Source organism: Paenibacillus tundrae (genome assembly GCF_036884255.1).
GTDB lineage: Bacteria > Bacillota > Bacilli > Paenibacillales > Paenibacillaceae > Paenibacillus.
On sequence record NZ_CP145605.1, the window covers coordinates 5,039,056 to 5,096,726 of the forward strand.

The 57,671-nt window shown below is 46.5% G+C and carries 49 protein-coding genes, 9 tRNA genes, 3 rRNA genes and 1 other annotated feature (2 of these 62 only partly in view); of the genes, 2 read left to right on the plus strand and 59 right to left on the minus strand.

What is annotated here, in order from left to right; translation table 11 throughout:
- Positions 1-457 carry the 5' portion of a protein translocase subunit SecD gene (gene secD / locus V6W81_RS22620; RefSeq protein ID WP_145046987.1) on the minus strand. Its footprint begins 794 nt before the window's first position, so only the first 457 of its 1,251 coding nucleotides appear in the window; the start codon lies at positions 455-457; the stop codon falls past the left edge of the window.
- Between the two features lie 90 nt (positions 458-547).
- Entirely contained in the window at positions 548-787 is a 240-nt protein-coding gene (locus tag V6W81_RS22625) for a post-transcriptional regulator (RefSeq protein ID WP_056701711.1), read from the minus strand.
- Between the two features lie 227 nt (positions 788-1,014).
- Between V6W81_RS22625 and spoVB the strand changes: the two genes are divergently transcribed.
- Entirely contained in the window at positions 1,015-2,628 is a 1,614-nt protein-coding gene (gene spoVB / locus V6W81_RS22630) for a stage V sporulation protein B (protein ID WP_145046989.1), read from the plus strand.
- Positions 2,629-2,636: 8 nt separating this feature from the next.
- Here the strand turns inward: spoVB and V6W81_RS22635 are convergent, their stop codons facing one another.
- Positions 2,637-3,353, minus strand: coding sequence for a YetF domain-containing protein (locus V6W81_RS22635; RefSeq protein WP_430701374.1), 717 nt, complete (start codon positions 3,351-3,353; stop codon positions 2,637-2,639).
- A 226-nt stretch (positions 3,354-3,579) separates the two neighbouring features.
- Here V6W81_RS22635 and V6W81_RS22640 point away from each other — a divergent pair, with 226 nt between their 5' ends.
- Positions 3,580-3,972, plus strand: coding sequence for a TIGR04086 family membrane protein (locus tag V6W81_RS22640; protein ID WP_338540461.1), 393 nt, complete (start codon positions 3,580-3,582; stop codon positions 3,970-3,972).
- A gap of 160 nt (positions 3,973-4,132) precedes the next feature.
- Here the strand turns inward: V6W81_RS22640 and yajC are convergent, their stop codons facing one another.
- From yajC to hemA, 56 genes are all read right to left on the minus strand, one after another.
- Positions 4,133-4,447 (minus strand): preprotein translocase subunit YajC, encoded by a 315-nt coding sequence (yajC, locus tag V6W81_RS22645; RefSeq protein WP_145046991.1) that lies wholly within the window; start codon positions 4,445-4,447, stop codon positions 4,133-4,135.
- A 67-nt stretch (positions 4,448-4,514) separates the two neighbouring features.
- Positions 4,515-5,651, minus strand: a complete 1,137-nt coding sequence (gene tgt / locus V6W81_RS22650; protein ID WP_056701206.1) for a tRNA guanosine(34) transglycosylase Tgt — start codon at positions 5,649-5,651, stop codon at positions 4,515-4,517.
- 145 nt (positions 5,652-5,796) lie between these two features.
- Positions 5,797-6,825 carry a tRNA preQ1(34) S-adenosylmethionine ribosyltransferase-isomerase QueA gene (gene queA / locus V6W81_RS22655; protein ID WP_056701203.1) on the minus strand — a complete coding sequence of 343 codons (1,029 nt, stop codon included), beginning with the start codon at positions 6,823-6,825 and terminating at the stop codon, positions 5,797-5,799.
- Positions 6,826-6,832: 7 nt separating this feature from the next.
- On the minus strand, positions 6,833-8,899 hold the full coding sequence (locus V6W81_RS22660) for a SpoIID/LytB domain-containing protein (RefSeq protein WP_430701376.1): 2,067 nt from the start codon (positions 8,897-8,899) through the stop codon (positions 6,833-6,835).
- A 144-nt stretch (positions 8,900-9,043) separates the two neighbouring features.
- Positions 9,044-10,054, minus strand: a complete 1,011-nt coding sequence (gene ruvB / locus V6W81_RS22665) for a Holliday junction branch migration DNA helicase RuvB (RefSeq protein ID WP_056701201.1) — start codon at positions 10,052-10,054, stop codon at positions 9,044-9,046.
- A gap of 55 nt (positions 10,055-10,109) precedes the next feature.
- A complete protein-coding gene (gene ruvA, locus V6W81_RS22670) occupies positions 10,110-10,724 on the minus strand; it encodes a Holliday junction branch migration protein RuvA (protein WP_338540462.1) in 615 nt (204 codons plus the stop codon).
- Positions 10,721-11,224, minus strand: a complete 504-nt coding sequence (ruvC, locus tag V6W81_RS22675) for a crossover junction endodeoxyribonuclease RuvC (RefSeq protein WP_056701196.1) — start codon at positions 11,222-11,224, stop codon at positions 10,721-10,723. The genes ruvA and ruvC overlap by 4 nt, the downstream gene beginning before the upstream one ends.
- A 372-nt stretch (positions 11,225-11,596) precedes the next feature.
- Positions 11,597-12,295, minus strand: coding sequence for a BofC C-terminal domain-containing protein (locus tag V6W81_RS22680; protein WP_338540463.1), 699 nt, complete (start codon positions 12,293-12,295; stop codon positions 11,597-11,599).
- Between the two features lie 147 nt (positions 12,296-12,442).
- Positions 12,443-12,516 (minus strand) — tRNA-Pro (locus tag V6W81_RS22685).
- 7 nt (positions 12,517-12,523) lie between these two features.
- Positions 12,524-12,602, minus strand: a tRNA-Leu gene (locus V6W81_RS22690).
- 14 nt (positions 12,603-12,616) lie between these two features.
- Positions 12,617-12,693, minus strand: a tRNA-Arg gene (locus tag V6W81_RS22695).
- A 4-nt stretch (positions 12,694-12,697) separates the two neighbouring features.
- Positions 12,698-12,772 (minus strand) — tRNA-Gly (locus tag V6W81_RS22700).
- A gap of 53 nt (positions 12,773-12,825) precedes the next feature.
- Positions 12,826-12,903 (minus strand) — tRNA-Asp (locus V6W81_RS22705).
- 25 nt (positions 12,904-12,928) lie between these two features.
- Positions 12,929-13,002 (minus strand) — tRNA-Met (locus V6W81_RS22710).
- A gap of 19 nt (positions 13,003-13,021) precedes the next feature.
- Positions 13,022-13,097, minus strand: a tRNA-Val gene (locus tag V6W81_RS22715).
- A 122-nt stretch (positions 13,098-13,219) separates the two neighbouring features.
- Positions 13,220-13,291: transfer RNA gene (locus V6W81_RS22720), tRNA-Glu, on the minus strand.
- Between the two features lie 4 nt (positions 13,292-13,295).
- Positions 13,296-13,371: transfer RNA gene (locus tag V6W81_RS22725), tRNA-Asn, on the minus strand.
- Positions 13,372-13,451: 80 nt separating this feature from the next.
- Positions 13,452-13,568 (minus strand): 5S ribosomal RNA (gene rrf, locus V6W81_RS22730).
- An 83-nt stretch (positions 13,569-13,651) separates the two neighbouring features.
- Positions 13,652-16,577 (minus strand): 23S ribosomal RNA (locus V6W81_RS22735).
- A gap of 311 nt (positions 16,578-16,888) precedes the next feature.
- Positions 16,889-18,441, minus strand: a 16S ribosomal RNA gene (locus tag V6W81_RS22740).
- The 16S, 23S and 5S rRNA genes sit together here with 9 tRNA genes alongside, the layout of an rRNA operon.
- Positions 18,442-19,001: 560 nt before the next feature.
- Positions 19,002-20,624, minus strand: a complete 1,623-nt coding sequence (locus tag V6W81_RS22745; protein ID WP_338540464.1) for a LysM peptidoglycan-binding domain-containing protein — start codon at positions 20,622-20,624, stop codon at positions 19,002-19,004.
- A gap of 198 nt (positions 20,625-20,822) precedes the next feature.
- Positions 20,823-21,707: a branched-chain-amino-acid transaminase gene (gene ilvE / locus V6W81_RS22750; RefSeq protein WP_056697918.1), complete on the minus strand. Its 885-nt coding sequence runs from the start codon at positions 21,705-21,707 to the stop codon at positions 20,823-20,825.
- A 143-nt stretch (positions 21,708-21,850) separates the two neighbouring features.
- Entirely contained in the window at positions 21,851-22,732 is an 882-nt protein-coding gene (pheA, locus tag V6W81_RS22755; protein WP_056697921.1) for a prephenate dehydratase, read from the minus strand.
- Complete coding sequence (thrB, locus tag V6W81_RS22760; RefSeq protein WP_338540465.1) at positions 22,729-23,697, minus strand: homoserine kinase; 969 nt, start codon at positions 23,695-23,697, stop codon at positions 22,729-22,731. Before thrB ends, pheA begins: the two co-directional genes overlap by 4 nt.
- Positions 23,694-24,764: a threonine synthase gene (thrC, locus tag V6W81_RS22765; protein ID WP_056697925.1), complete on the minus strand. Its 1,071-nt coding sequence runs from the start codon at positions 24,762-24,764 to the stop codon at positions 23,694-23,696. The genes thrB and thrC overlap by 4 nt, the downstream gene beginning before the upstream one ends.
- Positions 24,765-24,863: 99 nt before the next feature.
- Positions 24,864-26,150 (minus strand): homoserine dehydrogenase, encoded by a 1,287-nt coding sequence (locus V6W81_RS22770; protein WP_338540466.1) that lies wholly within the window; start codon positions 26,148-26,150, stop codon positions 24,864-24,866.
- A gap of 103 nt (positions 26,151-26,253) precedes the next feature.
- Positions 26,254-26,691 carry an ACT domain-containing protein gene (locus V6W81_RS22775; RefSeq protein ID WP_056697934.1) on the minus strand — a complete coding sequence of 146 codons (438 nt, stop codon included), beginning with the start codon at positions 26,689-26,691 and terminating at the stop codon, positions 26,254-26,256.
- Between the two features lie 315 nt (positions 26,692-27,006).
- The gene (gene obgE / locus V6W81_RS22780) at positions 27,007-28,317 is read right to left on the minus strand and encodes a GTPase ObgE (RefSeq protein WP_145049935.1); all 1,311 of its coding nucleotides are present in this window, start codon (positions 28,315-28,317) and stop codon (positions 27,007-27,009) included.
- Positions 28,318-28,334: 17 nt separating this feature from the next.
- Positions 28,335-29,072 carry a Spo0B domain-containing protein gene (locus V6W81_RS22785; protein ID WP_338540467.1) on the minus strand — a complete coding sequence of 246 codons (738 nt, stop codon included), beginning with the start codon at positions 29,070-29,072 and terminating at the stop codon, positions 28,335-28,337.
- A 151-nt stretch (positions 29,073-29,223) separates the two neighbouring features.
- Positions 29,224-29,535: a 50S ribosomal protein L27 gene (gene rpmA, locus V6W81_RS22790; protein ID WP_056697942.1), complete on the minus strand. Its 312-nt coding sequence runs from the start codon at positions 29,533-29,535 to the stop codon at positions 29,224-29,226.
- Positions 29,536-29,558: 23 nt separating this feature from the next.
- On the minus strand, positions 29,559-29,888 hold the full coding sequence (locus V6W81_RS22795; RefSeq protein ID WP_338540468.1) for a ribosomal-processing cysteine protease Prp: 330 nt from the start codon (positions 29,886-29,888) through the stop codon (positions 29,559-29,561).
- 14 nt (positions 29,889-29,902) lie between these two features.
- On the minus strand, positions 29,903-30,214 hold the full coding sequence (gene rplU / locus V6W81_RS22800) for a 50S ribosomal protein L21 (protein ID WP_056697947.1): 312 nt from the start codon (positions 30,212-30,214) through the stop codon (positions 29,903-29,905).
- Between the two features lie 155 nt (positions 30,215-30,369).
- Positions 30,370-31,620 (minus strand): Rne/Rng family ribonuclease, encoded by a 1,251-nt coding sequence (locus V6W81_RS22805; protein ID WP_145049929.1) that lies wholly within the window; start codon positions 31,618-31,620, stop codon positions 30,370-30,372.
- A 110-nt stretch (positions 31,621-31,730) separates the two neighbouring features.
- Positions 31,731-32,588 (minus strand): M50 family metallopeptidase, encoded by an 858-nt coding sequence (locus V6W81_RS22810; RefSeq protein ID WP_145049927.1) that lies wholly within the window; start codon positions 32,586-32,588, stop codon positions 31,731-31,733.
- On the minus strand, positions 32,581-33,465 hold the full coding sequence (locus tag V6W81_RS22815) for a M23 family metallopeptidase (protein WP_145049925.1): 885 nt from the start codon (positions 33,463-33,465) through the stop codon (positions 32,581-32,583). Before V6W81_RS22815 ends, V6W81_RS22810 begins: the two co-directional genes overlap by 8 nt.
- A gap of 270 nt (positions 33,466-33,735) precedes the next feature.
- On the minus strand, positions 33,736-34,530 hold the full coding sequence (minD, locus tag V6W81_RS22820; RefSeq protein WP_056697960.1) for a septum site-determining protein MinD: 795 nt from the start codon (positions 34,528-34,530) through the stop codon (positions 33,736-33,738).
- 3 nt (positions 34,531-34,533) lie between these two features.
- Positions 34,534-35,196, minus strand: coding sequence for a septum site-determining protein MinC (minC, locus tag V6W81_RS22825; RefSeq protein WP_056697963.1), 663 nt, complete (start codon positions 35,194-35,196; stop codon positions 34,534-34,536).
- Between the two features lie 73 nt (positions 35,197-35,269).
- Positions 35,270-35,803, minus strand: a complete 534-nt coding sequence (gene mreD / locus V6W81_RS22830; protein WP_056697967.1) for a rod shape-determining protein MreD — start codon at positions 35,801-35,803, stop codon at positions 35,270-35,272.
- On the minus strand, positions 35,803-36,675 hold the full coding sequence (gene mreC, locus V6W81_RS22835) for a rod shape-determining protein MreC (protein ID WP_145409200.1): 873 nt from the start codon (positions 36,673-36,675) through the stop codon (positions 35,803-35,805). The genes mreD and mreC overlap by 1 nt, the downstream gene beginning before the upstream one ends.
- 186 nt (positions 36,676-36,861) lie before the next feature.
- A complete protein-coding gene (locus V6W81_RS22840) occupies positions 36,862-37,896 on the minus strand; it encodes a rod shape-determining protein (protein WP_056697973.1) in 1,035 nt (344 codons plus the stop codon).
- A gap of 205 nt (positions 37,897-38,101) precedes the next feature.
- Positions 38,102-38,791, minus strand: coding sequence for a RadC family protein (gene radC, locus V6W81_RS22845; protein ID WP_338540469.1), 690 nt, complete (start codon positions 38,789-38,791; stop codon positions 38,102-38,104).
- 35 nt (positions 38,792-38,826) lie between these two features.
- Positions 38,827-39,438 (minus strand): Maf family protein, encoded by a 612-nt coding sequence (locus V6W81_RS22850; protein WP_338540470.1) that lies wholly within the window; start codon positions 39,436-39,438, stop codon positions 38,827-38,829.
- Between the two features lie 92 nt (positions 39,439-39,530).
- Positions 39,531-39,773, minus strand: a complete 243-nt coding sequence (locus tag V6W81_RS22855) for a DUF4321 domain-containing protein (RefSeq protein ID WP_145049917.1) — start codon at positions 39,771-39,773, stop codon at positions 39,531-39,533.
- A gap of 143 nt (positions 39,774-39,916) precedes the next feature.
- Positions 39,917-41,137 (minus strand): SPOR domain-containing protein, encoded by a 1,221-nt coding sequence (locus V6W81_RS22860; protein ID WP_338540471.1) that lies wholly within the window; start codon positions 41,135-41,137, stop codon positions 39,917-39,919.
- Between the two features lie 218 nt (positions 41,138-41,355).
- The gene (gene murC, locus V6W81_RS22865; protein ID WP_338544051.1) at positions 41,356-42,675 is read right to left on the minus strand and encodes a UDP-N-acetylmuramate--L-alanine ligase; all 1,320 of its coding nucleotides are present in this window, start codon (positions 42,673-42,675) and stop codon (positions 41,356-41,358) included.
- Between the two features lie 56 nt (positions 42,676-42,731).
- On the minus strand, positions 42,732-44,108 hold the full coding sequence (locus V6W81_RS22870; protein ID WP_338540472.1) for a bifunctional folylpolyglutamate synthase/dihydrofolate synthase: 1,377 nt from the start codon (positions 44,106-44,108) through the stop codon (positions 42,732-42,734).
- Between the two features lie 79 nt (positions 44,109-44,187).
- A complete protein-coding gene (locus tag V6W81_RS22875; RefSeq protein WP_338540473.1) occupies positions 44,188-46,854 on the minus strand; it encodes a valine--tRNA ligase in 2,667 nt (888 codons plus the stop codon).
- Positions 46,855-46,912: 58 nt separating this feature from the next.
- Positions 46,913-47,190, minus strand: a binding site (T-box leader).
- Positions 47,191-47,418: 228 nt separating this feature from the next.
- Positions 47,419-48,948: a LysM peptidoglycan-binding domain-containing protein gene (locus V6W81_RS22880; protein ID WP_338540474.1), complete on the minus strand. Its 1,530-nt coding sequence runs from the start codon at positions 48,946-48,948 to the stop codon at positions 47,419-47,421.
- 344 nt (positions 48,949-49,292) lie between these two features.
- Entirely contained in the window at positions 49,293-50,195 is a 903-nt protein-coding gene (locus V6W81_RS22885; RefSeq protein ID WP_338540475.1) for an RluA family pseudouridine synthase, read from the minus strand.
- Positions 50,192-51,499 carry a glutamate-1-semialdehyde 2,1-aminomutase gene (gene hemL / locus V6W81_RS22890; RefSeq protein ID WP_338540476.1) on the minus strand — a complete coding sequence of 436 codons (1,308 nt, stop codon included), beginning with the start codon at positions 51,497-51,499 and terminating at the stop codon, positions 50,192-50,194. Before hemL ends, V6W81_RS22885 begins: the two co-directional genes overlap by 4 nt.
- 152 nt (positions 51,500-51,651) lie before the next feature.
- Entirely contained in the window at positions 51,652-52,656 is a 1,005-nt protein-coding gene (gene hemB, locus V6W81_RS22895; protein ID WP_338540477.1) for a porphobilinogen synthase, read from the minus strand.
- Between the two features lie 146 nt (positions 52,657-52,802).
- Positions 52,803-54,365, minus strand: coding sequence for a uroporphyrinogen-III C-methyltransferase (cobA, locus tag V6W81_RS22900; RefSeq protein ID WP_338540478.1), 1,563 nt, complete (start codon positions 54,363-54,365; stop codon positions 52,803-52,805).
- A 4-nt stretch (positions 54,366-54,369) separates the two neighbouring features.
- Positions 54,370-55,326, minus strand: coding sequence for a hydroxymethylbilane synthase (gene hemC, locus V6W81_RS22905; RefSeq protein WP_145049899.1), 957 nt, complete (start codon positions 55,324-55,326; stop codon positions 54,370-54,372).
- A gap of 2 nt (positions 55,327-55,328) precedes the next feature.
- Positions 55,329-55,979: a precorrin-2 dehydrogenase/sirohydrochlorin ferrochelatase family protein gene (locus tag V6W81_RS22910; RefSeq protein WP_338540479.1), complete on the minus strand. Its 651-nt coding sequence runs from the start codon at positions 55,977-55,979 to the stop codon at positions 55,329-55,331.
- A gap of 5 nt (positions 55,980-55,984) precedes the next feature.
- Positions 55,985-56,812, minus strand: a complete 828-nt coding sequence (ccsA, locus tag V6W81_RS22915) for a cytochrome c biogenesis protein CcsA (protein ID WP_056698020.1) — start codon at positions 56,810-56,812, stop codon at positions 55,985-55,987.
- A 14-nt stretch (positions 56,813-56,826) separates the two neighbouring features.
- A protein-coding gene (hemA, locus tag V6W81_RS22920; protein WP_056698023.1) for a glutamyl-tRNA reductase crosses the window boundary here: on the minus strand, positions 56,827-57,671 show its 3' portion. The gene runs 544 nt beyond the window's last position; 845 of the gene's 1,389 nt are visible here — the last part of the coding sequence; its start codon lies beyond the right edge, outside the window — the gene reads right to left on this strand; it ends in the stop codon at positions 56,827-56,829.

Genomic DNA, 57,671 nt, shown 5'->3' on the forward strand with positions numbered 1-57,671 from the left:
CGATCATCGGCTCATTCAATGAAGTGAAGACAACTTTGGCTGCATTCTCCACAAATTCATTACCACGAAGCTCGATCTTGGTGTACTCGCCTTCCTTGTCATTCTCAGCTTTACTGCGGAAGGTCAAGACGGCAGGTTCTTTCATTTTGGCTCTAACCTCAGCCTCATCCGTTACCCCAGCCAACTTCAATCGAATCCGGTTAGTTCCTTCAGTGGTTACCTCCGGTTCGCTTGTTCCGAGCGCATTGGCACGGCTTTCTAGACTCTTGGCCGTTTGCACCAAAGATGCTTTGGTGACTTGTTGTCCCCCATCAAGCGGCTCCGCTTCATATAAGATCTCGTAGCCTCCCTTTAAATCAAGGCCCAAGCGTATATTTTTGAGCAGCTCCGGGCTTGTTCCCACCATAACCCCTGTGGTGACAAGCACGACCAGAATGAAACTGATAATTCTTTTCATGCCGTTCCTAGATCCCCTTTCGTTCTCAATATTCCTATTATAGCGATGCCGTAAAAAGCAGTCAATTTTCAACAAAAAAGATCCCTTTCGCTAGAAAGAGGATCCCCGGTATGCAGACACGGTCATAAAGTTCATAAAGCTTGTTGCTTTCAGTGACAAAATGTCGTTCACCAGCTGGTGAAGCGGTGGAATGCCCTGCTTTTCATATTTATGACTGACGCAATTCCAGACATCTTTGCTGGTCACATATTCATAACCTACAAGCCTAAACTCTTCCGCCTTGCTGCAGCAGAGCATCTCAATGGATTGTTCCATCTCCATATCGTTCATTTCCTCCAACGGGGATTAGCCTCCCTTCCCACACACAAGCCTTTATGCGGCATCAATATTACATCATTCGACTTCCCCTAGTCATATTCCTTCTTGCTGTCGATGGATCTTTTTGTTAATCGTGATCAATTTGTCATGAGAAGATGATGGACTGGCATAGGATGAAGAACAACGGCTTGGTCCCGTTAACGAAACCTGTTACTTTCATTCGGGAAAGAGGGGTAGTCTTGAAGAAGCAGACATTTATCCAAGGAGCTATGATCCTGCTCGCCGCAGGCATTATTAATCGTATTCTCGGATTCATCCCACGCATCGCATTACCACGAGTTATCGGAGCAGAAGGCGTCGGAATCTACCAATTAAGTTACCCCTTCTTCATCGTGCTCGTAACCCTGATTACAGGCGGCATACCACTCGCCGTCGCCAAACTCGTAGCTGAAGCAGACACAGGTGCGAATCGTTTTTCGCCTCAACGGATCCTGCAGATCAGCTTAGCCTTTACGTTGACGCTTGGTGTGATTTTTATGTTTCTGTGTATTATCTTTGCCCCTTGGGTCACCCGTTATGTTCTTACAGATGAGCGAGTATACCACACCTTTGTTAGCATGAGCCCCATGATTGCAATTATCGCTGTGTCGGCTGTTTACAGAGGTTACTTTCAAGGTAAGCAAAATATGATTCCTACGGCAGCTTCCTCTATTGTTGAAACGATTGTACGTATTATTTGCGTCATTTGGTTTGCTTGGTTGCTGCTTCCACAAGGTATTGCTCAGGCTGCCGCTGGTGCAATGCTAGGTGCTCTGGTCGGTGAATTCATTGGCATGCTTGTACTGCTATGGAATTATCATAGGCAAAAAAACGATACCGAGCCTCTTTACACTCCATCGTCAGTCTTGCCTCAAGCAAAAAACAGTCTCGGTTCAGTTACTCAGCCCAATCATTCACAGCACAGCCTTATTCGCCGTTTGTTAGCCATCTCTGTACCTGTTACGGCAGGACGCTTGGTTGGCTCCTTATCCTATCTTGCCGAAACTATCGTAACAGCACAAAGCTTGGCCATTGCAGGGATTTCACGAGGATTGGCTACCGCCCAGTACGGAGCACTACAAGGCATGATTATTCCATTATTATTACTTCCAGGGGCACTTACCTCATCACTGGCAACCTCTCTCGTCCCTTCATTGTCTGAAGCATCTGCGCAGGGGGATCGAGCCTTGATTCATAAACGAATGCATCAAGCTTTAAGGCTTGCACTCGTTACAGGTGCTCCTTTTTCTGTTTTTATGTATGTGCTTGCCGAACCGATGTGTCTTATTCTCTATAATGATGCATCGATTGGAAGCATGCTGAAACTTATGGCTCCTTTTGCTCTCTTCATTTACATTCAGGCTCCTCTGCAGGCCGCACTACAGGCACTTGATCGTCCGGGAAAAGCATTGCTTAATACGTTTATCGGTGCTGTTATCAAAATTACATTGATCCTACTGCTCGCTTCACGTCCTGAATACGGCATCTTTGGCGCAATTATTGCTATATGTGCTAACTCCACTATCGTAACTCTATTACACGCACGAAGTGTTCGTACTTTGCTTCAATTTCGTTTTAAGGTCATGGACTGGGTTAAGACAGGCACAGGCATGTTCATTATGGGCGCAGCCACTCTTCTTGTTTATGAGCATACTGTCGTTATTCTGCCACTATGGGCAAGAATGATTCTTGCTCCCACCATTGGGCTGATCGTCTATTTAATCGTAATGGGTTTGACACGTATGATTGATTTTCATGATTTGTCCCGTGCACCTATCATCGGTTCGTGGTTTGAACGCAGATCACGTAAATAAGCAACGTCTTATTTGGAATCATCCTTCAGGCTAACAAAAACTTTGCCATTGTGATCAATTGAACAGATAAATACTTCCTTGAAATCAAGGATGCCTTTTTGCTGAATCTGATTTTTAAGCCAGAATCTTGTCTTTTGAATCAGCTCCAGATTTTGATCCTGAACTTTTCCATCCATGATTAGTGGTAAGGGCAGACCTTCGTATTTAATATTTTGAAACCCATCCACTCGATCTTGCCTGGCTTTTTGTTTTGTATGTGCACTGCCTCTGTTGTTTGATGTTCCATTTCCACCTGAATTACTTTGGTTGCTTTGATTACTCGGGAAAACAGTTAATTTACCTGTCGTCTCCAGAATCGCAAACTCGACATCACCAATGCTGTCTATATTCTGCTCACGTAGTTGAAGTAACAGGTCATCTAAGTTATATCGCTGCTTACGCATCTCATCCCGATGCAAGGTTCCTTTGGAGATGAGAACTGTTGGTTTGCCATCAATCATTAGGCGGAGTCTACGACTTTTGAGACTGACAAATGCCATACCAATCTGCATTATAAGTACAGTTAGCATAGGCACAATTCCGTGAGATAAAGGTTTTTCCATATCCTCAATGACAAAGGCCGCAATCTCTGCAAGCATAATGGACACGACCAGGTCAAACATGGACAGCTTTCCAATTTCCCTTTTCCCCATCACTCGGATCGCGCCATAGACAATGAAATACATGAGGATCGTTCGAAAAACATGTGCTCCGATATCTGAGAAGTTCACGACAAGGTTCCTCCTTTGTTTGAGTTATCCATAGGCACCTGTAGCGTAATCCCTATTTTGACCCGAAGCTGACATGCTCATGCAGATCACATCAATTCATTTAATGGAAAATTCAGTTCATAAGTCTGAAGGCTTGACCATACACTGTATTAATTTCAAACTTGTACAAGGGGGATGCTTCATGCAGCTGATTCGCCGAGTGATCTCGTTTCGAATGTCCAACCCGATTTTGTCAGGTCTCTGTCATGCCTTTATTTGGATGTTATTAGGAGCACTGATTCTTTCCTTATTTCTCTGGATGACTGGAATGCGGGAGCAGGATCTTTCCCTGTATACTTACGTTGTTCATGCGCTGTCGCTACTCATTGGTGGATTTGTGGCTGGCAAAAGATCCGGTGAAAAGGGATGGTACCACGGAGGACTAACCGGTATCGTTTATGGAATCATCGTATTGATCATTGGATTCCTGGCATTGGATGCTTCGTTCAACTGGAAGGATAGCCTGCAACTCGCAAGTGCATTTCTGATCTCTGCTCTGGGTGGAATTTTCGGAGTAAACACACAGCGAAACTAACAGTCAACGCGTGTGCTTGATACATGGCATATGAGTTCCTGGACAGACTATAAAATAAAAAAGAACCGGAGCCCTGTATAAGAGCTTCGGTTCTGTAATAACAGACGGAACTAACTATTGTGAGCGAACTCTATTTCTCTAAATTCTCGCTCATTTATAATTATTCAGCAGTTTCACGACTGACTGCACTGCTGATCGCATTACGATCGAAAGTAAGCTTCGTTACATCGTTTACGCGCAGAACAACCACGTCTTCTGTAATTTCAGCGATTGTACCATGGAGACCACCGATAGTAACGATTTTATCGCCTTTTTTCAATTGGCTAAGCATCGCATTACGCTGTTTTTGCTTCTTGTTCTGTGGACGAATCATCAAGAAGTAGAAAATCGCAACCATAAGTACCAAAGGTACAATCAAAGATACGATACCTCCGCCTGCATTAGGCGTAGTTGCTGCAAACATTCCTTGAAACATGTAAACTCCCCCTTATCGACTATACGTACAAAATAATGCTTGTTCCTTCGGTTCCGCAACAAACCTCTTAGAAACCTTTGTCATTGTCATGAAGACCATATTGATCGAAAAATTCATCCCGGAAATCAAGCAGACGATCTTCCATAATGGCTTTGCGCACGTTGCGCATCAAATTCTGCAAGAAATGAAGATTATGGATGGTCGTCAGACGCAAGCCAAACGTTTCATCCGCCTTGATTAAATGACGCAAATAGGCTCTGGAATAGTTACGACAAGTGTAGCAATCACATTCAGGGTCAAGTGGCCCAAAATCAGTTGCGAACTTGGCGTTTCGAACTACAAGCCGTCCTTGGCTAGTCATTGTTGTTCCGTTACGGGCAATTCGCGTTGGAAGTACGCAATCGAACATGTCTACTCCACGAATCGATCCCTCAATCAATGCATCGGGTGAACCTACCCCCATTAAATAACGTGGTTTGTTGGACGGCAACAAAGGCACCGTATAATCCAACACGCCATACATTAAATGTTTCGGTTCTCCAACACTCAGTCCACCAATAGCATACCCCGGGAAATCCATGGAAGTCAAATCTGCCGCGCTTTGGCGGCGCAGGTCCTCATGCATTCCGCCCTGCACGATAGCGAACAAACCTTGGTCATGTGGACGTGCATGACTTTCTAAGCAACGCTCAGCCCAGCGGCTTGTGCGTTCAAGGGATTTTTTCACATATTCATATTCTGCCGGGTACGGTGGGCATTCATCAAATGCCATCATAATATCGGAACCCAGTGCGTTCTGTATTTCCATGGCAACTTCAGGGGACAAGAACTTTTTGTCTCCATTCAGATGTGAGCGGAAATTCACGCCTTCCTCTGTGATTTTACGCATTTCACTGAGAGAGAATACTTGAAATCCACCACTATCGGTCAAAATTGGACGATCCCAATTCATGAATTTGTGCAATCCACCAGCTTGGCGAATAATCTCATGTCCAGGTCTAAGGAACAGATGATACGTATTACTCAGAATAATCTGCGCATCCATTTCCTTCAACTCTTCAGGGCTCATCGTTTTAACGGTCGCTTGCGTTCCTACCGGCATAAACGTTGGTGTCTCAATGATTCCGTGAGGTGTATGTACACGTCCTAATCGGGCACCAGATTGTTTACAAGTTTTAATATGTTCGTACGTAATTGCTGCCATTGGTTTTAATCATCCTCTAAAAGTTAATCGTTAGACCTATACTCGTGAATCTCTGTAGGTTCAACACCAAGCGTTCTTACTAAGCATCTGTTCTTGTGTAAAAACGAGTTGAACCCACACCAATCATTCTTTGCCTAGTTCAACATTAATAGATCAACATCGCATCGCCAAAGCTGAAAAATCTATACTCTTGAGCAATAGCTTCCTCATAGGCATGCATAATGTGTTCTCTGCCTGCAAGCGCACTTACCAGCATGACTAATGTAGATTTCGGAAGATGGAAATTCGTCAGCATCCCATCAATGACCTTGAAGGTATACCCAGGATAAATGAAAATTTTAGTCCAGCCGCTGCTCTCCTGCAGAAGTCCTTGCTCAAATTTACTGCCTACCGTTTCAAGTGTTCGACAGCTTGTCGTGCCTACAGCAAAAACACGATTCCCACGTTGCTTCGTTTCATTAATCAGATCGGCCGTCTCCTGTGACATAGAGTAATACTCTTCATGCATAACATGATCCTCTACTACATCTACGGACATAGGACGGAATGTGCCCAGCCCAACGTGAAGCGTAATGAAGGTTACATTAACACCTTTTGCTCGAATCTGATCAAGCAACTCATCCGTAAAATGCAGTCCAGCTGTTGGTGCGGCTGCAGACCCTTCATGCTTCGCATATACCGTCTGATAGCGTTCACGATCATCCAGTGTTTCCTTAATATACGGAGGCAACGGCATTTCACCGAGACGATCTAGAATCTCCTGAAAGATCCCCTCATACGAAAATGTAAGCATACGCGCGCCCATTTCGCCTTCTTCGTCAATCACGGCTTTCAGTTCATCACCAAAAACGATAACAGAACCGGCTTTCAACTTTTTGCCTGGCTTAACCAGTGCTTCCCAGCGATCACCTTCCACGTTTTTGAGAAGTAACACTTCCGCTTTGGCTCCTGTGTCCTCTTTTGTTCCAAACAAACGAGCTGGCAACACTCGCGTATCATTAAGTACAAGTGTGTCACCAGGCTGTAGAAAGTTAATAATATCCGGAAACGTATTATGGTTGACTTCACCGCTCTCCTTATTCAAGGTAAGCAAGCGAGACGCTGTCCGATCAAGCAACGGCGTCTGTGCGATAAGCTGTTCCGGTAATTCAAAATCATATAAGTTCACATTCATGTTCAATTCATTCCTTAACAATAGTCGCATTTTGGTAATAGTGTTTCAATATTTCCTGGTAATCATACCCTTCATCTGCCATGCCTTTGGCTCCCCATTGTGACAAACCTAATCCGTGACCATTTCCTTGGCCGATGAACATAAAGTTTTGTCCTTGAGTTATGGCTCTCGCCTGACCATCACCGCTCATGACGACAAGGGCATTACCAGATGAAGTTCCTGTACCTGAGGCAGATAATACAGCTTCTCCTTGAGACCCTGTTTTACTCGCTGTATTCCCGTCAGCGCCTAATACAGTATAACTTCCAGTACCCGCAATATCAAATAAAGTACTGGGCAATCCACCCAGCGCCGAGCGGTACGTATCTGCATATTTAACAGTCAGCGCTTGTCCATTGGCACTTACTTCAAGTGCTCGACCAGAAGGTCCACGCTTCGTGACTTCTAATGTTGAGATAGATGAGGGAACAGTCGTCGTTGTTTTACCTTGTAACGTTTTGACTAATTGAGCAGAGGTAAATGGTCCTCTCACCCAAGCATAATCATTGGATTGTGCTACTTTTGCCAAAACAACAGCTTCGTTCCCTGGATTCATTTTGGCTACCGGCTCAACGGTAGATTGGATTAATGGGATGGCACGTACATTCGTATTCTGTGCAGTGACAGTGACCTTGGAAAGACCCGCATCCGTTTTGGAGCTTAACTCCTTCACGTTGTCCTCACGGATATATCCACTGATGCCTGAGTTAAGCAGTACATGATACCACGTATGCAATCCAGCCTGTGCTGATGTATCTCCAGAACTATCCACATTGGTGAAGACCCCTGCTCCCCCGTTCCAAACCTCGGAGGGATGTGCCGTTTGTCCACCTGCATTGGATGAGAATACAGCCTCTACAATTTTACCACCACTTTTGACAACTTCTCCTGCGGTAGCATCCACTGCACTGGTTACTTTATCATTCTCCGAATCAATGCCGTTATAGGCTTGACTTAGTGTTGTATCCACAACATTGGCAATCTGGAAGCGAGTGCCCTGTTGGAGAGCATAGGAGCGAGCAGCAACTGCTTGTACTTTTAGAGCCTCTGCAGGCCAGGAGGAATACACCTCTGCTCCAACTACGGAGTACAAATATTGTTCCAGTGGAACGACATTCACTAAAGCCAAGTCACCATTAACGATACTGAGTTCCATATCTCCGCGATATGTTCGCTGGGAACGTTCCAGTACTTTAATGCCATTTCCATCTCCCTGCACCCAAGCTTTGGCTTCCGTACCGGCAATCGTGTAGTGTGCTGCAGTCTTAGGCGTGTCCAGACTTAACCCCGCATCCTGCCGAATGATTAGAGCGGAGCTGTTATTAGTTACAGGAGATAGGCTTGCGCCACCCACTTGTGTCTCTACCGCCTTTCTTACAGCAGTAAGCTCTGCATCTGTCACAGCTTCACCAACCCATACGCTGTAGCCCGAACTACCAGCATCCAGTGACAGTACAGTATAGGAAATGACGCCTGATGCTGAGAGAGAAGCTTGAGCCGCTTGTGCTTCTTGTAAGGAGCTATAATTTCCAGTAGATAAATGCTTGTTTCCCGTTACGACTGGTTTCTGCCCACCCAATTGAGCTGCAGCTACCTTCTGAACTCGAGCAACGGCTTGTCCAGCGAGTGTATCTGTAGCATAGTTTCCGGTATAGAGCTGATACACCGTTTTGCCGCTCACGCTTGAGCTGAAGAGTAACGGCTTATCGCTGGTTGGTTGCAATAGCTTGGCTGCTGCCGCCGCTGTTTTGAAATCTGCTGTCTCCAACACCTTCACACGAAAACCATCTGCGCTGAATCGAATCTGCCCCGCTGGAAGACTTACATTAGCACCCGTCCCAGATCCAATGGTCCAACTTGCATTTGATTCAAGTGTGATTAATGGTGTGGTTGATTTGTATGTGCTTCCCAGATTCGCAAACATCGCAACCCGAATCAGCTGTTCATCATTTTCTGCTGCATAAGCGGGTACCTGCAGACATCCTGCCATCAATACAGTCGCAGCCAAAACCTTTAATCGGCGACTCCATTTCATATTTTGTATTGCTTTCCCCACAATCAGTCTCCTCTCCGCTCTTTCCTTGTGTAGATACATCTATGAATTTCAAACTTCATTTTGTATTTAGAACTGTTTCATGTAATAGAAAAACGTCCTTCCCACTGCCCAATACACCACTTGTTACTTTCCATCTCGCGGCGGAATCGGCAAACCTAAATGATGATAAGCCATATCTGTAACAATTCGACCTCTTGGTGTACGTTGAATCATACCGATCTGCAATAAATAAGGCTCATAAACATCCTCAATGGTTTGGCTCTCTTCACCAATCGTAGCTGCAATGGTATCTAGACCAACCGGGCCTCCCCGGAAGCTATTGATCATGGACTTAAGCATCTTGTGGTCGATCTCATCCAATCCTCTTGGATCAATCTGTAGACGTTTAAGTGCTTCTTCTGCTAATGCCTGTGTAATGACTCCATCGCCTCGTACCTGAGCGAAGTCTCGAACTCGCTTCAATAAACGATTGGCAATCCTCGGCGTTCCACGGGAACGGAGGGCAATCTCTTCTGCAGCGTCTCCAACAATCTCAACCCCAAGAATTTCTGTAGAGCGAGAGACAATGTAGGCTAGCTCATCAACCGTATAAAACTCCAGACGGCTAATGACACCAAAACGATCACGCAGAGGCGCAGACAGCAAACCAGCGCGTGTTGTAGCTCCAATGAGAGTGAATGGTGGCAGATCCAGACGCACAGATCGCGCGCTAGGGCCTTTACCGATCATAATATCCAATGCAGAGTCTTCCATCGCAGGGTACATCACTTCTTCAACAGTACGATGCAGGCGATGAATCTCGTCAATGAATAACACATCACCCTCTTGAAGATTAGTCAGCAATGCTGCTAGATCTCCTGGTCGCTCAATTGCAGGCCCTGAAGTGGTACGCAGATTAACGCCCAATTCATTAGCGACGATGTTGGCAAGTGTTGTTTTACCTAATCCTGGTGGACCGTACAATAAAACATGATCCAATGCCTCATTACGCATTTTGGCTGCTTCAATATATACTTTTAAATTTTCCTTCACCTGATTTTGTCCGATATATTCATTCAGATACCGGGGACGAAGACTCAGCTCAACAGCTTGATCATCCATCATCAGGTTAGCGGAAATAATACGCTCATCCATGTTCATCCCTACCTTTATAGTACGAACCACTGTGCTATCATGTTGGTAAAGTTAGTTATCCAGTGAATAGCATTTGCAGTGCTCGTTTCATCAACACATCAACCGAATCGGCAGATGTAACATCTTTTTTCAGCTTGAGCCATACTTTATCCAACTCGCTGTCTGTGTAACCAAGCGCTTTAAGACCATCACGTGCCTCATCCCAAGATGAGCCGCTTCCTGCTTCTTCTGAAGGAGGAGCAAATAAACCTGTTGCATACGCGGCAGCACCGAATCCGTCCAGCTTATCCTTCAGATCCAAAATCATACGCTGAGCTGTCTTTTTACCGATTCCCGGTAGTTTGGTTAGGAATGTCAGATTCTCTTGGTAAATCGCTGTAACGACATGATCAGGTGTGCCTCCTGCCAAAATGCCCAGGGCGACTCGTGGTCCAATACCAGACACCTCGATCAACTTACGAAACAAGCGCTGTTCTTCTCTTGTAACAAAACCATATAACAACATGGCATCTTCACGCACATGATGATGGGTATAGACCATGATCTCACCTTCTTGTTTCGCGAACGCATATGGGTTAGGACAAAATACACGATAGCCCACACCTTGAACATCAAGCACAATATATTCATTCTCCACATGCACGAACTGTCCTCTAAGAAAATCAATCATTTTCGCAATACCTCATTTAACTTCGAATTTAATGTATAAGAATGTGCATGACATACGGCTACTGCCAACGCATCTGCTACGTCATCTGGCTTAGGAATCGCCTGTAACCGCAAAAACATTTTAACCATCTCTTGCACTTGACGTTTCTCCGCTTTGCCGTATCCTACAATCGCCTGTTTAATCTGCATCGGTGTGTACTCAGCAATAGGTAGCCCTTTCTGTGCAGCAGCCAGAACCATTACCCCTCTGGCCTGACTGACGGACATCGCTGTTGTAACGTTCCGATTGAAGAAAAGTTTCTCCAGTGCGACGGCATCTGGTTTATATTTATCGATGAGCTGCACCATACCTTCATATACGTGAAGCAACCGTTCCTCTTCAGGTGTATGAGCTTCTGTCTGAATACAGCCATATTGTACAGGAACCACTTTACTACCGATCTTATCCACAAAACCAAACCCAACAATCGCAATTCCCGGGTCTATCCCCAAAAAACGCAAACCCATCTCTCCCTTACAATAAAGCGAACATATGTATCGTTCATTTCATTATAACAAAAAGAAAGACCCTGCGGCAGGAAACTTTGACTACAATTTAATCCTCATAAAATCTATCGTTCACACTCCTGTGGAGTCTTAGAAAACCTTGTCGCTTTACCTATAAAGATGTCACAAAACATTTCCCATCCTCTGGTATCCAAGGTCTAGCAAAGCCCTAAACCTCTTAACAGGAAGGTATCACGCAACCCCTAAGGGCTTATTTATTTCCCTACGATCAGTCAACACACGACAAAAAGGACATCACTTCGATGCCCTTCTCCAGCAAACCTATAACCTGTCTTCAATTTAATTCTCTTCAAAAACTTTATTGAGTCAACCGCCATTTAGAATAACTTCTTCAGAAGCTCGATCAACCGCATAATCGCTAAATGTCGAAATCACACTGTTATATTCATCTTTGTCTTGTACTCGAATTCCTTGCTGCAGCTGCTCCCATACTCCCTCAGGCAATGAAGACTCAAGTGACCCAACATCCATTTGAAAAAAAGTACGGATTACTTTGTCTTCTGTAGGGTGACCTTCGTACAAATTCAGATTCCCCAATGCATCGATGCTAATATAAGCCTGCTCTTTGCATAGAGGAGAAAGATCATCAACCTGCTGCTTAACCCGTAAACCATCTCCCGCAACTTCTGCATCCCATTCAGGATGTTGGAGTAATAACACTTCGACTTGTGAAGCAGTCATTTTGCCTAATTGCTCAGTCTCGACTCCACAAACATAGTGGACTTCCAATACAACAGCAGTTAAGTCATCAGGTGTAGTAGATCCTAGTTGTTGTACTATAGCCTGTACCTCTGCTTCCGAACGATTCGCTTCTATAGGAGCTGTCCCCATGACAGTGACGGTCTCACTAAAATCAGTTGTTAATAAACGTTGAATATGAGAAGAGATAGACAGTCCACTATACGCTAGTATCGTTACAGCGACTAAGGCTAGACTCATCCATGCAGTTCGTTTCCAACGTCGCCAACGCCTTTTGAATTGTTTCTTTAATTTAAACGTGTTCACCTGAACCCCTTCTATCACTTTTTTTAACCTAGTGTGACCGAAAGGGTTACCGTTTATGCACATTCAAACCTACATTTAAACATCACTCATATTATTTACACAAAGCAAAAAGCAGATTATCTATATTAGATAATCTGCTTTCTTAGATCGGGATGACACGATTTGAACATGCGACCCCCTGGTCCCAAACCAGGTGCTCTACCAAGCTGAGCTACATCCCGTTATGTATACCGGCGAGAGGACTCGAACCTCCACGGTTTCCCACTCGATTTTGAGTCGAGCGCGTCTGCCATTCCGCCACGCCGGCATATGAAGTTATAATGGCGCGCCCTGAGAGATTCGAACTCCCGGCCTTTTGATTCGTAGTCAAACGCTCTATCCAGCTGAGCTAAGGGCGCAAATTGGAGCGGAAGACGGGAATCGAACCCGCGACCCTCGCCTTGGCAAGGCGATGCTCTACCGCTGAGCCACTTCCGCATACGGTAAGGTGAAAATAAACTGGACTCTCATCCATGAAACAAAAACTTAAATGGCGGAACCGACGGGATTCGAACCCGCGATCTCCTGCGTGACAGGCAGGCATGTTAGGCCAACTACACCACGGTTCCAGATCACTTTCGTGAGAAAGTATAATTGCGGGGGCAGGATTTGAACCTGCGGCCTTCGGGTTATGAGCCCGACGAGCTACCGGGCTGCTCCACCCCGCGTCGTTAGAAAAAGTATATATGGTGGAGGCTGAGGGGATCGAACCCCCGACCCTCTGCTTGTAAGGCAGATGCTCTCCCAGCTGAGCTAAGCCTCCATCTATATGACCCGTAGGGGATACTCTCACTTCGTTCGAGACTGCGAAGCAGTGCTAACGAATCTTATCCTCCGACGAACCTTTGGGATTCTCATCCCTTGTTGAAGCAATAGATATTGCTATGACCCGTAGGGGATTCGAACCCCTGTTACCTCCGTGAAAGGGAGGTGTCTTAACCCCTTGACCAACGGGCCTTACTGGCTCCCCGAACAGGGCTCGAACCTGTGACAACTCGATTAACAGTCGAGTGCTCTACCAACTGAGCTATCAGGGAATAATATACATTTGCAAAAGCAAGTGTAATTCATCATACAATGTCCACAAGCAAAACTTGTATCTATGTAAGAAAAATTTGCTTGGCGGCGTCCTACTCTCCCAGGACCCTGCGGTCCAAGTACCATCGGCGCTAGAGGGCTTAACGGTCGTGTTCGGGATGGGTACGTGTGGAACCCCTCCGCCATCGCCACCAAACGCATAGCTTAGCTTACATTTCAGAGTGTTGTTCTCTGAAAACTAGATTCGAAACGAAAGTCTGCGATGTAGAAATTTGCTAATTGGATAAGCCCTCGACCGATTAGTACTGGTCAGCTCCATGCATTACTGCACTTCCACCCCCAGCCTATCTACCTCGTCGTCTTCAAGGGGTCTTACATACTGGGAAATCTCATCTTGAGGGGGGCTTCACGCTTAGATGCTTTCAGCGCTTATCCCGTCCGTACATAGCTACCCAGCGGTGCTCCTGGCGGAACAACTGGTACACCAGCGGTACGTCCATCCCGGTCCTCTCGTACTAAGGACAGCTCCTCTCAAATTTCCTACGCCCACGACAGATAGGGACCGAACTGTCTCACGACGTTCTGAACCCAGCTCGCGTACCGCTTTAATGGGCGAACAGCCCAACCCTTGGGACCTACTTCAGCCCCAGGATGCGATGAGCCGACATCGAGGTGCCAAACCTCCCCGTCGATGTGGACTCTTGGGGGAGATAAGCCTGTTATCCCCAGGGTAGCTTTTATCCGTTGAGCGATGGCCCTTCCATGCGGTACCACCGGATCACTAAGCCCGACTTTCGTCCCTGCTCGACTTGTAGGTCTCGCAGTCAAGCTCCCTTATGCCTTTGCACTCTTCGAATGATTTCCAACCATTCTGAGGGAACCTTTGGGCGCCTCCGTTACTCTTTAGGAGGCGACCGCCCCAGTCAAACTGCCCACCTGACACTGTCCCCGCACCGGATTACGGTACCAGGTTAGAACCTAGATACGATCAGGGTGGTATCCCAACGGTGCCTCCACCGAAGCTGGCGCTCCGGTTTCAAAGGCTCCCACCTATCCTGTACAGATCGTACCCAAATTCAATATCAAGCTGCAGTAAAGCTCCATGGGGTCTTTCCGTCTTGTCGCGGGTAACCTGCATCTTCACAGGTATTAAAATTTCACCGGATCTCTCGTTGAGACAGCGCCCAAGTCGTTACGCCATTCGTGCGGGTCAGAATTTACCTGACAAGGAATTTCGCTACCTTAGGACCGTTATAGTTACGGCCGCCGTTTACTGGGGCTTCGGTTCACAGCTTCGGATTGCTCCTAACCGCTCCCCTTAACCTTCCAGCACCGGGCAGGCGTCAGCCCGTATACTTCGCCTTACGGCTTCGCACAGACCTGTGTTTTTGCTAAACAGTCGCTTGGGCCTTTTCACTGCGGCCCCCTCGTGCTATTCACACTACCGGGGCACCCCTTCTCCCGAAGTTACGGGGTCATTTTGCCGAGTTCCTTAACGAGAGTTCTTCCGCGCGCCTTAGAATTCTCTTCTCGCCTACCTGTGTCGGTTTGCGGTACGGGCACCATCACCTGGCTAGAGACTTTTCTTGGCAGTGTGAGATCATGACCTTCGCTACTGTAATTTTCACTCCCCATCACAGCCCAGCCTTACGATGTGCGGATTTGCCTACACATCAGCCTCACTGCTTGGACAGGCATCCATCAGCCTGCGTCACTACCCTACTGCGTCCTCCCATTGCTCATAACGGCTTACGGTGGTACAGGAATTTCGACCTGTTGTCCTTCGACTACGCCTTTCGGCCTCGCCTTAGGTCCCGACTTACCCTGAGTGGACGAGCCTTCCTCAGGAACCCTTAGGCTTTCGGCGGATCAGATTCTCACTGATCTTTTCGTTACTCATACCGGCATTCTCACTTGTATAATGTCCAGCGCTCCTTACGGTACACCTTCAACCCTTATACAACGCTCCCCTACCCCTGATGCAAAGCATCAAGCCATAGCTTCGGTGGTGTGTTTAGCCCCGTTACATTTTCGGCGCAGAGTCACTCGACCAGTGAGCTATTACGCACTCTTTAAATGGTGGCTGCTTCTAAGCCAACATCCTGGTTGTCTGTGCAACTCCACATCCTTTCCCACTTAACACACACTTGGGGACCTTAGCTGATGGTCTGGGCTGTTTCCCTTTTGACAATGGATCTTAGCACTCACTGTCTGACTCCCGGAAGTAAGTCTATGGCATTCGGAGTTTGACTGAGCTTGGTAACCCTTGCGGGCCCCGCACCCAATCAGTGCTCTACCTCCACGACTCTGTTTTCCGAGGCTAGCCCTAAAGCTATTTCGGGGAGAACCAGCTATCTCCGAGTTCGATTGGAATTTCTCCGCTACCCCCACCTCATCCCCGCACTTTTCAACGTGCGTGGGTTCGGGCCTCCAGTGCGTGTTACCGCACCTTCACCCTGGACAGGGGTAGATCACCCGGTTTCGGGTCTACGTCCACGTACTACACCGCCCTATTCAGACTCGCTTTCGCTGCGGCTCCGGCTCTTCACCTTAACCTTGCACGGGAACGTAACTCGCCGGTTCATTCTACAAAAGGCACGCCATCACCCCTAAAACGGGCTCTGACTTTTTGTAAGCACACGGTTTCAGGTTCTATTTCACTCCCCTTCCGGGGTGCTTTTCACCTTTCCCTCACGGTACTGCTTCACTATCGGTCGCTAGGAAGTATTTAGCCTTGGCAGATGGTCCTGCCAGATTCATACGGGGTTTCACGTGCCCCGCACTACTCGGGATCCGTCTCGGAGGGAACCAACTTTCAATTACAGGGCTTTTACCTTCTTTGGCGGGCCTTTCCAGACCTCTTCGTTTAACCGGTTCCTTTGTAACTCCATGTGAGACGTCCCACAACCCCAAAGAGCAAGCTCTCTGGTTTGGGCTTCTCCGCGTTCGCTCGCCGCTACTGACGGAATCACTATTGTTTTCTCTTCCTCAAGGTACTTAGATGTTTCAGTTCCCCTGGTATGCCTCTACATAACCTATGTATTCAGTTATGAGTAACTGGAAATTACCCCAGCTGGGTTTCCCCATTCGGACACCCCCGGATCAAAGCTTGCTTACAGCTCCCCGAGGCAGTTTCGTTGTTCGCCACGTCCTTCATCGGCTCCTAGCGCCTAGGCATCCTCCGTGTGCTCTTAGTAGCTTAACCATATTGCTCCGGTTCGACTGCTCGCTTCCCTTGTTTTGCTTGCGCAAAGCCAAAAGTCGCTCCCACTCGAAACCCTCGCAAAAGCAATTTAACTACCGTTTTTATTGAAACTTGTTTGCACAAGTTCAGCTAAAAAGGAATGTTCTAATTCGCATTTTCGTTCGTTTCGATATCTAGTTTTCAAAGAACAAGCTCCATGCAAAAGCAAGCTGTTTGAGAGTTTGAGCTCTCAAAACTGAGCAACGAGTGAGCAAGTTTGCAGCTAAGCTGCATATTTGAATGTTTCCGCTACGGGAAACGATTCTCCATAGAAAGGAGGTGATCCAGCCGCACCTTCCGATACGGCTACCTTGTTACGACTTCACCCCAATCATCTATCCCACCTTCGGCGGCTGGCTCCTTGCGGTTACCCCACCGACTTCGGGTGTTATAAACTCTCGTGGTGTGACGGGCGGTGTGTACAAGACCCGGGAACGTATTCACCGCGGCATGCTGATCCGCGATTACTAGCAATTCCGACTTCATGCAGGCGAGTTGCAGCCTGCAATCCGAACTGAGACCGGCTTTGTTGGGATTGGCTCCACCTCGCGGTTTCGCAGCCCGTTGTACCGGCCATTGTAGTACGTGTGTAGCCCAGGTCATAAGGGGCATGATGATTTGACGTCATCCCCACCTTCCTCCGGTTTGTCACCGGCAGTCTATCTAGAGTGCCCACCCGAAGTGCTGGCAACTAAATATAAGGGTTGCGCTCGTTGCGGGACTTAACCCAACATCTCACGACACGAGCTGACGACAACCATGCACCACCTGTCTTGAATGTCCCGAAGGAAAGGTACATCTCTGCACCGGTCATTCAGATGTCAAGACCTGGTAAGGTTCTTCGCGTTGCTTCGAATTAAACCACATACTCCACTGCTTGTGCGGGTCCCCGTCAATTCCTTTGAGTTTCAGTCTTGCGACCGTACTCCCCAGGCGGAGTGCTTAATGTGTTAACTTCGGCACCAAGGGTATCGAAACCCCTAACACCTAGCACTCATCGTTTACGGCGTGGACTACCAGGGTATCTAATCCTGTTTGCTCCCCACGCTTTCGCGCCTCAGCGTCAGTTACAGCCCAGAGAGTCGCCTTCGCCACTGGTGTTCCTCCACATATCTACGCATTTCACCGCTACACGTGGAATTCCACTCTCCTCTTCTGCACTCAAGTCACCCAGTTTCCAGTGCGATCCGGGGTTGAGCCCCGGGATTAAACACCAGACTTAAATGACCGCCTGCGCGCGCTTTACGCCCAATAATTCCGGACAACGCTTGCCCCCTACGTATTACCGCGGCTGCTGGCACGTAGTTAGCCGGGGCTTTCTTCTCAGGTACCGTCACCTCAGGAGCAGTTACTCTCCTAAGCGTTCTTCCCTGGCAACAGAGCTTTACGATCCGAAAACCTTCATCACTCACGCGGCATTGCTCCGTCAGGCTTTCGCCCATTGCGGAAGATTCCCTACTGCTGCCTCCCGTAGGAGTCTGGGCCGTGTCTCAGTCCCAGTGTGGCCGATCACCCTCTCAGGTCGGCTACGCATCGTCGCCTTGGTGAGCCGTTACCTCACCAACTAGCTAATGCGCCGCAGGCCCATCCTCAAGTGATAGATTGCTCCATCTTTCCAGTTTCCTTCAGGCGAAGAAAACAAGTATTCGGTATTAGCTACCGTTTCCGGTAGTTGTCCCAAGCTTGAGGGCAGGTTGCCTACGTGTTACTCACCCGTCCGCCGCTAACCATCAGAGAAGCAAGCTTCTCTTCAAGTCCGCTCGACTTGCATGTATTAGGCATGCCGCCAGCGTTCGTCCTGAGCCAGGATCAAACTCTCCAATAAAGTATTGAAAAGAGCGATTAGCTCATTTTGAATCTGACGAGATTAAAAATCTCATTTGTGCTTCGAAACCATCCAGTCCGAAGACATGTACCGATTTCTCAGCGTCGATCTTGCAAGCAAGACCATTACTCACTCGTTGTTCAGTTTTCAAAGATCAAACTTTTTTTTCGCGTCAACGCTGTGTTTCAGCGGCGACTTAAATAATATATCATATCGACGAATCCAATGCAACAGTTTTTTTATAATTTATTAATTTAGTAGATTCAGTCTCCTGAACACCTCATTAACTCTTAAAAACTACATCGTTATCGCGTAGTCATTATTCTATCATAGTTGCAGCAGGTTTTCCAATTGATTTACATTTTTCTTCAATTTATTTAAGTGTTCACTTTAATACATTCTGACACATGATAATGTTTTTTTATCCTTCTCTAATCTTCTATAATACTTGCTCTCTCAAAGTGATTTTCAACGCATAGTCAAAGAGAGCCAACCCCTAACGGTTGACTCTCTTTATTTGAACTAAATCAAACCCTTATCTCATTAATCGTTGACCACCCTTATTGCTGAATCCAGGGATTACGACGGCTTTTAGTTGAGCTGCGTTTGTTTGTTTTCGTTTTACGAGCTTCAGCTTCTTTGGAAGATACCGATACTTTAGAAGTTCTTTTGCCTGCTGGCTTGGCAGTTCTGCGTTTCGCTACCCCACTTTTCCCTGCCGTTTGTTTCGCTTTATCACCATTGTTGTCATTTTCTCCACCTTCGAAGTTGGTCTGACTAAGATTAGCTTCCTCACGACCACTTTTCTTACCCCCAGCGTGCTCTTGGGATGGATATAGTTCACCAAAAGCGCCTAGTGGGGATGGCGGCACCATATTTTGTGATGGATATGGATTTTGATATGCGTACTCAACGGGTTGATACGGAACTGCAGGTGGAGCCATATTGGGATGCCCGCCATATGGACTATACATTCCCCAAGCAGGATCATTGTACCCTGGAGCTACGTGACCATAATTTGGCGCATGTGTATGTCCTCCACATCCACATGGCGGATATGGAAGTACCGAATAAGGAGAGATAAATGGCGGCTGATTCATGGCATGCTCCGCGGCGAAAGATGGGAACGGGCTATTCACTTGAGCAGAAGGTGCTTGCGGATATGCATTATTAGCCACCATTGGAGCGGAATTCGGCATTGCATTGTTATGATTAAAATCAGGTTCATTATTGGATGATAAGTGTTGCACCTCATATGGACTTATATCCGTTATCCCTGGGAAACCAGCATTGTTACTATACCCAGCAATATACGTTGCTTGTTGCGCAGTATACACCTCTTGTGCAGGTACAGGAACCTGGGTATATGGGTATTCTGCTGGTGCATGGTGAAGTTTACTTCCACAACCACATGGAGATTTGGTCGCAGGTGACACTTCAACTGGAGCTTTTGTATTCGGTATAGCTGGCAAAGGCATAATTTCAGGTGACAGATTCGGCATTGTATACTTCGGAGCTTCTGGAAGAGGCTTTACTTGTGCCGTTGGCGCAAGGTTTTCTTTTTTCTCCGGCTCCTTCGTTGGCTTAACTTCTGGAATTTCAGGTAACTGAGGTAGCACTTCCAGTTCAGGCATTACATTAGGTGGCACGGGATTAGCCGGCTTAGGCGTTGGAGCAGGCTGTTCTTTGATCGGTTCGGGCACTACCGGTGTAGGTGGTGGGGATGATGGTACTGGAGCTTCCGGTGTTACCGGCTCCTCTTTTACACCCGTATATTCTTTTCCCTCAGGAGAGAGCTTTTCATGAGCTGCAACATTACTCGCTCCGTTCTCAGTTCCTGTGTTGCCCTGAACTTGCATGGAAGGAATGTATACTGTCTCCCCCACCAGAAGTGCATTTGGGTTTTTCAATTGTGGATTGGCATTAATCATATCCTTCAGCGGGACGCCCCATGCCTGCGATAACTTCCACAACGAATCTCCTTGTTGAACTTTATGACTGTGCAATACTCCCTCAGGTTTGGGTGTTACAGGTGCAGCAGGAATCTTCACCTTCATCCCAATATCCAGCTTATCCGGATCGCTGATTTGCGGATTGGCCGCAATAATTTTGTCGAGCGCCACATTATATTTTTGGGACAGCAGGTACAATGTGTCGCCTTTTTTCACCATGTGTATTTTCACTGGGAACTAACCTCCTAGACGTGATACTTGGGCAGTGCATTCGCCCATACCGTTACTACATCCTATGCAGAAACTAGGCTAATGACATCACCTAAACAAAAAAAATCCTTCTCTCTTCAAAAACCGCATACTTTGGGGTATGACGATCCCTGATAGATCAGAAGGATTTCACGTTCTATATTCAGCTGTATTCGTTGTTTAGGCTTCCCAAACTTTGTATCCGTCTTTGTCCACAATTTGTCGGAACGCTTCAAGAAGTTTTAATGTGATCGGACCTGCAACGCCTGAACCGATTGTTCTTCCATCAACTTCATAAGCAGCGATAACTTCTGCAGCCGTACCTGTGAAGAAGACCTCATCCGCGATGTAGACATCATGGAGGGTAAACGGAATCTCTTTCAGCTCGATGTTCAGTTCACCACATAGATCAATAATTGCCTGGCGCGTAATCCCTTCCAAGGCACCAAGATAACAAGGCGGTGTGTAGACAACCCCATTTTTGATAATAAAAATGTTATCGCTAGAACCTTCAGTAACATAACCTTGAGAGTTCAACATGATCGCTTCACCAGCACCTGCATAGTTGGACTGGATTTTGACAAGTACGTTATTAAGATAGTTCAACGATTTAATTTTGGGATTAAGTGCGTCCGGAATATTACGACGTTGGGAGACAGATACAGCTTTCAAACCAGTAAGATAAGCTTCTTCTGGATAGATGGCCAATTGCTCCACAATAATAATCACAGATGCTTTTGGACAACGCAGCGGATCTAATCCCAAGTTCCCAGGACCCCGCGAAACAATTAAACGAATATAACCATTGCGCATATCGTTACGACGTACTGTTTCAGCCATCACGTCTAACATTTCTTCATAAGACAGAGGGATGTTTAGATTAATGGATTTGGCTGAATCATACAATCGATCCAAATGCGCCTTGCATCTAAAAATGTTTCCGTTATATATCCGGATACCTTCGAAAATCCCATCTCCATACAAAAAACCATGATCATATACCGAAACAGTTGCGTTCTCCTTGGTCACAAATTGACCGTCCAAATAAATCCACTGTTCTGACATGGATGACTGCACCTCCGTTAAATGTCCTATCCTTCACTCACGAAAAATATCATCAGATTCACTTATTGTACAACAATTGACAAGCATTCACGTGTGAGAATTACCCCATTTTTAGTCCCAACCTCTATTAATCCAGCCCATGTTTAGGTTGTTTTCAAAGAGGGATAAGTAAAACAAGGATAACTTCCAAGGACACGCACCTGGCAATTCAAAGCCTCGATCTCTGCCATCGCTGCCGTCAGCAGCACAGAATCAACAGCTTCTTTTACATCAATATAAAAATAATAACTGCCAAGCCGCTTCTTCGTTGGACGCGATTCGAGCCTGGTCAGATTCAGCTTACGCCAAGCAAACGCGGACAACACCTGATGAAGGGCACCAGGTGCATCCTCAGGTAATGTAACCAATAGACTCGTCTTTACATGATCCGGTTCACGGGGAATCTGAACAGGCTCATGACCAATCAAAACAAAACGAGTGTAGTTATTGTCATGATCAGTAACTCGCTCAGCCATAATATCCAAGCCATGCTTCTGAGCGGCTAATCTTGTACCAATCGCAGCCCAGCCTTTACCTGGGTTCTTCTTAACCAGTTCCACCGCCTCAGCTGTACTGTTCACTCCCTCAAGATCCGCATCAGGAGAATGTGTACGAATGAAGTTCTGGCACTGCGGGATGGCTACCGGATGAGACATGAGCTTGGTGATTTTTCCAAAATCATATCCACCCTCATCGTTCCTAAACTCCGAGCCATGTCCGATAACATTCTGAATTGATGGGTATACCCATTCAGCTTGCATCGCAATATCCACTTCATTAACGAGCCAGTCCATATGTAGACTAACCGAGCCTTCAATCGTATTCTCGATTGGAATGACGCTATATTGAGAATTCCCGCTATCTGTCGCACGGAAAACATCTGAAATGAGTTTGGAGTGAAGCAATTCTAACGGTTCACCATTAAACAGGAAATCGACTGCTTCATGGGAGACTGAACCTTCTGGCAATACTGCAATTCGTTTCATGCTTTAACGTCTCCTTTAACTCTGTGCAAAAAAGGTGTGTCGTCTTGATCAGGCAACACCGTGACACCATCGAGATCCGGATCAAGCCACATCGCTGTCGCCGTAATGCCTTCACGCCCCATGGTATCGATTAAATATTGCTCAAGTTCTTTTTTTCGTTGACTATGGCGATCTACAAAGGTAATGACAGTTGGACCCGCACCACTTAATGCAGCACCAAGAGCCCCGTGATCTACCGCGTGCTCCAAAATCTCTGCCATCCCTGGAACTAATGAAGCTCTGTAGGGTTGATGCAAACGATCGGACATCGCTTTATGAATCATATCTAAGCGTCCACTCGACAGTGCAGCCACCAAAAGAGAAGACCTGCTGATGTTGTGCACAATATCAGGCATTCCGAATTGCTGTGGAATGATACCTCTCGCTTTGGTTGTGGATAGTTGAAAGTCTGGGACAATCACTAACGCTTCTAAATCCTGAGCCGGCTCAATACGAATATGATCTACATGATCTCCATCCCAGGCCGCTGCGATAATCCCGCCATACAAGGAAGCACCTACATTGTCTGGATGTTTCTCTAGCGAAGTAGCCATGTCCAAGAGCTTCGTGTCTGATAAAGGTGAACCAATTAACGCATTAGCTGCGGCTAGAGCACCAACAATAGCGGATGCACTACTTCCTAAACCACGTGTAAGTGGAATATTGGACAGCATAGAAATCTCCAGTTCGGGAACGGAGACTCCCGCTTCATTGAAAACCATCTGCGCAACCTCGTATATCAGGTTAGATTTATCCGTCGGTAAACCAGTTAGATGGTCTCCATGCAGATGAAAGGTTGTCTGCTCAGCAGGTTTCATTTCAAGCCAAGCATATAAAGATAAAGCCATACCCAGGGTATCAAACCCTGGGCCTAAATTTGCTGTACTTGCAGGTACTTTGACTGTAACTTTTTGTTTCAGGCTCATACGGACTGTTGCTCCAGTTGTGCAATTGCCGCCATAACCGCTTCTTCCGTATCTTCCACAACAAGTGGCTCTGTTGCTACTGTTTTAATTGCGATATTTGGATCTTTCAAGCCGTGACCTGTCAATACACAGACAACAGTCTCTCCACCTTTAAAGTATCCTTCTTGTTTCAATTTATATACTCCTGCGACCGAGGCAGCAGATGCAGGTTCAGCAAAGATACCTTCACGAGCCGCAATGGTGCGGTATGCTGTCAATATTTCTTCATCCGTTACGTAGTTGATCTGTCCACCGGACTCTTCAGCTGCAGCAACCGCTGTTTTCCAGCTTGCTGGATTACCAATTCGAATAGCTGTAGCCACTGTTTCAGGTTCCAGGATCGGTTCACCTTTAACGATAGCCATAGCACCCTCAGCCTCAAAACCAACCATACGTGGCAAGGAATTCGATTTACCTGCCTCTTTGTACTCTTTGAAGCCTTTCCAGTATGCAGAGATATTCCCCGCATTACCTACTGGAATCGCCAATACATCTGGAGCTTGACCCAATTGATCTACCACTTCAAATGCAGCTGTCTTTTGTCCTTCAATACGGAACGGATTGACAGAGTTTACAAGTGTGATAGGATGTTTAGCCGTGATCTCACGGACGATCTCCAAGGCACGGTCAAAGTTACCATTAATCGCAATAACTTTAGCACCGTAGATCATAGCTTGAGCAAGCTTACCCAGAGCGATGTTGTTATTCGGAATCAACACGATACAATTCAAACCACCGCGAGCCGCATAGGCAGCAGCAGCAGCAGACGTATTACCTGTTGAAGCACACATGATCGTGCGACTTCCTTCTTCCATTGCTTTTGCTACAGCCATAACCATACCACGGTCTTTGAATGAACCACTTGGGTTCAAGCCTTCATATTTGAAATATAAGTTCAAGCCAAGTTCTTTAGACAGATTTTCTGCATGAACCAGGGGTGTATTTCCTTCTTGCAGCGTAAGCATAGGTGTATTTTCATTAACCGGAAGGTATTCTTTATAAGTTTGCAGTAGTCCTTGATATCTCATTGTAAGTAAGCTCCTTTGTCGTTTAAAGTTCCACATTGGGTTCTATATAGATTCATTTCATTATAGATCAGTGCATGTGTTGTCATTGAACGCAGAATGTTATCCTTCAACTCGGTATACACTCTTAATTCGGCGAATAACGTTAAGTGATTCAAAGTGCCTAAGCACCTTGTCCATGCTTGCCTTGCTTGCATTATGGGTAACAATAATAATCTCAGCATCAGGGTTAGTCTCATTAGGTTGTTGAACAACCGATGCCAGACTCACCTCATACTCTGCAAAAATTTGCGTGATTTGTGCGAGTACCCCTGCCTTATCGTCTACATGCAACAAGATGAAGTTCTTCGACAAAATCTGTTCGTCACTTTGGAGCCGTTTAGGTTTATAAGGTACGATTGCTTTAAGCCCATTTACCCCAAGCTTAAGGTTTTTGATGACAGCCACGATGTCAGCTACAACAGAAGTTGCTGTTGGAAGCTCTCCTGCTCCTGCACCATAGAACATCGTCTCCCCTACCGCTTCACCATGAACATAAACGGCATTGAAAACCCCGTTAACGGAGGCAATCGGATGATTCTGTCTAACCATTGTAGGCTGAACACTAATCGTGATCTCGTCATCTTGACGGTCAGCAATACCGAGTAGCTTCATTTCATATCCGAGTCTTCTAGCATACGTAATATCTTCACGGGTCACGGATGATATCCCACGAACTGTTACATCCTGCAACTCAACATTGGTACGAAAACCTAATGTGCTCAATATCGCCATTTTACGAGCGGCATCGAGTCCCTCTACATCTGAAGTAGGGTCAGTCTCTGCGTAGCCAAGTGCCTGTGCTTCTGCCAAGACTTCCTCATATGAGGCGCCTTCCTGGCTCATTTTAGTCAAAATATAGTTCGTTGTGCCGTTCACGATCCCCATAATTCGAGTAATTCGATCCGATGAGAATCCCTCAATTAGAGTACGGATGATGGGAATTCCACCAGCTACGCTGGCTTCATAAAATACGTCACACTGTTTCTCCTGTGCCTTCGCCAATATCTCAGACCCATGCAGAGCCATTAAATCTTTGTTAGCTGTTACAATGTGCTTGCCGCGCTCCAATGCTTCCAGAATATACGCTTTCGTCTGATCAATCCCACCCATAACTTCGACGATTACATCGATATCGGGGTGTCGAATAACTTCCCAAGGGTCTTCTGTGAGCTTTGCACGATCAACGGCAATAACGCGATCTTTCTCTGTATTCTTTACAGCAATCTTCTCAATAACTATGGGAGAGCCGACCTGACTGCTCAGATCCTCCTGGTTCCCCTCTACGATGCGAACGACCCCTGTACCTACAGTTCCCAAACCCAACAATCCTACTTTTACTGGTTTCACTAACGACATACCCCCTATATCTCTTCTTGCTGTCACCTCTGTACTGTCGTACATCTGAACAACTTGTTCAACCTATATTGAACGTTATGAAGATAACGTCTCGTTAACCTTGCCCTACAATGCGGGTGCGACGAACACCAGGCATTTCCTGCATTTGCTCCAACATGTCTCCAATCTCTCCGTGAAGATGCGATATTTCTACCGAAATAACAACGTTCGCTCTTCCTTGAAGAGGAATACTCTGATTAATTGTAAGAACGTTAGCACCATAACCAGCCACATGTCCTAACACACGAGACAATATTCCAGACTGATGCTCCAGATCAATGGAAATGGTAACGATTCGTTCTCGTTCCAATTGATTGATCAAATGAATGCCGTCCTTATATTTATAAAAAGCACTGCGGCTTAACCCAACCTGCTCTACGGCTTCATGCACCGTTTTGACATCTCCCGCAGCAAGAAGCTCTTTCACTTGCATCGTCTTCACGACAGCTTCAGGCAAAATGTCTTCACGTACCAAGTAATAGCGTTCGTTCACAGAACGTCCTCTCCTCAAAGACTCATGTATTCATATAGTGGACATTATATAGGATGTGGCGCAAAAGGGCAATACATTACATGTCTATTTTTTAAAAATATGTTCTTCACAGTATACAGCTTATCCCACGTTTATGTTATATCCATTGAACTAAAACCTATCTACACTGTTTTCTCTGCCCTTCGTCGTTCTCATGTAAATGTCTGATTTCATTTATATAAAAAAACAAAAAAAGCACAGAACTGCGGGTTGTTATCCCACTGCTCTGTGCAATTATTTAAATCACATTATGCATCGATCCAACATGAATGACGCTTAGTAGTAACTGCTACTCTCAACGAATTCAAATTCAAAGTCGCCGATCCGTACAATGGTACCCTCTTCTGCACCACGTTTACGCAACTCATCATCCACACCCATATAGCGCAATGTACGCGCAAGTTTGAGGATTGCCTCATGTGAGTTCAGCTGCATACGTTTCATCATGCGTTCAATTTTGGCACTTTCAACAATGAAGGTATCATTCTCACGCACAATGCGGAAACCTTCATCCTCTTTTTTGTCCAAACTAAACACTTTACGTTCCGAAATATCCGCTACTTCTTCAACAACTGGTTCATCCGGGATCTGATCTAACAGATCAGCCGCACGGTACAACAGCTCTTGAATCCCTTGGCGAGTAAGCGACGAAATTGGCATAACTTCAATATCCGGATGAATCTCACGAACCTGTTGCAAGAACTTTTCTAGATTCTCTGCAGATTCCGGCATATCCATTTTATTTGCTGCCACAATCTGTGGTCTCTCCGCCAATGCAGAATTGTATAGTTTCAATTCATCGTTGATTTTTTGCCAGTCTTCAAAAGGATCGCGTCCTTCTGAACCAGACATATCAACCACATGCACGATGATACGAGTACGCTCAACATGGCGTAGGAACTCATGTCCGAGTCCGATCCCTTCATGCGCACCTTCAATGAGTCCTGGCAAATCTGCCATGACGAAGCTACGACCTTCGCCCACACCAACCACACCCAGATTAGGTGTAATAGTTGTAAAGTGATACGCCCCGATCTTTGGTTTAGCTGCTGAAACGACAGACAGTAATGTTGATTTGCCGACACTTGGGAAACCCACAAGTCCTACATCTGCCATTACTTTGAGTTCAAGCACGATGTATCGCTCTTCGCCTTCTTCACCGTTCTCAGCAAGTTCAGGTGCAGGGTTATTTGGTGTGGCAAAACGAATGTTACCGCGTCCGCCTCGGCCGCCTTTGGCAACAACAACCTGCTGACCGTGACGTGTCAAATCGGCCAGTACTTCACCGCTGTCCTCATCAACAATAACTGTTCCTGGCGGGATACGAACAATCATATTCTCCGCATTGGCACCGTGTTGACTTTTGTTACGGCCTTTTTCACCACGCGGAGCCTTGAAGTGTCGCTGGTAACGGAAATCCATCAACGTCCGCAAACCTTCATCTACGCGGAAAATGATGTCAGCTCCTCTGCCTCCATCGCCCCCGGCAGGTCCGCCGTTTGGTACATATTTCTCACGACGGAACGAAATAATTCCGTCTCCCCCGTCTCCGGCTTTCACATAAATCTTCGCTTTATCTACAAACATTGGTTAACCCCTTCTTCCTATATTCCACACGGCATTCGGAATTGTATAAACGTATCCTCAGACGGAAGTTGCTCCGTCCTGACTTTTTTTCCTTTAAGTACGGCTTCAAGATGCCTTACCGTTTCTGGATCGGGTGCTTGATCCCCGTCCAATCGGACAACCACATCTCCATGATCCTGTCCGAAGCTCAAGGTCAGTTTGCGAACCTCTCCCCAAGACGACCGGCCGCCGCCAAATTGATAGGCTCGAATTGCATCCGCAATCGCCCCCGTTAGTGACTCGCCATCCTCGGGAGAAACCAGAGCATTAAGCTGCAACTCTTCCTCAACTTCAACATGCAATTCCAATGCAACTCCACTAGCTCGGAAAGATTGCAGGTAAAACACGAGTGAAGGAATACCTAATTTTGAAATTCGGCTTTCCTCAGTAACCCGTTCCTTTATTCTTTCCACACATTGCACTGATTTATCAAGTTTGCCTAGTCGAAGATATCCATACAATACCTGAAGATCGTTCATCCAGTCATGCCGATGATGATTTAATGATGCGATTGCTGTTTTTTCCATAGATTGTACAATTGTTCTGCGTTCTGCCTCCGCTTGTCTGTTCATCAGATAGAGCGAAACCACCAGCACTGCAACGGACCACAACGCACACACAATACCTGAAATGACTGATGGATACAGCATAACGAAAACCAAAGGAATCAGAAGCGAACATGCCGCAATCCACGGCACTCTTTTCCAAGATTTCATGGCTTCTCCCCGTTCTACACTAACTCGGCTAGTTTAACCCCACCGTATCCAAGTATAACATGTCTTTTATGTCAGTTCATTAGCGATTACTCTTAAAATACAAAAAGCCTCCGGCAAAAATGCCGAAGGCTCCTTAGGCGGAATGCCGATATTATGCTTCTACTGTAGCTGCTACTGGAGCAACGTCTACAGGATAGATGCTTACTTTTTTACGATCGCGTCCCCAACGTTCGAATTTCACAACGCCGTCAACTTTCGCAAACAAAGTGTCATCTTTACCGATACCCACGTTAGTACCTGGGTGAATTTTCGTTCCGCGTTGGCGAACGAGAATGCTACCACCAGTTACTTTTTGGCCGTCAGCACGCTTAACGCCAAGGCGTTGTGCATTACTGTCACGTCCGTTCTTCGTGGAACCTACACCTTTTTTCGATGCGAACAACTGAAGATTTAATTTCAACATGATTGGTTTTCCTCCTTCTTAAATTATTTGGATTGCTCTATCTTAATATACTTACCGTATGACTCTGCAATGTTAGTGAGCATAACTACCATGGATTCGAGTAACAATTGTACCTGAGAAAAAGTTTCATCTTTTGAAAGCGAAGGTAAAGAACCACTCAAAAAGCCATTCTTCATTTTGGTATCCATCTCGATACCAGTCAACGCCTCAATCGAGTTAACTGTACCTACTGTAACAGCAGATACCCCGGCACATACGATATCTTCTCCCCGCTTGGCAAAATTAGCATGCCCTTGGATTGAGAAGCGTTCGATGTTCCCATCCTCATTACGAAAGATTTGAACGATAATCACTTATCGCACCTACCTTACGCTTTGATTTTTTCGATAGTTACTTTAGTGTACGGTTGACGGTGACCTTGCTTCACATGGTAGTTCTTTTTCGGTTTGTATTTGTATACAACAACCTTTTGACCTTTGCCATGTTTCTCCACTTTAGCCGTTACAGTAGCTCCGGAAACCAATGGTGTACCTGCTGTCAAACCTTTATCGTTAGATACAGCCAGGACACGGTCGAACGTTACGCTTTCGCCATCGTTCGCAGTCAATTTCTCGATGAACAGAACATCGCCCTCTTGGACTTTGTACTGTTTACCACCTGTTTCAATAATTGCGTACATTTGCCTTGCACCTCCTCATGTCTCAGACTCGCCCGGTCTCAGGTGACAGCTCCTTGCGGAACCATTCTTGTACCCGGCCAGTGCGGTTACAGCATGTGCAAGACCAAATAGGCTAAACACATACCTGCTGATTATATCACGCAATATATTAAAAATCAATGCAAAGGTGAAATATATCTTTTCCCCGTTCCATGACAGGACGAACATAGCTCTACATAAGGTAGAGTGCTCTCTTCACGCACCTTTTTACGCGTTAGTTCCAACAGTCCCAATTTGGTCCAGCCCATTACAAACGCTTTGGTGCGATCTTTCTTGAGCTCACTCTCCAGTGCTGCGGATACTTCTTGACGATTCGAGGCTTCCGTCATATCAATGAAATCTACGATAATCATGCCACCGATATCTCTTAACCGCATGAGACGCGCAATCTCAATCGCCGCCTGCATGTTCGTTTCCGTCACCGTCTCCTCAAGACTATCTCCACCCGCTCCAGTGTATTTACCTGTGTTTACATCAACCACCGTAAGCGCTTCTGTGTGCTCTATAACAATATACCCACCTCCGGGTAACCACACCTTACGAGCAAAATCCTTGTTCAATTGCTCTTGCACCCCATAAGCAGCAAATATCGGTTCTGGCCCCCGGTGCACCTGTACTTGCGGCTGGTGTCCTGGACTGATCTCCTCAAGCAGAGCTGTCACTTCACGAGCTTGCTCCTCGCTATCTGTAATCACCACATCACTACCTGGCGTGTATACATCCCTGATAATCCGCTGTACCATACTTTGATCCCGATGAAGCAAGCTTGGAGAAGGCAAACTGTTCGCTTTTTCACGAATCAAACGCCACTGCTCACGCAATGTTTCAAGGTCAGATTCAATCGCTTCACGCTGTTCCTCTGCAGATACGGTGCGGATAATAAGCCCTTCCTCATCCCTCTTGAGCTGATCACCAAGTGCTTTGAGGCGTGAACGATCCCCTTCACGGGCGATCTTCTTAGACACGGCTATATAATCTGCCATCGGCATATAGACAAGCCATCGACCCGGCAGTGAATAATGAGTCGTCACCCGAGCTCCTTTACTTCCCACGGGTTCCTTCAGAACCTGAACAATCACATCCTGACCCGGACGAAGCAATTCTGAGATCGAAGGCTTCACTTTAGGCTGCTTCTCCAAGTGAGGATGCAACACGTCATCAACGTATAAGAAAGCATTTTTTCTCTGACCGATATCCACAAAAGCAGCCTGCATACCCGGTAATACGTTGACTACACGCCCTTTGAAAAAGGAGCCTAGCAGCCCTCGCTCTCGTGTACGCTCTGCTGTAAATTCCACAGCTTTGCCTTCTTCCAGAAGCGCCATTTGCATGAGGTTATGTTCATTATGTACAATCATTTGTTTCATGGCTTCACCTCTAGAAGACAATTCACATCATCCACATCCATTTCTATATCATTGCAATACCCATATGTACATGTATTACCCCAATGAAGGGCAGGTTCACCAGCAACTTATCACTTATCAGCATTTTGTTTGAAATAGGAACTGATAATCCGTTGCTCAGGCAAAACAGCTAAAATACGCCCCTGTCGGTTCATCACATATACCATATGGTATCTCTCTCTCTTTAATAGACGCAAAATGGTGTCCAAAGGTTTCGCCGGAAATGAGATTATCGGCTGTGCCAAACTGCCCATAGCTGCATGATGAACAAAAGCCCCTTCTCTATTCATTAAGAAGCGGATAAATCGATAAGGAATATTACGATAATCTGTAACGTTGGAGTAGAACAGAAACAACCCGACTAAGAGAATATTTAATGGGAGTCCGTAATCGCCAGCAATCCAGCGCACCACAGCATACACAATAACCCCTGTACTGACGAGAATACTTATTCTGTACGTCCACATGAGGGTTGTATAATAAGGAGCAATCAGACTGACAAGTGCCTGTACAATTTTACCACCATCCAGTGGCAGGATCGGCAGCAGGTTGAATAAGGCAATAAGCAAATTCCCTTGGATAATGTAGGACAGAAAGATTGGATCCCCAACCTGCATGTATTGCAATAGCAATACTACGCCCACCATGAATATGTTCTGCAAGGGCCCAGCCAGCGCAATCGCAATCTCTCGCCAAGCCGTAAGTTTGCCACCATCCTCAATTACTGCTACCCCGCCAAAAGGGAGCATCTGAATAGATACAACACGGCAACCCAGAAGAGCTGCTGCTGCTGCATGTCCACACTCATGGATGAACACAATGGCAAACAATGTAATAAGCTCAATAAAATGACCGGTTACTAGCGAAGCGAGCATGATGATGACAAAGAATGGATGCATGGAAACACGTACACCCCATAATCTAATCAAGGGCAACCACTTCTGCAGGATCTACGTATTGTTCGCCCTCTTTAACAGCAAAATATAAGGTTGCGGGTTGCCCATCAGTGCTTGATTTTAGGCTCCCCACTGGAGATCCTGCCTCCACCCAGTCATTCACTTCAACTTCACTCTCGTGTAATCGCCCATATATCGCAGTCACATTGCCGGTATGCTGAATCACAACCGTTATGCCACTTTCCGCGTCCCCCAGAACCTGAAGTACACGCCCAGCATCAGAGCTGACTACTTGCACAAGGCTTGCACCAGCAGCTTCAGGTACGATTTCCACACCCTTCATGCTCAAGGCAAAAGGCTGCACAATGGTTCCCGAGATCGGTTTTGCCATAAGTGAACGAATTCCTGATCCATTGACAACATCTGTTGTATGTCCTAACACAGGTAAAAAGGAGGGTGGGCCACCAAAGTTCCGATTATACCAAGCGGCCATGGAGGCAAAGTCCATGTCACGATGAAGTGCGTCCGTAATTACTGTTTTGGGTGAGACGCTCCATGCATTGTTCAACTGAAACAATCCCCATACCGCACCGAAGATAACAGCACTAATGACTATACGACGTGCTAACGACTTCACTAGATTAAACCGAACCGGATGATCTGATCCGTAGTATCCATTCTCTTTTTTCCATAAAGTCTCCGGATCTCGCTCTTGCTCCGCCCCCAAATTCTTCGCACTGAATAACCCATTCTGACGATCTGCAACCGGCTCGGACGGCTGTTTCCTCCATGCATTCGAATCTGTCCTAGAATTGACTTCCCGCTCTTGAATAATCTCCCTCGTTGCATCATTCAGTAAACGCCGGATGCGCTCTTCTCTTCTCTGCTTGATTCTGAGTTTGGCATTCATAACATATCCTCCCGCCGAGGCTTGTTTAAGATATTCACTTAGATAAGAATCAGAATTCTCTTACTATATCCTATGAAGGTTCCACTCATAATATGAACAAGCCCTAGGTTATTGCGTAAGACTACTGCAGCATGCTCCTTGCTTTTGCATATTCGGTTCTGATGACCTTTCTATAAAAGTTTCTATAGACTTTCTATGATGGAGAAAACGCAAAAAAACCGGGCTGATTGCCCGGCTTTATGTAATAGCTATCTCATAATAGGGTCGTCATTAACCCATACCGAAGAATTTTTTGAAGCGTGTGAACGCGCCCTTTTTCTGCTCTAACTGCATCAACGGAACGGTGTCTCCCAAAATACGACGGGCAATATTGCGGTACGCAATCGCTGCATTCGAATCTGGATTCATAACCGTTGGCTCTCCAGAATTCGCCGCTTTAATAACCAATTCGTCATCAGGGACAATGCCGATTAGATCAATGTTAAGCACCTGCAGTATACCGTCAATATCGAGCATATCGCCCGACTTCACCATGTTGTTACGGATACGGTTCACAACGAGCTTCGGAGATTGGATATGTGAGCTTTCCAGCAAGCCGATCACACGATCTGCATCTCGCACAGCAGCGTTCTCAGGTGTAGTTACTACAATCGCTTGGTCTGCCCCTGCAACTGCGTTCTTGAATCCTTGCTCAATCCCTGCAGGACAGTCAATAATGACGTACTCAAAATCTTTTTTTAGCTCCAAAATAATATCCTTCACCTGTTCTGGTGATACGGAGTTCTTATCTCTCGTTTGTGCTGCAGGCAGCATATATAGTTCTTCGAAACGCTTATCTTTTACTAAAGCTTGATTCAGACGGCAGCGGCCATCTGCCACATCACACAGATCATAAATGATCCGATTTTCGAGTCCCATTACGACATCAAGATTTCGAAGACCGATATCCGTATCTACTAGACAAACTTTTTTTCCGAGCAATGCCAGCGCAGTCCCGATATTTGCTGAGGTGGTGGTTTTACCTACGCCGCCCTTACCCGAAGTGATCACGATTGCCTCTCCCATGAGCTACACTCCTTTAAACACATTAAAATCTCGGCGCAACCGAACGATATTGCTCATCTTGTCGATCTGCATCTGATTGTCCTGCAAATAAGCAAATTCCATCCCAGCCTCTCGACTCTCCCATTCATCAGGTGGACGACTGATAATATCTGCAATACGAAGCTGAGTCGGTGCAAAGACCGATGCCGCTATGATCGCAGTTTCGTCCCCACTGATGCCTGCATGAGCCATACCTCTGAGTGAACCCATTATATATATATCCCCGGTACACGTCACCGTGCCGCCCGGATTGATATCTCCAAGAAACAAGAGATTTCCATCATGATGAAGCACCTGACCTGAACGCACCATACCACACATCGTCATAATCGGCGGTGGCCCTTTAACCTCTGGTTTAAGGGCTGGCGAATCAATGGAACGAATAAGTAAATTACCTTTTTGCTTCAATATATCCAGAATCGACTCTTTCTGGTTCTCCGTGACCTCACGACTGCCTAACTTAATATCCACATGAACGATCGGCCCGGTCAAAATATTTTGATGGCTGTGTTCCAGCTTATAGCGGAGCTCATAGAGCAATTCCTCGAATTCACATTGATCGTCCAACAGGAAAACCAAGCCGTCTCGGATGCCTTTAATCGTTACGTGATTCGATTTTACCGTCATAAGCCTGTCCCTCCCATCTCATTACATTTCGTGCCGGAGCCCCCAAGTTCCTGCTTCTGGTCTCACAAATGGTTCAGGATGCTTCTTGTGGCTTTTTCTGCCTCTTCGTTATTTGCTCCATTTGCTTGCGCAAAGGAACATAAATGATCAATGTGAACACAAAATGAATAAATAAATTAGGAATCATATATTCAAACAACGCCCAATCAAATGTCACATGGTTCAGACGGAAAAGCTTGTATAGGAAAAATAGTACCGTGTCATTGAGCAAACTCCCTAAAAAGACAACCGTAACCATGATTGGCAGCGGTGCACGCGGAGCCTGAAAAATGAGTCCGATCATATAAGCTGACAGCCCCATGGAGAAGCCATAAGGTCCGATCATTTCACCATAGAATACCACATCATGGAGAAGCCCAAACAGTATACCTAGCACTAACGCTGTATGTCGATGATGATAGACAGCGAAAAAGAGAATCACAATATAAACCAGATTGGCAGAAATCCGCATCTGCCATGCCTCAGGAATCAGCAGGGGGAGTATCGTTCCCTCAGCAATGAACAGCACGAACAACAACAGAATCAAGACTTGCTTACGCGTAACCACTATTCCTTCACCTCAGGTGGAATGATTACGATAAGCTCTTTCCAATCTAGAAAACTGGCATAAGGCTCAATGGTAGCGGTGCTTGTTAAACCGAATTCACTTTTCTCAACACTCTTGACCTCGCCAATTCGCATGTATTTCGGGAAGTTATTAATGATACCTGAAGAAATAATTTCGTCGCCTTTTTTGATATTCGAATCTTCAGCGATCTTAGTCATTTTCAGCATACCTGTCTTCGGATCATAACTCTCGATCATACCAAACACTTTCTCCTTGCCAACGGCTGTAGCCGCAATAGCATTCGAATTGGGATCATTCGCATCCATTGAAGTCAACAGATTAACGGTTGAAGTGTATGAGCTAACATGACTGACTACACCAACAAGCCCCTGCTGTGAAGTTACCGCCATCCCAGGCTGGATGCCTGCATTTTCTCCAATGTCGATGTTAATCGTTCTACTGTTAGGATCAGAATTGGCACTAATAACCTGTGCAATACGTGACCCGTAGTTATACCGGTTCTTCTGTTCATCTGTAAAATTAAGTGCTTCTTGTAATTGCTTGTTCACTTGCTCCATATCATTATACTTCAATCGATCTCGGGTGTAGTGACCCAATGCAATCCGGAGTTCTTCATTCTCTGAATATACCGCACGCATGTTCGCTACATCTTTGAAAAAGCCCGCTACATAAGAAGCGGGCTTGTAAAATACGTATTGTACAAATCCGACTGAATCCTTCAGGAATTTCTCCGGCCAGGATAGAGCGGTTCGCGGACCGAGCGTAAAGCCCATCAACGCGATAAATGTAACAAGGCCCACCAGCAAAACAAAAAGTCTTTTGTTGCCCAGCAGCTTAAACAGTTCCAACACCCTCTAACATCCATTATTCTCTTCCGAGCCATGCCCGGTGGGGAGACTGTCAGATCATAGTCCCGTCGAGAATATTCACAAGCCTCCCCGGGCAGCGGGTAATAGCTCTTTCGGCTGTACCGACCCTCTTCATTGGCTATTGTCTCTTAAGGATTTCGACTACCTTAAGAGACAATTCGAATACAATTATCGTTTAGAACGAACTGCTGAACTGCTTCTGCTTTTGAATAAATGGATGTTCTCAAGAGCTTTTCCTGTCCCGATTGCCACGCAATCAAGCGGGTTCTCCGCCACAATAACCGGCATACCTGTCTCGCCTGCAAGCAACTTGTCCAAGTTACGCAGCAAAGCGCCTCCGCCCGTCAGAACGATTCCACGATCCATGATATCCGCTGCAAGCTCAGGCGGACACTTCTCTAGTGTTACTTTAACTGCGTCAACGATCGCATTTACCGTATCTGCCAGTGCTTCACTGATTTCGTCAGATGTAATCGTAATTGTTTTGGGCAGACCTGTTACCAAGTCACGACCACGAATTTCCATGGTCTCCACTTGCTCAAGCGGCATAGCTGATCCAATGTCCATTTTCAATTGTTCGGATGTACGCTCACCAATCATCAGGTTATATTGACGTTTAATGTATTGAATAACGGATTCATCCATCTCGTCACCTGCCACACGCACTGAACGGCTTGTTACAATCCCGCCGAGTGAAATAACCGCTACTTCCGTCGTACCGCCACCAATATCTACAACCATGCTGCCCGTCGGCTCCCATACAGGAAGGTCAGCACCAATTGCAGCAGCAAAAGGCTCTTCAATAGTGTATGCTTCACGAGCTCCAGCTTGCTTGGTTGCGTCTTCTACAGCACGTTGTTCAACGGCTGTAATGCCGGAAGGTACACATACCATTACGTTAGGATGACGTTGAAACATCGAACGTTGTTTTTGTGCCTGACGAATGAAATATTTAATCATCGTTGCCGTTGTATCAAAATCAGCGATAACGCCGTCTTTCATCGGACGAATGGCACGGATGTTCCCCGGCGTACGACCAATCATTTTTTTAGCAGATTCACCCACGGCTTCAATGCTTTTAGTATCTGTGCGCAGAGCGACTACGGAAGGTTCCCGCACCACAATTCCTTTTCCACGTACATAAACCAATGTATTCGCTGTCCCCAAATCAATCCCCAAATCTTTCGTAAAACCACCAAACATGACGTAATCTCCTTTTCTGCCTCATATAGCCGCCCCAGCTTGAGAGCTAGAGCGTTTCATTTGCATTCATACCGCAATCGCGGAGCTAATATTTGCATTCATTTTTTTGTTGTATCCATCGTTTAGTTGCATCAGTAAAGTGAACCTATCTTCTACGGACAACGCCGTCATCATTCATAGGAAAACATCAACGCCAACCATTATATTATACTAAGCCCTTCTCCTTCAAACTTACGTATGTTCCATCTCCGATAATAAGGTGATCTAGCACGTCTATACCTACGATGCTACCGGCTTCAATCAGTCTCTTGGTGATTTGGATATCCTCCGGGCTTGGCGTTGGATCACCGCTAGGATGGTTGTGCGCACAGACAATAGAGGCGCTACTACATTTGATGGCAGCTCGAAACACTTCACGTGGATGGACAATCGAAGCATTAAGGCTACCCATGGAGAGTGTTTCCTGGGCAATAATATGATTTTTGCTATTCAAAAAAAGGCACACAAAATGTTCCTTTTGCAAATAACGCATTTGTTCAACCAGAATATCCGCCGCATCACGTGGTGTCCGGATGGATGACGATTGTGTCAGCTTGCTCTTGGCAATGCGATGTCCAAGCTCAATACTCGCTTTTAATTGCACAGCCTTCGCTTTGCCGATACCCTTCATGGCGGTCAGCTCTTCGAGACTTTGATCCATCAACGAACGGATCCCACCGGCGTCAGTTATAATCCGCTGTGCCAGATGCACTGCAGATTCATTCTTCGTACCTGTTCGAAGTAAAATAGCCAGCAGTTCTGCATGGCTTAATGCGCCCGCCCCATATTCCATCAAGCGTTCTCTCGGGCGTTCTTCTTGGGGGATGTCGCGCATCATATACTGAGCCGACTCCATAGGTTCCCTCTTTTCACATCGTCAATCCTCAAGATTCATGCTCTTGGCAGTACATGGATTCCGAATCCATCTAACATGTCACTTAGCAAAGGTAAAGACAAGCCTACCACATTAAAGTAGCATCCTTCAATGCGGTCTACTAGTGAAGCGCCAATACCCTGAATAGCATATGAACCTGCTTTGTCCATCGGTTCTCCAGTCTGAACATATCCACGAATGGTCTCTTCAGACAATTCCTTCATGGTCACATCTGTCTGTCGGTAATTCACCACAGATTGCCCATTACCAGCATCAATACACGCTATCCCCGTAAATACACGATGTGTACGACCCTGAAGTTTGGTCAACATTCGTTCAGCATCCTGCTCATCTACGGGCTTCCCTAAAATTTCGCCATCCAGAACCACAATGGTATCACTACCTACAATGACTGCGTCCGATCCACGACCGTTAAGATCCCGAAAGACTGCGAGCGCTTTACGCATCGCAAGTTCCTGAACCGTCTGTTCAGGCGTCCATTCTGCGGGTGTGTCTTCATCTGCATGGCTTGGTATTACTTCAAAAGCTAAGTGAAGTGAAGCGATCAGCTCTTTGCGCCGCGGCGAAGTGGAGGCAAGAATTATAGGGCGCTGTTGTACATTTTCCACAATAAATGGCTCCTTATGCTACAGCGACATCTGCTCGTATCACAAAAATTGATGTCGTTTGTCTATTTTTCTCGTCATAATTCGTCATTCTCCTACAGTCTGCGATACAGCCATACGGCAAATATAATCCCACACAGACTTAGGAGGCTCATTTGAAATTGAAGTGAAATGTCATAACTAAAAATATCTAGATCAGCCTGAGGCGACCAACGAATGGTCGTGGCTTTAGTCAGAAAAGCTACAGCCTTAACGGGCTGTAGTGCCTTGGCGATCCAAGCTCCGGCTAACCAGCCGAGCAATAGGAACAATATTAACATGCCGAAGTTTTTTTTCATCGGTTATCTTCCCTCGCCATTTTTTGACACCCACATTATTATACGGGGTTTTGTACGTCAATACAAACACAAATCCGGCAAGGGGAACTATTTCCAGTTCCTTGCCGGACAGGGATTCCAAGTCATTGTTATGCGAAGAAATGTTATTGTTTCATCATCTCAATCCACTGTTTCTGCGCCAAAACATATTCCATCAGGTTAGCCTGAACCGTCCACATGTGCACATCAGCCGGATTTTTATTGTATTCAGTCACCGCTGTAATTGCACTGTTCATTGACTTCTCCATGCTAGAAACAATCGTACTCGCCTCAGGGTTAAGCCCTTGAGCCAAGCTGTTAATACCGCTCAACCACGATTCATGCTGGCTTTGCAATACACTCATTGTTTCAGCAGGAACCGCCTGAGGTGTAGTTTGTCCAAGTTGATTGATCGAGAGCGTGGATAACTGATCTACCAGCGCGGAGCTACTCGCAAAAAGATTCTCCACATCCTTTTCTAATCCACCCCATGCAGATAAATTAATGGCAGGCACTGTGATTTCTTTGACATACAATTCAACGCCCTCAGCCTTCAATCTGGAGCTTAGCAATTTGGCTTCTTCACGATCCGCAGAGATACCTGCATACACCCGATTTCCATCCTCTGGATCAGTACCTGCAGCTATCCCTACCTGAGCCAACTCAAGCTTGGCTTGTTCCGCACGTTCAGGTGAACTGAAGACGCCATATTGCAGAGCATAATAATTGCCTCCGGTCATTGCCGCCTGATTCGCTTCTCCTGCCGCTGCTGTTATTTCTTGTTCTGCCGCGGTAGACACCGTCTGATTCCCTGGTAAGTTTACAATGGAGTCTGTGCCATCTTTATTAAAAAAGGACAGAATCACTATTCCAAAGAGTGCCCCGGTGACTAGAGCACCCGTCACTGATCCAATCATTTTCCAACCTCTTGGAGGACGATTGCGCTTATATGAATACTGGTCATGGGTTGCTAACCAGTCATGGTCTGTGTATTCTGGGTTGTTCCTTGTAGATGCTGGGTCATCTTCAGGCAGGTAATCACATGGTTCTGAATACGCATAAGGAGACTCTGTAGCATTAGGCTTATTATCTTCTCCTTTTTTGGGATTGGAACGAAAATCAGAACCGGGCTCGGATGGGCTCATGCTAGTTAGAACCGTCTCACCCCAATCTACAGGGATATCTTCTGGTTCCCATGCTGGTGTTTTTGCTATATGCAAAGGCTCTTGGTTCTGTGGGATCTCCTTTTTTAACACCAAAGGCTCCTTTACCACTGACTGTCCTTTATTTACAGGCTTGTCCGACTCCTTATCCCCAAAACGAAACGTCATTCTAGCATTACTCACCCCGAACCCTCTCCTTTGTCCATAATAGAGGTTGCTCAAAAAGGATCATTTTACCTTTACGATCATGAAAACCGGTCTTTTTGAACAAGCATGTATTACAGCTATATGCATTGAGAGGCCAGATTAGAACCTCTCAAATGCAAAAACCGCCTGCTTCACGAAGAAGACAGACGGCTTGCATGACACATATATTTTCGGTTCTCTGAGTACAAAATGAGCTATTTCAAAGATTTGGCCAGCGTGTCGCCAACCTTCCAAATATCCCCCGCACCCATTGTAAGTACAAGATCTCCTGGCTGTAAACGGTGCTGCAGATCAGCCACAACATCTTCCTTCGTTGGAAGATATCGTGCAGAAGCATTACTGTTCTGAACAATCAATTCTACCAGTTTCGCAGAATGAACACCTTCGATTTCTTTTTCACCAGCAGGCGAATAAATGTCTGTAATCAGCACCTCATCCGCTTCGGCAAAAGCACGACTGAACGCATCCAGCAAGAAGAACGTCCGTGTGTAACGCTGCGGTTGGAACACGGCAATAATCCGTTTCCCTGTCGCTTTAGCTGCACTAATGGTCGCTTCAATCTCTGTTGGATGATGGGCATAATCGTCGATAATCAACATGTCACGCGCTTCACCCAGCACCTGGAATCTGCGTTTGGCTCCATGAAACTGAATAATCGCTGCTGTAATTTGCTCGAATGGAATACCTGCTTCCAGACAAGTAATGACTGTAGCCATAGCATTATAAACGTTATGTTTACCCGGCACAGACAGTTCGACGGTTCCCATCGCTGCACCTTGATGATTCATTGTGAATGAAATGCGGCGATCGCCCAGCACGATATCTGTTGCTGTATAATCTGCAGCCTGATCAATACCATACGTTGTAACACGTGACTTCAATGCCGGAAGAATGGCTTGCACATTCTCATCGTCAGCACATACGATTGCCGTGCCTTCTGGACGAATCTGACTCAGAAACTGCACATATGCTTTTTTGAGTTCCTCAAAGTCGCTGTTGTAGTTCTCCAAATGGTCAGCTTCAATGTTAGTCACAATACCGAGCCAAGGATGATATTGTAAAAATGAACCATCACTCTCATCGGCTTCAGCAACGACCCAGTCGCCTTGACCAGCCTTCGCATTGGTGCCCACATTCATGATCTCCCCACCGATAATATACGTTGGGTCTGTATCACATTTTTCCATAACAAGGGCAATCATGGACGAGGTTGTTGTTTTACCGTGCGCCCCAGCAACAGCTACTCCCTTACGCTCGTTCAACAGACGCGCAAGCATCTGAGCTCTGTGCAAAATCGGGATATTGAGCTGCTCTGCCGCAACCCGTTCCACATTGTCAGCCGGAGCTGCCGTTGAGTACACAACCAAGTCAGCACCGTTAACGTGCTCCGCCGTATGTCCGATATATATTTTCGCTCCTTTGGCTACCAACTTCTCGGTCAACTCCTGTGAAGCGACATCCGATCCGGTAACGGTGTATCCCATCTCAAGCATAACTCTGGCGATGGCACTCATACCATATCCGCCAATTCCTATAAAATGAACGTGTTCCGATGTATTTAACAAAACTTTCACCAACCTTTTTCAGAATCGGTTTGATGCAAAAGGGCTGCTCGCACATCTGCAATTAAATACAGTGTACCAGACACTACCCCCAGATCCTCCGCTTCCGTCCGTGACTTCAATAGATCAAGTGCCTTCGCCCATTCAGGCTCGACGATGATTTCCAGCTCCGGCTTCCCAATGGCAGGACGTACTCGTTCGACAATCTGCAGCAGATCGGCTGCATCCATTTTGCGTCGGAAGTCTGGTTCGGTCAGGATCAGCGTATCCACTAGTGGCAGTATATGCTGCAAATACGCTTCGTGATGCTTATTCGCCAGCATACCCATCATCAAATTTAACTTGTTGTGGGGATATACGTCGATAATGCTCTTGGCTAGGGATTCGGCACCTTCCGGATTATGTGCTCCGTCCAGAACAATTCGGGGTTCGTCGATGACTTTCTCAAACCGTCCTGCCCAGAAGGCATGCTCCATTCCAAGTAGAATATCTTCTTCATCCAACATAAATGCCATGTACTGGCGTAGCAATTCAAGTACCATAAGCGCACCCGCTGCATTGTCGCATTGATGCACACCTTGCATACGAATACGTACGTCCAACTCACGGAAAGGTCCTGTAAAATGAATAGATTGACCCTTCTCGTCGCTATCCAGCCTATGATAAGTAAACTGTCTACCAGCCAAGTATACGGTTGATCGAAGTCGTTCTGCCGTCTCCTCAATCACCTTCACTGCTTCAGGTTGAGTTGCGAGAGTAACGACCGGCACACCCGGTTTAATGATCCCCGCCTTCTCGCTTGCAATCAATTCAATGGTATCCCCGAGTACATCTGTATGATCCATACCAATGTTAGTGATGATCGATACGACAGGTGTAACAATATTCGTTACGTCCATCCTTCCCCCCAGCCCAGTTTCCCATACTACAACATCGGGGTAACACTCTTCCGCGTAGTAAAGGAGGGCAAGTGCAGTCGACACCTCAAACATTGTAGGAGAACCAAGCTCGGTATCTGCCATATCATGTACCAAAGGATGTAATCGATTCGACAATTTCAACAACGTCTCTTCAGGAATATCTTCCCCGTTATACTGGAAACGGTTCGTAAACTTCGTGATATACGGGGATGTAAATGTGCCAACATCATATCCCGCCTGAAGAAGAACTGACGTCAAAAAAGCGCAAGTCGAACCTTTGCCGTTCGTTCCCGCGACATGAATAAATTTAAGACGTTGATGTGGATTACCGAGCCGGGACATCAATTCTATGATTCGTTCCAGTCCGGGTCTGATTCCAAAAGGAATAAGACCATTAATCCAGTCCACAGCCTCGTTATACGTTTGTAAAGGCGTATTTACACCTGTCTCATTAAGTTCAGTCATCTGCTTCACCTTCGGTCATGAGTTTGATTGAAAAAAGCGGCCGGATGGCGTCATTCATGTCCACCCGACCTAGATATTCTTAACCTTTCAGTTCCTTGATCCGAGCAATGACTTTATCCCGTTTATCGGAGTAATCCGCTTGTTTGGCACGCTCTTCTTCGATAACCTTGGCCGGAGCCTTAGCAACAAAGCCTTCGTTTGCCAGCTTTTTCTCTACGCGGAGTACTTCGCCTTCAAGGTTCTGTAACTCTTTCTCCAGGCGAGCCACTTCCTGCTCAATATCAATAAGTCCTGCCAGCGGCAAATACAGCTCAGCACCTGTAATGACAGCAGTCATTGCTTTATCCGGTGAATTGAGATCAAGCCCGCTGTCGAACTCGGACGTATTACAGAATCGTTGGATGTAATGGCTATTGCGCTCAATGATGCTATACGCCTCTGGGCTGTTCGCTTTCACCATCAACTCAATCTTCTTACTCATTGGCACGTTCACTTCAGCGCGAATGTTACGAACGGCACGAATTGTGTCCATCAACAGATTCATCTCTGCAACAGCTTCTGGGTTTTCCAAAGCTGGATCATATACCGGCCAAGAAGCCAGTGTGATGGTCTCGCCTTCATGCGGTAGATGCTGCCAAATTTCCTCGGAGATGTATGGCATAAACGGATGAATCAAGCGCATGGTCTGATCGAGCACATAAGCCAGTACGGACTGTGTCTTTTTCTTCGCCACAGGATCTTCGCCGTAGAATGACAGTTTGGCAAACTCAATATACCAGTCACAGAGATCATCCCAGATGAAGTTATACAGCAAACGGCCTGTTTCCCCAAATTCGTATGCTTCGATTAGACGCGTAATATCTCGGGAAGTTTCGTTCAGACGGTGCAAAATCCAATAGTCTGCTGTTCCAAGCTCTCCAGAGATGTCGCGATCTTCAAACGTAAAGCCTTCCAGATTCATCAGAGCGAAACGAGAAGCGTTCCAGATTTTGTTCGCAAAGTTACGCGCCTGCTCTACACGTTCCCAGCGGAAACGCAGATCCTGACCCGGTGTGCTGCTCGTTGAGATCATATAACGCATCGCATCCGCGCCATATTTCTCGATAACATCAAGTGGATCTACACCGTTGCCCAGTGATTTGGACATTTTGCGTCCATCTGCATCACGAACAAGACCGTGCATCAGAACATCCTTAAACGGAATTTCATCCGTGAATTCCAATGCTGTAAAGATCATACGTGATACCCAGAAGTAGATAATGTCATAACCCGTTACAAGTACACTTGTTGGGTAATAACGTTGCAGATCTTCTGTGTCTTCCGGCCATCCAAGTGTAGAGAACGGCCATAGAGCAGAACTGAACCATGTATCGAGTACATCCTCATCTTGTCTAAGTTTACGTCCAGCGTTTTCAGGCAAGGTTGTTGGATCTTCTGCAGATACGATGATTTCACCTGTCTCTTCGTCATACCATGCAGGGATACGATGTCCCCACCACAACTGACGGGAAATACACCAATCGCGAACATTTTCGATCCAGTTGAGATATGTTTTCTCAAAGCGGTCTGGGACGAAGTTTACGCCATCTCCACCTTTTTGCTTCTGAATGGCTCTTTCTGCAAGAGGTTTCATCTCTACGAACCATTGCGTGGACAAATATGGCTCAACTACAGCTCCAGTCCGTTCGCTATGTCCAACTTGGTGTGTATGATCCTCGATGTTAATCAGTACACCGAGTTCCTTCAGATCCGCTACAATCTGCTTACGGCAGTCGCTGCGATCCAGTCCTTGATATTTGCCAGCCTCTTCATTCATCGTACCGGTCTCATCCATTACCGTGATCTGCGGCAGATTATGACGCTGACCTACTTCAAAGTCATTCGGATCATGGGCAGGCGTAATTTTAACCGCACCACTCCCGAACTCTTTATCCACATAATCATCGGCAACAATCGGAATCTCGCGTCCGATAATAGGCAATACGAGCATTTTGCCAATCATATCTGCATAACGCTCATCCTTTGGATGGACAGCAACCGCTGTATCGCCAAGCATCGTTTCAGGACGTGTTGTAGCTACGGTAACGTAACCACTTCCGTCTTTGAGTGGATAACGCAGATGATACAAGTGACCCTGTACTTCTTTGTATTCAACTTCAATATCGGACAACGCTGTCCGGTTTACTGGATCCCAGTTGATAATACGTTTGCCTCTGTAAATGAGACCTTTCTCGTACAATTGAACAAAGACTTTGCGTACAGCTTGAGACAACCCTTCATCCAGCGTAAAACGCTCACGGGAATAATCGAGAGAAAGCCCCATTTTACCCCATTGCTGACGAATGGTTGTTGCATACTGATCTTTCCAGTCCCATACTTTATCCAAAAACTTCTCGCGTCCAAGGTCATAACGAGTTAGACCTTCTTCACGTAGCTTCTGCTCAACTTTGGTTTGTGTAGCAATACCTGCGTGGTCTGAACCCGGCAACCATAGCGCATCATACCCTTGCATCCGTTTGGTACGGATCAGAATATCCTGTAATGTAAAGTCAAGTGCGTGCCCAATGTGCAGCATTCCTGTTACGTTAGGTGGCGGGATTACAATTGTGAAAGGCTCAGCGTCCTTACGTTGTCCTGCCTTGAAATATCCACGCTCCGTCCAAAAGGAGTACCATTTCTGCTCGGCAGCTTTTGGATCGTAGGTTGTTGGCATTTCAGGTGTAGCTGAATTTTTTTGTTCAGACATGTGTCATTCCTCCGTTACTTAATCATCATCGCCAAAAAACAAAAAAACCTTTCATCCATCAAAGGACGAAAGGTTAGCTTTCGCGGTACCACCTTTGTTTCACGCAGACCAAAAAATACAGATCTCCCTTACGGGTACACGTGACACTTCAAGCAGATAACGGCTGCTACCGGCCTATCCTACCTCACAATGAAATCATCCATCAGATCATTCCGTGAATTCAAATAGGCAACTCCCGGGCGACTTCGAACAGTTGGTTCCTGCGGAATTTCTCAGCGATACAATCCCACTCTCTGAAAGGTCATCCTGTCTACTACTCCCGATCCAAGTTATTCTTCAAAAAACCTAAACACATCATACCCTGACCATGCGCGATAGTCAACCTGGTAACAGCGGAATAAGGCAACCCCATGCATACTTAGTCAATAAACTTAGCCACTAGGACGTCGTCAATGAAGCCCGCTTAAGAATACAAACGAGTATAACATTTCGCTTTTTCAAAAGAAGTCGCAAAAAACCCGCCATCCCTAGAGATAACGGGTGAAGTTCATACTTTAATTTCGGTTACGGTATATATAAGATCTGCCCTTCTTCAACAACCTGCTCGGATAAACGATTATAGAGCTGAAGCTCCCGGGTGCTTAACTGGTACCGATCTGCAATCGTATCCAGCGTCTCTTCTCGCTGAACAATGCATAATTTCACTTTACGGAAAGGGGTCTGTTCCACAATTGTACCAAGGAATAGATTCTTCCACTGCCCGTCATCAGACGAATAAGCCTCTACCGGCGCTGCATCTGTGGCCACGTCATCTTCACGATCTGCATCTGCCTCGCGTACGGCCCTGCCAGAGGATAACAAGGAGGAGATGCCCACTCCATTTTCCTCTCTTAGAGAGGATTCCTTTTTGCTACCAAAAGCCACTTTGAGCTCCGGCTTGTCTTCCGTCTCAGCTACAGGTTCAGGGATAAGCGCACTTTGTTGAGCAATTACTTCTGCATCCGAAGCCTCCTGTAAAGGCCGGTCTGCTCCTTCCGTTTCTAAATCAGAAGGGGCAAACACTTCCTGCCAGTTCTCCTGAGCTTCGGCAACTGGAGGATCCTCCTGTTCAGGAACCGATCGAGCAGATTCAAAATGCCACACATTAGGCGTCTCTTCTTGGGCTGTTGGCTGGTCTAATCCAGCATTCGTATGTAAGGTCTCCACAGAAGGCTCGGACCAAACAGACGATGGTTCTTCAGCCAGCGGCACTAAGGGCTCTGATTCAGGATAAGAGGCTAGGCGATCCGCAGTTTCAGCCAAAAAGGAAGATACAGATGATGGCGTGTCAGCGACCTCATTCTGAGCGGGTTCCTCTCCTTGGAAAATGAAAGAGGTATACGCCTCGTCCACAGCGTTAGGTCTGTACGCTTCGTCCTCGGCTTCCGGTTGCTCTGCATAGGTAGGTTCTGCGAAAGACTGGGATAATAGCTCTGGTTGCTCCGCATCTTCGCTGCGAATAGGCTCATCCGCTGCTTGCTGTGAACCATCCTCGAACTGACCATCCAATGCTGCATTTGCTGACTCGATAAGTCCTTCCTCTTCACTTCGCTGCAGCAAGTATTCTTGTGCAAAGGTGTTCAGGTTATTTTCCTGCTCTAATTCTGAATCTGTGGAACGCTGACCCTGCTGCTGATCTGGCGAATGTACGACCGTAAACTCATCGGCTGTCCATACTTGGGGTTCTTCGACTGGGAAACCTTCAATACCTCGAAGGGATAGAACTCCTGTAATATTCAGACTGCGATTCGATAACAAGTCGACATCAAAATTTTCGATTTCAATAGAAATGTCCTCAATGGATCTTACCCGATTCAAGGGTACCGTGATTTCAACAGGAATAAAATGCTTAAGCTCCTCTGAAGCTGTATCCTCGCCGCGGTACGTGCCTGTGAGTAGAAGATGACCTCTCAGTGTAGCATGATCATCTTGACCGATGACTTGAATGCGTGGGTATAACTCAATTTCCTCCAACTCTTCAATTGCAGGGACTCCCTCAGACAAATGAACGCGCTCATAAATATCGAACCGTAAACCATAAGGTTGATTCAACAAAGGTGGCGTCCTCCTTTCGGCATATGTTCACCATGATCCTTCTCATGGGACTGATCCATGGTCTAAATCCTTCGTTACCCAATCTATATGCCATGGATGAGATGAGCATGCCACCTTTGTTCAAACCTTCTGTATTTATTACCGATTAGAGGTTGTTCAAAAAGGGATGCCTGACGGCATCTCAGCATCGAAGATGGAATTCAGCCGAAATAAGTGGAGGCTTACGAAGCTTGTTTCCGTAGGAAACAATTTAGTTGCTCACGTAGCTCAATCTACGCTCCGCTACTCCATTTCTAACATCATTTCATCTTCTCGGTACTGAAAACCGACCTTTTGAACACGCATTATTTGCTTACACGATCGACCAGTTGTTTAAAATCATCGGGCCAAGGATCAGCGACCTCAATTACCGCTCCAGTCAGAGGGTGCTTGAACACTAATAGCTCTCCATGGAGAGCTTGACGTCCAATGCGATCCGGTGCACCCCCATACAATTCGTCTCCAATTAGAGCATGTCCCGCATAACCCATATGAACCCGAATCTGATGTGTGCGCCCAGTATCTAGCGTCAGTCGAACTAAAGTCGCTCTCGGAAAGACTTCTACAAGCTGAATATGAGTGATCGCCTCCTGTCCATTCGGAGAGACACGTCTACGTTGCTTATGATGTCTGTCCTTGCCAATGGGCGCATTAATCAGCTGTAACGTCTGGGGTACCTGTCCCCCAGCAATCGCCACGTAATGGCGTCCAATCTCTTTATTGCGCATCGCTTCATCCAGTTTGGCGAGGGCAAAAGCATTTTTGGCATATAACACAGGGCCCGTTGTATCTTCATCTAATCGGTGCACATGACGTACACTAGTCTGAATGCCGTTCATCTCATAATACGAAGCAACCGCATGATCCAGTGTAACTGCAGTGTCTGCTCGGCTCCCATCCGGGTGCAGCTTCATTCCGGCAGGTTTGTGTACAACCAAACAGAAGTCATCCTCATATAACACATCAATCTCCGCCCAGCGTGGTTCAACATCAATGGGGCGAGATGCAAAAAGGGCCAGCCGAAGCCGGTCCCCTGCAAGTTGTATGCCCTGATTCGCTTGTAACTGACGAAGCATTTTCTCAGGGAGCTGTAGTTCAGATTGCAGCCATTGCTCTACGGCCATCTGCTTGTCCGAACTACCCGTCACCACTTTACCCGGCATCAGTTCAAGCCAATCCCCGCGGCGTTTCCAGCTTTTGATGCTCATAAGGATAAGAGTGCTTTACGGTTAGCTTCGATCGTATCGTCGATGTCTTGCTCTGTATGCACACCAGAGACGAACATTCCTTCATACTGAGATGGAGCTACACTCACACCCTGATCAACCATTGCGGCAAAGTAACGACGGAACTGATCCAGATTGCTTTCTTTAGCGATATCATAATTGGTTACTGGTACACTACTGAAGAATGGGCATACCATCGAACCAACCCGGTTAATCGTTACTGCCACACCTGCTTCTGCTGCATTCTTCTCGAATCCAGCCTGCAAACGAGCGGATAGCAGTTCCAAACGATCATAGACTTCCGGTGTGAGCAGCTTGAGAGTCGTATATCCTGCCGCCATTGCGAGCGGATTACCGCTAAGTGTACCTGCTTGATAGATCGGTCCTGATGGTGCCATTTGCTCCATTAGATCACGTCGGCCGCCATATGCACCTACAGGTAGTCCCCCACCAATGACTTTACCAAGACATGTTAGATCTGGTGTCACACCATAACGCCCCTGTGCACAATTCAGACCCACACGGAATCCCGTCATAACTTCATCAAAAATAAGCAAGCTGCCATACTGCGTTGTTAAGCTGCGTAGTCCTTCAAGAAAACCTGGAGCCGGAGGAACAACGCCCATATTACCTGCAACTGGCTCCACGATTACAGCTGCCAGCTCTTCACCGAAGCGTTCAAAAGCAAGACTCACCGATTCCAGATCATTGTAAGGAACTGTAATCGTATTTGTTGCCACACCTTCAGGTACACCCGGACTGTCTGGAAGACCCAGTGTTGCAACACCCGAGCCTGCTTTGATGAGCAAGCTGTCTGCATGTCCATGGTAAGAGCCTTCAAATTTCAAAATTTTGCTACGTCCCGTTACACCACGAGCTAATCGAATGGCACTCATCGTTGCTTCCGTACCCGAATTTACCATCCGCACAATATCAATCGATGGTACGCGTTCACATACGAGCTTAGCCATCTCTGTCTCAAGCAACGTTGGTGCACCAAAACTTGTTCCTTTTAGCGCTGTTTCTCGGAGAGCCTCTACAACGTCAGGATGTGCATGTCCCATAATTAGTGGGCCCCAAGAACCTACATAATCAATAAACACATTGCCATCAATATCGTAAATCTTAGAACCTTCGCCGCGTTCTGCATAAATAGGTGTAAGTCCTACCGATTTGAATGCTCGAACCGGACTATTCACCCCTCCCGGTATGTACTGCTTCGCTTCTTCAAATGCGCTGCGTGAGCGCTCATCATTTCGACGATGTCCTTGTTGTTGTGCAGTCATGAATATCCTCCTTAATGATAAGACCTCCATCCGTTCCGTTCTCTTTCCTATAAATATCAGATCACAGATTAGATAGAGGTCTTCCATCCTATAATTTATAAATTAGATACATCTTCGTTTCATATCCTGTATATCCTGTATTCAAAAGAACGTCATGATTTCTCTGCCAGCCAGCGAGAAGCATCTTTTCCGTAGTAGGTAATAATCATATCTGCTCCTGCACGCTTCATACTAAGCAGGATCTCCATCGCAACCTTTTTCTCATCAATCCACCCTTGGATAGCTGCTGCTTTCACCATAGCGTACTCCCCACTTACGTTATAAGCTACAAGAGGCAGATCGAACTGATCTCTAATCGTACGCAAGACGTCCAAATAAGAAAGTGATGGTTTCACCATAAGCATGTCCGCACCCTCAAACACATCCGTTTCAGCTTCACGCAGAGCCTCACGCGCATTGGCCGGATCCATCTGATATGATTTACGATCCCCAAACTGCGGTGTAGAGTCAGCTGCTTCGCGGAAAGGGCCATAGAATGCCGAAGCGTATTTTACAGAGTAGGACATGATGGGGATATGGCTAAAGCCATTCTCATCGAGTCCAGCTCGAATGGCTTGTACAAATCCATCCATCATGTTGGAGGGAGCAATAATGTCTGCTCCTGCTTTAGCCTGGGATACTGCTGTCTTCACCAATAGCTCCAATGACTCATCATTTAGAACATCACCACAAGTATGACCATCCACCTCAAAAGTGTGCACCATACCGCAATGTCCGTGATCTGTGAATTCACACAGGCAGGTATCTGCGATAACGAGCAGCTCTGGATACCAGGATTTGATCAATCTCGTAGCTTCCTGCACAATACCATCTTCGGCAAAACCAGACGAACCAACACTATCTTTCGTCTCTGGAATACCAAACAACAGCACAGCTGGAATACCGAGCTCTGCAATTTCGGTCACTTCTTCTTGAAGACGATCTAACGAGAAGCGGAATACACCTGGCATTGATTTTATTTCAGATTTCACATTCTCTCCATACGTCACATAGATCGGCTGAATAAAATCATCCACACTCAGCTGATTCTCTCTGACCATGTTACGGATCCCTACAGATTGACGCAAACGACGATGTCGTACAATTGGAAAACTCATTTGTTGAAACCTCCTTCAAAAGTTAAATCGAGCAAAAAGGGAAGCGCGCTGGTTCTTAACGAATTCAGCACGCTTCAGTCATCCAAATTTATGCAAACGTTACGTGAAATCGCACTGTATATTCACTTGCGATTCTGAAGTATGAATCAGAGTGAGGAAGATTCGACCGTCGTCGGTGTCCGCTTCCAATCACACAATACGGAGATCATACTCTCGATTGTTGCCTCTTCCGCCATCAAGGTGACTTTCAACCCAGCAGCCTCTGCCGTCTTCGCCGTGACCGGCCCGATGCAAGCAATCTCCACATTTTTCAATAAAGGCAGTGGATCTTGGATCCCCATGCGCTTTAGAATATTCATAAAGTTCGTAACCGTTGATGAGCTTGTGAATGTTACGGCGTGAATACCGCCCTCTTCTAACAGCTTCAGTAGCTCATCGTCATCCTCGCCAGCAAGGATTGTATCGTAGATAATCGCTTCCGTGACGTGAAGCCCTCGCTCCTTCAGCTGCTCTGGCAACCAAGAGCGCGCAAGGTCACCATGAGGAAGCAACACACGCTGCCCCTCTTTCAGCTCGCTTTCAAATGCTTCAAGCATACCTTCCGCTTGGAAAGGACCTTTGATCATTTCGGCTACAATGCCATGTTTGCGCAGAGCTTCTGCGGTAGAAGGACCTACGGCTGCAATTCGGGCACGATGGATGGAGCGAATATCTTTGCCTTCTTGCTCCAAATGACGGAAGAAAAACTCAACGCCATTCACACTCGTGAAAAATACCCAATCAAATGTATTTAACGCATCAAAGGCTTGTTTGACACTTTGCTTGGAGGACTCGCTTGTTGGCATAATCGTCTCAATGACTGGGAATTCGTAAGGTTCGCCGCCAAGCTCCTCAATCCGATCTACTAATTCGCTGGCCTGACTACGAGCCCTCGTCACCAAGATACGTTTACCAAACAACGGAAGCGCCTCTGCCCACTTCAATTGTTCCCGTTGGTTCACCACGTCACCAACCACAATGACAGCAGGAGGCTGAAAATTGGCTGCCAGCACTTTGGCTTCTATATTTTCAAGTGTACCCGTAATTGTATCCTGCTCCGCTCTTGTTCCCCAGCGGACTAATGCTACTGGCGTCTGAGCTGGTCGGCCATGACGAATCAACTGCTCACTAATATAACCAATTTTGGCGACACCCATCATAAATACAAGTGTACCCGTAGCATTCGTTACTTTATCCCAATGGATGCTGCGATCCAGCTTGTCCGGGCTCTCATGTCCTGTAATAATAGAAATTGACGAAGCATAGTCACGGTGGGTCACTGGAATTCCGGCATAAGCAGGCACACTTATCGCTGCTGTCACACCTGGTACGATCTCAAAAGGAATACCGTTCTTACGTAACAAATCCGCCTCTTCGCCAACGCGTCCAAATATGGTTGGATCCCCACCCTTGAGTCTGACAACTACTTTTCCTTCTAGAGCTAGATCCACCAACAACTGATTGATCTCTTCCTGTTTCATTGTATGTCGGTCAGGTCGCTTGCCCACATAGATCTTAACAGCCCCTGGCTTCATTTGCTTCAACAGCCTTGGACTAGCCAAGCGATCATATACCACCGCGTCTGCCTTGCCGATTGACTCCCATCCCTTTACGGTAATCAGCTTAGCATCTCCCGGGCCTGCTCCTACCAAAAAGACCTTTCCCACCATGTCTTCATCCCCTAACTTCTGCCAGTATCTGCTCTGCTCCCCGTTCAATTAGCCTCCACGCGACTTCTTCTCCTAGACGAACCGGATCTTTACCGGTCAGAGCTTCTTTAAGGATCAGTCCGCCATCAGGCGTACCGACCATACCTGTTAATTGTAACTTGTTTTGTCCATTCGGGGAATCCGTATCTTCCTGCGGCACCCATACGGCATGCGCTCCAATCGGAACCTGACAACCGCCATTCAAGACGCTTAGGAAACGACGCTCCGCCAGAACAGGCCCCGCCGTTTCTGGATCATTATACAGTTGTAATAAATGCAACAGCTCTGCATCATCTTCACGGCATTCGATGCCAAGTGCACCTTGACCTACAGCAGGTAGACAAGCCGTCTCGGACAGATACTCTGTAATGCGATCCTCCCAGCCCATACGATATAGCCCAGCAGCAGCCAATATAATAGCATCCAAACCTTCCGTCTCCAGTTTACGTAGACGAGAATCGATGTTACCGCGCAAGGACTCCAGTTGAAGGTCGGGACGATAAGCTTTCAACTGGCTGGAACGACGCAAGCTGCTTGTTCCGACTCTAGCCCCCTCTGGCAATTGATCCAGTGTGAGACCTCCATTCGAGATCAAGGCATCGCGCGGATCAGCACGACGAGGCACCGCTCCGTTGATCAATCCCTCGGGTAATTCGGACGGCATGTCCTTCATGCTGTGTACAGCCATATCAATTTTGTGATCTAACATGGCCTGCTCAATTTCTTTTACAAACAGCCCTTTGCCTCCCACTTTGGACAGCGTCACATCGAGGATCAGATCTCCCTTTGTCACGATCTTATGTACTTCAAAATCAAAAGCTAATCCTTCCCGCTCACAAATCTGGCGTAAATCGTTAATAACATGACCTGTCTGGGTTAAAGCAAGAGCGCTCTGTCTACTACCAACTTTAATTGTACGCATGTCTATATTTCCTCCTGATTGCGGGATATCCATTCCCCGATTTGTTCTTCTGTCCACCATCGAAATTGTCCACTGCGAATGTCTTCAAGTACGTTCATTTCCGTCAATTGACGAAGTAAAATGCTGCGCTGATGTGAGGAAGAGACACGAGCCTTCACTTGGCCTCTCATCTGATGCAAGAATTCAATATAAGTTTCGTATTCATCTCCGAATTGCTCTTCCAGTACAGCACGTATCTCAGCAGCAGCCGCTGGTCCTGCACCAGCCGTTGAGATGGCAATGCTCAATCTTCCCCGTCTCACGACACTGGGAGTAATAAATGTGCTGTTGTATGAGGAAATGGCATCATTCACCAGTATGCCCTCATTCATCGCCTCTTGGACTACAGCCGTGTTAACTTCAACCTGGTTCGTCGCCGCATATACGAGAAAGGCCCCCCGCAAATCACCTTTGCGGTAGGACCGGTCTATCCACTCCAATCGGGAATCTTGATGCAGTTGTTTCAGCTCGGCTGTGATGTCCGGACTTATCACTTTGATATGCGCCTCCGCATGGAGCAGACCTTTAATTTTACGTGCAGCGACACGGCCGCCGCCAATGATACAACACATTTTGCCTGAAGTATTCACATATATCGGGGTGTACCGATCCATAGGATTCACTCTCCCGTCCAACGATGAAACGCTGAATACGCATTGGATAAAAAACTGATAATGACTAAGGCATAACCAATCAATGTCCATCTCGCCATAATGATCATGGAAAATTGTTTACGTTGCTTCGCAACAAAGTATCCTACATATATCGCTATCGCCAGAAATGTCGCAATCACTTTAAGATCCAAAAGTAAACTCCAACGTGTCTCCGCAACAATTGATAATACCGCCAACATCACCGAAACACCTAACAGTGGGGTTCCAATTAACGTTGCTCCGTCCATATATTTGCCGATCACTTCAAGACTAGGCATACGCCGTACGGTATCATTCCATTTCTTGTTCTTCAGCTTACGATGCAAAAACAGATATAACAGAGCAAATACCGTTCCTACCGTCAGAGCAGCAAAGCCTAGATTCGCTAGTGTAATATGCATAATCAGCAACCCATGCACGGTCTGCCAATTGTGCAAAGAAATCTCTCCGGCTGTAAACCACAACCGGTTTAGCACGGTAACCGAGAATCCTACAACATTCAGTAGCAAAATGGCGAACTCCGAACGCTGTACACGCGTCATCACTAATGACATCAGTACAATGCTGAATGAAAATAAAAATAAAAAGTCAAACGTTGTATAGATCGGAAAATGTCCTTCTTCCCACATTCGCATAATTACATGCGCGATCTGCAGCAGAAGTACAACTACAAGAAACCCTGTGCCCGTTCGCTTCGCCCCCGCATTGCGTCGAATGCAGTCCGAGAAATAGAACAGAAGGCTCAGGGCATACAAGTAAATTAGAGCTTCGTAAATTTGTTCAGCGAGGGTCAAGCTGCCCACCCGCCTTATACGCCTGCCGGGACATAAGCCGGCATAGCATCTTGCCGGTTGTCGTTAAGATGAACAGCGGCTGGTTTGCGTAAAGCCGAGGCGTCGCTTTGATTTACTTTCTCCGCGGCCGTCTCCACTGCATCCTCCAAGGCAAAAATTTGAGTGAACATGTTCAAAGCTTCATCACCATGCTTCGTACCGGCCATTTCCTTGATTCGATTAATCGGATCAGTCGTCATTTGATTGACGATGCTTTTGGTCAGGCGACGGATTACTTTGCGTTGATGTTCATCAAGCTCTGGCAACTTGTTGAACAAACTTTCCATTGTCTCTTCATGAATCGATGCACCCTTCTCCTGCAAAGCACGGATGACAGGGCGAACACCTAATGTTTTGAGCCAGTGATAGTAGTCTTCCATCTCCAGTTCAATCATTTTCTCAATCTTGGCCGCTTCGACTTTACGCATCTCCAGGTTGCTCTCCACGATTCCCTCTAGATCATCAATATCATAGAGGAATACATTAGAGATCTCACCAATTGCCGGATCAATATCACGCGGAACTGCAATATCAATCAAGAACAGTGGGCGCGACTGCCGACGCTTCATGCTATCGCGAACAACGGAGGCATCCAATACATATCGATCAGCCCCAGTGGAACTAATAACAATATCCACTTCATTCAATCTCTCTAGTGCTCTTTCCATCGTGCACGGCGTTCCTCGAAACTTCGCTGCAAGTTCCTCTGCCCGTGCAAGTGTACGGTTAGCAACGATTACTTCGGAAGCACCATTGGCGTACAGATGTTTGACGGTCAGTTCACTCATCTTACCAGCTCCCAGAATGAGAACCTTCTTAT

What these genes read in the sequence shown, in the direction of transcription:
- ruvA (WP_338540462.1), bottom strand. Translation starts at nt 10,724, where the DNA reads ATGATTGATTTTCTTAGAGGACAGTTCGTGCATGTGGAGAATGAATAT.
- obgE (WP_145049935.1), bottom strand. Translation starts at nt 28,317, where the DNA reads ATGTTTGTAGATAAAGCGAAGATTTATGTGAAAGCCGGAGACGGGGGA.
- murC (WP_338544051.1), bottom strand. Translation starts at nt 42,675, where the DNA reads ATGAGTGCCATCGCCAGAGTTATGCTTGAGATGGGATACACCGTTACC.
- minC (WP_056697963.1), bottom strand. Translation starts at nt 35,196, where the DNA reads ATGACGGTAAAATCGAATCACGTAACGATTAAAGGCATCCGAGACGGC.
- V6W81_RS22640 (WP_338540461.1), top strand. Translation starts at nt 3,580, where the DNA reads ATGCAGCTGATTCGCCGAGTGATCTCGTTTCGAATGTCCAACCCGATT.
- pheA (WP_056697921.1), bottom strand. Translation starts at nt 22,732, where the DNA reads ATGAAACGAATTGCAGTATTGCCAGAAGGTTCAGTCTCCCATGAAGCA.
- radC (WP_338540469.1), bottom strand. Translation starts at nt 38,791, where the DNA reads ATGGAGTCGGCTCAGTATATGATGCGCGACATCCCCCAAGAAGAACGC.
- rplU (WP_056697947.1), bottom strand. Translation starts at nt 30,214, where the DNA reads ATGTACGCAATTATTGAAACAGGTGGTAAACAGTACAAAGTCCAAGAG.
- thrC (WP_056697925.1), bottom strand. Translation starts at nt 24,764, where the DNA reads ATGAGATATCAAGGACTACTGCAAACTTATAAAGAATACCTTCCGGTT.
- V6W81_RS22840 (WP_056697973.1), bottom strand. Translation starts at nt 37,896, where the DNA reads ATGTTTGGTGGTTTTACGAAAGATTTGGGGATTGATTTGGGGACAGCG.
- ilvE (WP_056697918.1), bottom strand. Translation starts at nt 21,707, where the DNA reads ATGTCAGAACAGTGGATTTATTTGGACGGTCAATTTGTGACCAAGGAG.
- V6W81_RS22910 (WP_338540479.1), bottom strand. Translation starts at nt 55,979, where the DNA reads ATGGATCGGTACACCCCGATATATGTGAATACTTCAGGCAAAATGTGT.
- V6W81_RS22660 (WP_430701376.1), bottom strand. Translation starts at nt 8,899, where the DNA reads ATGAAATGGAGTCGCCGATTAAAGGTTTTGGCTGCGACTGTATTGATG.
- V6W81_RS22635 (WP_430701374.1), bottom strand. Translation starts at nt 3,353, where the DNA reads ATGTATTTCATTGTCTATGGCGCGATCCGAGTGATGGGGAAAAGGGAA.
- thrB (WP_338540465.1), bottom strand. Translation starts at nt 23,697, where the DNA reads ATGAGCCTGAAACAAAAAGTTACAGTCAAAGTACCTGCAAGTACAGCA.
- V6W81_RS22870 (WP_338540472.1), bottom strand. Translation starts at nt 44,108, where the DNA reads ATGACTGAACTTAATGAGACAGGTGTAAATACGCCTTTACAAACGTAT.
- hemB (WP_338540477.1), bottom strand. Translation starts at nt 52,656, where the DNA reads ATGAGTTTTCCAATTGTACGACATCGTCGTTTGCGTCAATCTGTAGGG.
- V6W81_RS22875 (WP_338540473.1), bottom strand. Translation starts at nt 46,854, where the DNA reads ATGTCTGAACAAAAAAATTCAGCTACACCTGAAATGCCAACAACCTAC.
- V6W81_RS22855 (WP_145049917.1), bottom strand. Translation starts at nt 39,773, where the DNA reads ATGAAAAAAAACTTCGGCATGTTAATATTGTTCCTATTGCTCGGCTGG.
- V6W81_RS22885 (WP_338540475.1), bottom strand. Translation starts at nt 50,195, where the DNA reads ATGAGCATCAAAAGCTGGAAACGCCGCGGGGATTGGCTTGAACTGATG.
- cobA (WP_338540478.1), bottom strand. Translation starts at nt 54,365, where the DNA reads ATGGTGGGAAAGGTCTTTTTGGTAGGAGCAGGCCCGGGAGATGCTAAG.
- tgt (WP_056701206.1), bottom strand. Translation starts at nt 5,651, where the DNA reads ATGGCAGCAATTACGTACGAACATATTAAAACTTGTAAACAATCTGGT.
- ruvB (WP_056701201.1), bottom strand. Translation starts at nt 10,054, where the DNA reads ATGGATGAGCGTATTATTTCCGCTAACCTGATGATGGATGATCAAGCT.
- V6W81_RS22815 (WP_145049925.1), bottom strand. Translation starts at nt 33,465, where the DNA reads ATGAATGCCAAACTCAGAATCAAGCAGAGAAGAGAAGAGCGCATCCGG.
- queA (WP_056701203.1), bottom strand. Translation starts at nt 6,825, where the DNA reads ATGAATGTGAACTTATATGATTTTGAATTACCGGAACAGCTTATCGCA.
- hemC (WP_145049899.1), bottom strand. Translation starts at nt 55,326, where the DNA reads ATGCGTACAATTAAAGTTGGTAGTAGACAGAGCGCTCTTGCTTTAACC.
- V6W81_RS22625 (WP_056701711.1), bottom strand. Translation starts at nt 787, where the DNA reads ATGAACGATATGGAGATGGAACAATCCATTGAGATGCTCTGCTGCAGC.
- V6W81_RS22805 (WP_145049929.1), bottom strand. Translation starts at nt 31,620, where the DNA reads ATGAAACAAATGATTGTACATAATGAACATAACCTCATGCAAATGGCG.
- hemL (WP_338540476.1), bottom strand. Translation starts at nt 51,499, where the DNA reads ATGACTGCACAACAACAAGGACATCGTCGAAATGATGAGCGCTCACGC.
- V6W81_RS22785 (WP_338540467.1), bottom strand. Translation starts at nt 29,072, where the DNA reads ATGAAATCTTGGAAAAGAGTGCCGTGGATTGCGGCATGTTCGCTTCTG.
- minD (WP_056697960.1), bottom strand. Translation starts at nt 34,530, where the DNA reads ATGGGAGAGGCAATCGTGATCACTTCGGGTAAGGGCGGCGTAGGTAAA.
- rpmA (WP_056697942.1), bottom strand. Translation starts at nt 29,535, where the DNA reads ATGTTGAAATTAAATCTTCAGTTGTTCGCATCGAAAAAAGGTGTAGGT.
- yajC (WP_145046991.1), bottom strand. Translation starts at nt 4,447, where the DNA reads ATGTTTCAAGGAATGTTTGCAGCAACTACGCCTAATGCAGGCGGAGGT.